At 66.6% G+C, this 40582-nt stretch carries 42 protein-coding genes (1 of these 42 cut by a window edge); 18 read left to right on the top strand and 24 right to left on the bottom strand.

Translation table 11 applies throughout. The annotated features are described in order from the left end of the window. Both DW2_RS07575 and DW2_RS07570 read left to right on the top strand, forming a co-directional pair. On the top strand, positions 1-971 hold a 971-nt coding region (locus DW2_RS07575; protein WP_038145064.1), incomplete at its 5' end, for an ABC transporter permease. After that, complete coding sequence (locus DW2_RS07570) at positions 968-1750, top strand: ATP-binding cassette domain-containing protein (RefSeq protein WP_038145062.1); 783 nt, start codon at positions 968-970, stop codon at positions 1748-1750. The genes DW2_RS07575 and DW2_RS07570, both read left to right, overlap by 4 nt. Before the next feature lie 271 nt (positions 1751-2021). Here the strand turns inward: DW2_RS07570 and ccrA are convergent, their stop codons facing one another. Beyond that, complete coding sequence (gene ccrA / locus DW2_RS07565) at positions 2022-3314, bottom strand: crotonyl-CoA carboxylase/reductase (RefSeq protein ID WP_038145061.1); 1293 nt, start codon at positions 3312-3314, stop codon at positions 2022-2024. Positions 3315-3610: 296 nt separating this feature from the next. Here ccrA and DW2_RS07560 point away from each other — a divergent pair, with 296 nt between their 5' ends. The 5 genes from DW2_RS07560 to DW2_RS07540 all read left to right on the top strand — a co-directional run bounded on the left by DW2_RS07560 (position 3611) and on the right by DW2_RS07540 (position 9927). Further along, positions 3611-5599, top strand: a complete 1989-nt coding sequence (locus tag DW2_RS07560) for a protein meaA (protein ID WP_238321283.1) — start codon at positions 3611-3613, stop codon at positions 5597-5599. Positions 5600-5947: 348 nt separating this feature from the next. Further along, entirely contained in the window at positions 5948-6649 is a 702-nt protein-coding gene (locus DW2_RS07555; protein ID WP_038145059.1) for a glycosyltransferase family protein, read from the top strand. Positions 6650-6689: 40 nt separating this feature from the next. After that, positions 6690-7481 carry a glycosyltransferase family 25 protein gene (locus DW2_RS07550; RefSeq protein WP_081874896.1) on the top strand — a complete coding sequence of 264 codons (792 nt, stop codon included), beginning with the start codon at positions 6690-6692 and terminating at the stop codon, positions 7479-7481. A gap of 133 nt (positions 7482-7614) precedes the next feature. Further along, a complete protein-coding gene (locus tag DW2_RS07545; RefSeq protein WP_038145057.1) occupies positions 7615-9159 on the top strand; it encodes an ATP-dependent DNA helicase in 1545 nt (514 codons plus the stop codon). Positions 9160-9210: 51 nt separating this feature from the next. Continuing rightward, complete coding sequence (locus DW2_RS07540; RefSeq protein ID WP_038145055.1) at positions 9211-9927, top strand: SDR family oxidoreductase; 717 nt, start codon at positions 9211-9213, stop codon at positions 9925-9927. Positions 9928-9937: 10 nt separating this feature from the next. Here the strand turns inward: DW2_RS07540 and DW2_RS07535 are convergent, their stop codons facing one another. The 14 genes from DW2_RS07535 to DW2_RS07470 form a co-directional block, all read right to left on the bottom strand. Next, complete coding sequence (locus DW2_RS07535) at positions 9938-10729, bottom strand: TIGR02186 family protein (protein WP_038145054.1); 792 nt, start codon at positions 10727-10729, stop codon at positions 9938-9940. Beyond that, a complete protein-coding gene (locus tag DW2_RS07530; RefSeq protein ID WP_038145053.1) occupies positions 10726-11646 on the bottom strand; it encodes a sulfite exporter TauE/SafE family protein in 921 nt (306 codons plus the stop codon). Before DW2_RS07530 ends, DW2_RS07535 begins: the two co-directional genes overlap by 4 nt. Positions 11647-11724: 78 nt before the next feature. Next, complete coding sequence (locus tag DW2_RS07525; protein WP_038145051.1) at positions 11725-12525, bottom strand: purine-nucleoside phosphorylase; 801 nt, start codon at positions 12523-12525, stop codon at positions 11725-11727. Then, entirely contained in the window at positions 12509-13474 is a 966-nt protein-coding gene (locus DW2_RS07520) for an ABC transporter permease (RefSeq protein ID WP_038145050.1), read from the bottom strand. Before DW2_RS07520 ends, DW2_RS07525 begins: the two co-directional genes overlap by 17 nt. A 1-nt stretch (position 13475) precedes the next feature. Beyond that, complete coding sequence (locus DW2_RS07515; RefSeq protein ID WP_038145049.1) at positions 13476-14573, bottom strand: ABC transporter permease; 1098 nt, start codon at positions 14571-14573, stop codon at positions 13476-13478. Continuing rightward, positions 14573-16219: an ABC transporter ATP-binding protein gene (locus tag DW2_RS07510; protein ID WP_051855612.1), complete on the bottom strand. Its 1647-nt coding sequence runs from the start codon at positions 16217-16219 to the stop codon at positions 14573-14575. The genes DW2_RS07515 and DW2_RS07510 overlap by 1 nt, the downstream gene beginning before the upstream one ends. Next, positions 16219-17208, bottom strand: coding sequence for a BMP family lipoprotein (locus tag DW2_RS07505; RefSeq protein WP_038145048.1), 990 nt, complete (start codon positions 17206-17208; stop codon positions 16219-16221). The genes DW2_RS07510 and DW2_RS07505 overlap by 1 nt, the downstream gene beginning before the upstream one ends. Before the next feature lie 150 nt (positions 17209-17358). Further along, positions 17359-17784: a ribosomal protein S18-alanine N-acetyltransferase gene (gene rimI / locus DW2_RS07500; protein ID WP_038145047.1), complete on the bottom strand. Its 426-nt coding sequence runs from the start codon at positions 17782-17784 to the stop codon at positions 17359-17361. Further along, a complete protein-coding gene (gene tsaB / locus DW2_RS07495) occupies positions 17784-18395 on the bottom strand; it encodes a tRNA (adenosine(37)-N6)-threonylcarbamoyltransferase complex dimerization subunit type 1 TsaB (RefSeq protein ID WP_038145046.1) in 612 nt (203 codons plus the stop codon). The genes rimI and tsaB overlap by 1 nt, the downstream gene beginning before the upstream one ends. After that, a complete protein-coding gene (locus DW2_RS07490) occupies positions 18388-18948 on the bottom strand; it encodes a NifU family protein (protein WP_038145045.1) in 561 nt (186 codons plus the stop codon). The genes tsaB and DW2_RS07490 overlap by 8 nt, the downstream gene beginning before the upstream one ends. A 73-nt stretch (positions 18949-19021) precedes the next feature. Then, positions 19022-19480 carry a DUF2267 domain-containing protein gene (locus DW2_RS07485; RefSeq protein WP_038145044.1) on the bottom strand — a complete coding sequence of 153 codons (459 nt, stop codon included), beginning with the start codon at positions 19478-19480 and terminating at the stop codon, positions 19022-19024. 1 nt (position 19481) lies between these two features. Beyond that, a complete protein-coding gene (locus DW2_RS07480; protein WP_038145041.1) occupies positions 19482-19937 on the bottom strand; it encodes a universal stress protein in 456 nt (151 codons plus the stop codon). Between the two features lie 62 nt (positions 19938-19999). Then, entirely contained in the window at positions 20000-20866 is an 867-nt protein-coding gene (locus DW2_RS07475; RefSeq protein ID WP_038145038.1) for a branched-chain amino acid aminotransferase, read from the bottom strand. A 74-nt stretch (positions 20867-20940) separates the two neighbouring features. Continuing rightward, a complete protein-coding gene (locus DW2_RS07470; protein ID WP_038145036.1) occupies positions 20941-21435 on the bottom strand; it encodes a VOC family protein in 495 nt (164 codons plus the stop codon). Positions 21436-21630: 195 nt separating this feature from the next. Here DW2_RS07470 and DW2_RS07465 point away from each other — a divergent pair, with 195 nt between their 5' ends. Next, positions 21631-22248 (top strand): sugar transferase, encoded by a 618-nt coding sequence (locus tag DW2_RS07465; RefSeq protein ID WP_038145035.1) that lies wholly within the window; start codon positions 21631-21633, stop codon positions 22246-22248. Beyond that, positions 22245-24182 (top strand): polysaccharide biosynthesis protein, encoded by a 1938-nt coding sequence (locus DW2_RS07460; protein WP_051855610.1) that lies wholly within the window; start codon positions 22245-22247, stop codon positions 24180-24182. Before DW2_RS07465 ends, DW2_RS07460 begins: the two co-directional genes overlap by 4 nt. Positions 24183-24250: 68 nt before the next feature. On the opposite strand, the gene truA is transcribed toward DW2_RS07460, so the two are convergent. The 5 genes from truA to fsa all read right to left on the bottom strand — a co-directional run bounded on the left by truA (position 24251) and on the right by fsa (position 28237). Then, positions 24251-25018 (bottom strand): tRNA pseudouridine(38-40) synthase TruA, encoded by a 768-nt coding sequence (gene truA / locus DW2_RS07455; protein ID WP_038145151.1) that lies wholly within the window; start codon positions 25016-25018, stop codon positions 24251-24253. A gap of 67 nt (positions 25019-25085) precedes the next feature. Continuing rightward, positions 25086-25778: a CDP-alcohol phosphatidyltransferase family protein gene (locus DW2_RS07450; RefSeq protein ID WP_038145033.1), complete on the bottom strand. Its 693-nt coding sequence runs from the start codon at positions 25776-25778 to the stop codon at positions 25086-25088. Positions 25779-25821: 43 nt separating this feature from the next. Continuing rightward, the gene (locus DW2_RS07445) at positions 25822-26742 is read right to left on the bottom strand and encodes a tyrosine recombinase XerC (RefSeq protein WP_038145031.1); all 921 of its coding nucleotides are present in this window, start codon (positions 26740-26742) and stop codon (positions 25822-25824) included. Continuing rightward, entirely contained in the window at positions 26742-27446 is a 705-nt protein-coding gene (locus DW2_RS07440; protein ID WP_038145029.1) for a DUF484 family protein, read from the bottom strand. The genes DW2_RS07445 and DW2_RS07440 overlap by 1 nt, the downstream gene beginning before the upstream one ends. A gap of 137 nt (positions 27447-27583) precedes the next feature. Further along, positions 27584-28237, bottom strand: coding sequence for a fructose-6-phosphate aldolase (fsa, locus tag DW2_RS07435; RefSeq protein WP_038145027.1), 654 nt, complete (start codon positions 28235-28237; stop codon positions 27584-27586). A gap of 144 nt (positions 28238-28381) precedes the next feature. On the opposite strand from fsa, the gene DW2_RS07430 reads away from it, so the two are divergent. Beyond that, positions 28382-30571 carry a primosomal protein N' gene (locus DW2_RS07430; RefSeq protein WP_038145026.1) on the top strand — a complete coding sequence of 730 codons (2190 nt, stop codon included), beginning with the start codon at positions 28382-28384 and terminating at the stop codon, positions 30569-30571. A 17-nt stretch (positions 30572-30588) separates the two neighbouring features. Here the strand turns inward: DW2_RS07430 and DW2_RS07425 are convergent, their stop codons facing one another. Next, entirely contained in the window at positions 30589-31656 is a 1068-nt protein-coding gene (locus DW2_RS07425; RefSeq protein ID WP_038145025.1) for a YeeE/YedE family protein, read from the bottom strand. Positions 31657-31766: 110 nt separating this feature from the next. Between DW2_RS07425 and DW2_RS07420 the strand changes: the two genes are divergently transcribed. The 4 genes from DW2_RS07420 to DW2_RS07405 all read left to right on the top strand — a co-directional run bounded on the left by DW2_RS07420 (position 31767) and on the right by DW2_RS07405 (position 35215). Continuing rightward, positions 31767-33011, top strand: coding sequence for an MFS transporter (locus DW2_RS07420; RefSeq protein ID WP_238321282.1), 1245 nt, complete (start codon positions 31767-31769; stop codon positions 33009-33011). Positions 33012-33076: 65 nt separating this feature from the next. Next, positions 33077-33721, top strand: coding sequence for a peptide-methionine (S)-S-oxide reductase MsrA (msrA, locus tag DW2_RS07415; RefSeq protein ID WP_038145022.1), 645 nt, complete (start codon positions 33077-33079; stop codon positions 33719-33721). Between the two features lie 179 nt (positions 33722-33900). Beyond that, a complete protein-coding gene (locus DW2_RS07410; protein ID WP_038145021.1) occupies positions 33901-34770 on the top strand; it encodes a 50S ribosomal protein L11 methyltransferase in 870 nt (289 codons plus the stop codon). Positions 34771-34867: 97 nt separating this feature from the next. Then, a complete protein-coding gene (locus DW2_RS07405; RefSeq protein WP_038145019.1) occupies positions 34868-35215 on the top strand; it encodes a hypothetical protein in 348 nt (115 codons plus the stop codon). A 72-nt stretch (positions 35216-35287) separates the two neighbouring features. Here the strand turns inward: DW2_RS07405 and DW2_RS07400 are convergent, their stop codons facing one another. Next, entirely contained in the window at positions 35288-35473 is a 186-nt protein-coding gene (locus tag DW2_RS07400; RefSeq protein ID WP_038145016.1) for a DUF1127 domain-containing protein, read from the bottom strand. Between the two features lie 215 nt (positions 35474-35688). Between DW2_RS07400 and ruvC the strand changes: the two genes are divergently transcribed. From ruvC to DW2_RS07380, 4 genes are all read left to right on the top strand, one after another. Continuing rightward, positions 35689-36222: a crossover junction endodeoxyribonuclease RuvC gene (gene ruvC / locus DW2_RS07395; RefSeq protein ID WP_038145014.1), complete on the top strand. Its 534-nt coding sequence runs from the start codon at positions 35689-35691 to the stop codon at positions 36220-36222. After that, positions 36219-36887, top strand: a complete 669-nt coding sequence (ruvA, locus tag DW2_RS07390) for a Holliday junction branch migration protein RuvA (RefSeq protein WP_038145012.1) — start codon at positions 36219-36221, stop codon at positions 36885-36887. The genes ruvC and ruvA overlap by 4 nt, the downstream gene beginning before the upstream one ends. A gap of 89 nt (positions 36888-36976) precedes the next feature. Continuing rightward, complete coding sequence (gene ruvB, locus DW2_RS07385) at positions 36977-38011, top strand: Holliday junction branch migration DNA helicase RuvB (RefSeq protein WP_038145147.1); 1035 nt, start codon at positions 36977-36979, stop codon at positions 38009-38011. Between the two features lie 36 nt (positions 38012-38047). Then, positions 38048-38455 (top strand): group III truncated hemoglobin, encoded by a 408-nt coding sequence (locus DW2_RS07380; RefSeq protein ID WP_038145009.1) that lies wholly within the window; start codon positions 38048-38050, stop codon positions 38453-38455. Positions 38456-38523: 68 nt separating this feature from the next. On the opposite strand, the gene DW2_RS07375 is transcribed toward DW2_RS07380, so the two are convergent. Both DW2_RS07375 and DW2_RS07370 read right to left on the bottom strand, forming a co-directional pair. Next, complete coding sequence (locus tag DW2_RS07375; protein WP_038145008.1) at positions 38524-39519, bottom strand: YcjF family protein; 996 nt, start codon at positions 39517-39519, stop codon at positions 38524-38526. Further along, positions 39516-40582: the 3' portion of a YcjX family GTP-binding protein gene (locus DW2_RS07370; protein WP_038145006.1), read on the bottom strand. Its footprint extends 337 nt past the window's final position; the window shows 1067 of its 1404 coding nt (coding positions 338-1404); its start codon lies beyond the right edge, outside the window; it ends in the stop codon at positions 39516-39518. Before DW2_RS07370 ends, DW2_RS07375 begins: the two co-directional genes overlap by 4 nt.

The following is a 40582-nucleotide window of genomic DNA, read 5'->3' as shown; positions in this document are numbered from 1 at the left end:
CGATCCAGCACGGGCTGCACGGCAACCCGACCCTCGTGCCGGTGATCGTGCTGGGGCTCTCGATCGCCGCCTTCGGCCTGATCGCGGGCGGCAAGTTCTTCTCGGCCTTCAACCTGACCCTGATCATGCAGCAGGTCTCGATCATCGGGATCCTCGCCGCGGCGCAGTCGCTGATCATCCTGACCGCGGGCATCGACCTGTCGGTCGCTGCGATCATGGTGCTGATGTCGGTGATCGCGGGCAACCTCGCCGTCTATATGGGCGTGCCCGCGCCGCTGGCGCTTTTGGTGGCCTTCGCGGGCGGCACCGGAGCGGGGCTGATGAACGGCTTTCTGGTGACCAAGGTGAAGCTTCCGCCCTTCATCACGACGCTGGGTACCTGGTCGATCTTCTACGCCCTGAACCTGTGGCTCTCGGGGGCGCAGTCGATCCGCTCGCAGGATATCGACAAGGCCGCGCCGCTGCTGAAATTCTTCGGCAATACGATCGCCATCGGCAATGCGCGGGTGACCTACGGCTCGATCCTGATGATCGTCGTCTTCCTTGCGCTCTGGTTTCTGCTGAACAAGACCGCCTGGGGTCGCCATGTCTATGCGGTGGGCGATGACAAGGAGGCGGCGGAGCTGGCGGGCATCCGCACAGACCGCACGCTGCTCTCGGTCTACGGTCTCGCCGGGCTGGTCTGCGCGATCGCCGCCTGGGCCTCGATCGGGCGCGTCGGCTCGATCAGCCCGCAGGCCTATTACGAGGCGAACCTGCATTCGATCACCGCGGTGGTGATCGGGGGGATCTCGCTCTTCGGCGGGCGCGGCTCGATCCTCGGGGCGCTGTTCGGCGCGCTGATCGTGGGGGTATTCCAGTCCGGGCTGCGGCTCGCGGATGTGGACGTGCTGTGGCAGGTCTTCGCGATCGGCTGGCTCATCATCATCGCGGTCGCGATCGACCAATGGATCAGAAAGGTGTCGGCATGAAACGGGATCCCATTCTCACCGCGCGCGGTCTGGTCAAGCGCTATGGCCGCGTCACCGCTCTCGATAACTGCGACTTCGACCTCTATCCGGGCGAGATCCTCGCCGTGATCGGCGATAACGGCGCGGGAAAATCCTCGCTCATCAAGGCGATCTCGGGGGCGGTCCAGGCCGACGAGGGCGAGATACGGCTCGAGGGCAGGCCTGTCAGTTTCCGCAGCCCGCTCGAGGCGCAGGATGCGGGCATCTCCACCGTCTACCAGACCCTCGCGCTCTCGCCGGCGCTGTCGATCGTGGACAACATGTTCGTCGGTCGCGAGCTGCGCAAACCGGGCCCCTTGGGCAAATGGTTGCGGATGCTCGACAAGCCCGCGATGCGCGCCTTCGCCCGCGAGAAGCTCAACGATCTGGGGCTGATGACCATTCAGGACATCGATCAGGCCGTCGAGACGCTTTCGGGCGGGCAGCGCCAAGGGGTCGCCGTCGCTCGCGCCGCCGCCTTCGGCTCGAAGGTGATCATCATGGACGAGCCCACCGCGGCGCTCGGGGTGAAGGAGAGCCGGCAGGTTCTCAACCTGATCCTCGATCTCAAGGCCAAGGGGCGGCCGATCATCCTGATCTCGCACAACATGCCCCATGTCTTCGAGGTCGCCGACCGCGTCCATGTCCACCGCCTCGGCAAGCGTCTGTGCACGATCGATCCGAAGAAGCACTCGATGTCGGATGCGGTGGCCTACATGACCGGCGCCAAGCAGCCCGACGATGTGAATGAAGCGGCCTGAGTCAGGCTGAGAGAGCAGGAAACGCCGGGTCGGATCGGCCGTGCGTTTTTTCGTTTGCCGGGTGGCCCGGGGCTGGTCGCCCCTCCCCCCGGGAGGGCGCCTTGGCGATGCCGGTGCGCGTTCGCACGACATGCGGGCTTTCGAGATAAAGTGCGGACCACAAGCGTAGCGGTGCGCCCACCCGAGGCTCGGGCGCGTCCCTCACCACTTGCAAAACAAAGAACCCGCGCCCTTTCGGACGCGGGTTTCACCCTGAAGGCCGGGCGCGGAATTACGCCCTGGGGCCAGCCTCCAGCGCGTCCTCGAAGGTGCGCAATCCGGTGCGCGGCGCCTGCACCAGCACGGCCATGTTGCCCGGCTTGTGTTCGTTGCGCAGCATCTTGGTATGGGCTTTCGGGATTTCGGCCCAGGGGAAGACCTCGGACATGCAGGGGTCGAGGCGGCGCTCGATCATCAACCGATTGGCCGAGGAGGCCTGCTTGAGGTTGGCGAAATGCGAACCCTGCAGGCGCTTCTGGTGCATCCACATGTAGCGCACGTCGAAGGTGCAGTTGAAGCCGCTCGTGCCCGCGCAGATCACCACGATCCCGCCCTTCTTCACCACGAGCGTCGAGACCGGGAAGGTCGCCTCGCCCGGGTGCTCGAAGACCATGTCCACGTTCACGCCCTTGCCGGTGATATCCCAGATCGCCTTGCCGAACTTGCGGGCCTCTTTCAGCCACTCGTTATATTCGGGCGTGTTGACGGTGGGCAGCTGACCCCAGCACTTGAAATCCTTGCGGTTGATCACGCCCTTGGCGCCCTGATCCATCACGAACTGCCGCTTGCTCTCGTCCGAGATCACGCCGATCGCATTGGCGCCCGCGGTATTGGCCAACTGGATCGCATAGGATCCCAACCCGCCCGAGGCGCCCCAGACCAGCACGTTCTGGCCGGGCTTGAGCTCATGCGGGTGATGGCCGAACAGCATCCGGTAGGCGGTGGCCAGCGTCAGCGTGTAGCAGGCGCTTTCCTCCCAGGTCAGATGCTTGGGCCGCGGCATCAGCTGCTGGGCCTGCACGCGGGTGAATTGCGAGAACGACCCGTCCGGCGTCTCGTATCCCCAGATCCGCTGGCTGGGCGAGAACATCGGATCGCCGCCGTTGCATTCCTCGTCGTCGCCATCGTCCTGATTGCAGTGGATCACCACCTCGTCGCCGACCTTCCAGCGGGTGACCTTGTCGCCGACCTTCCAGACGATCCCTGACGCGTCCGAACCGGCGATGTGATAGGACTGCTTGTGCCCGTCGAAGGGCGAGATCGGAACGCCCAGACCGGCCCAGACGCCGTTGTAGTTCACGCCCGCGGCCATCACGAGCACCAGCACCTCGTGGCTGTCGATTTCCCAGGTGTCGACCACTTCGACCTGGAAGCTCTGTTCGGGCTCGCCATGGCGTTCGCGGCGGATCGCCCAAGCATACATCTTCGGTGGGACATAGCCGAGGGGCGGCATCTCGCCGATCTCGTAGAGCTCCTTCTCCGGAGCGTCGTAAGGCGCGATCCCGGTATTCTGATCGAGGGCCATGGCTTTCTCCTGTCTGTCCTTGCCGCGCCGCAGAATCGCGCAGCGTTTGACCTGAGGGATACGCATCGATGCGCAACTTTGCAATAGTGGACGTTACGTTTTTGTAATTTTGTGTCGCGGTGAAATTTTTCAAGCGGCTGGAGGGCCTGATTTTGAAGGCATGTCGCCGCGTTGGTGGGAGGGGAAAGGCCTCCGCCGCAGCGCGGCGAATTGACAGGATCACAAAATACCCTTTAAGACGCTTTGTCACGCAATAATGTTGCGCAAACGAGATTCGCCATCCGATGGAGGCCGCCGTGACCCAAGATGCCAAGCCCGCCGAGGCTCCTGTCGCCAAGGACCGCCCCTGGCTGTTCCGGACCTATGCGGGTCATTCGACGGCCGAGAAATCCAACGCGCTTTACCGCGCGAACCTCGCCAAGGGGCAGACGGGACTTTCGGTGGCCTTCGACCTGCCGACCCAGACCGGCTATGACAGCGATCACGTCCTGGCGCGCGGCGAGGTGGGCAAGGTCGGCGTTCCGGTCTGCCATCTGGGCGATATGCGGATGTTGTTCGACCAGATCCCGCTCGAGCAGATGAACACCTCGATGACGATCAACGCGACCGCGCCCTGGCTGCTTGCGCTCTATATCGCGGTGGCCGAGGAGCAGGGCGCGGATATCGCGAAACTGCAGGGCACGGTGCAGAACGATCTGGTGAAGGAATACCTGAGCCGCGGCACCTATATCTGTCCGCCCAAGCCCAGCCTCGCGATGATCACCGATGTCGCGGCCTATACCCGCGAGCACCTGCCGAAATGGAACCCGATGAACGTGTGTTCCTATCACCTGCAAGAGGCGGGGGCGACGCCCGAGCAGGAACTGGCCTTTGCGCTCGCCACCGCCATCGCGGTGCTCGACGACCTCAAGACCAAGGTGCCGCAGGAGGCCTTCCCGGCGATGGTGGGCCGGATCTCGTTCTTCGTGAATGCCGGCATCCGCTTCGTGACCGAGATGTGCAAGATGCGCGCCTTCACCGAGTTGTGGGACGAGATCTGCCGCACCCGCTATGGCGTCGAGGAGGAGAAATTCCGTCGCTTCCGCTACGGCGTTCAGGTCAACAGCCTCGGCCTGACCGAGCAGCAGCCGGAAAACAACGTCTACCGGATCCTGATCGAGATGCTCGCGGTGACGCTCTCGAAGAACGCGCGCGCGCGTGCCGTGCAACTGCCTGCCTGGAACGAGGCCCTGGGCCTTCCGCGCCCCTGGGATCAGCAATGGTCGCTGCGGATGCAGCAGATCATGGCCTATGAGACGGACCTTCTTGAATATGGCGACCTGTTCGACGGCAACCCGGCAGTGAGCGCGAAGGTCGAGGCGCTGAAGGAAGGCGCGCGCGCGGAACTGCAAACGCTGGACGCGATGGGTGGGGCGATCGCCGCGATCGATTACATGAAATCGCGCCTCGTCGAATCGAACGCCGCCCGGATCAACCGGATCGAGGCCGAGGAAACCATCGTGGTCGGCGTGAACCGCTGGCAGCAGGGCGAACCCTCGCCGCTGACGGCCGGTGATGGCGGGATCATGGTCGTCGATCCGGCGGTCGAGGCGGACCAGATCGGGCGCCTGCAAGAATGGCGCGCGACGCGCGACGAGGGCGCGGTGAAAGCGGCGCTGGCACAATTGCGCGATGACACGGCGGCGGGGCGCAACGTGATGCCCGCCTCGATCGCGGCGGCGAAAGCGGGCGCGACCACGGGCGAATGGGCGGGCGTGATGCGCGCGGTCCACGGCGAATATCGCGGCCCGACGGGCGTGTCGCGCGCGCCCTCGAACCAGACCGAAGGGCTCGACGAGATCCGCGAGGCTGTCGATGCGGTCTCGGCCCGTCTTGGCCGGCGCCTGAAATTCCTCGTCGGAAAGCCGGGCCTCGATGGCCATTCCAACGGCGCCGAACAGATCGCCTTCCGCGCCCGCGATTGCGGCATGGATATCAGTTATGACGGCATCCGGCTGACACCCGAGCAGATCGTCGCGAAGGCGCTGGAAGAAGAGGCCCATGTGGTCGGGCTCTCGATCCTGTCGGGCTCGCACCTGCCGCTGATCGAGGAGCTGATGGAGCGGATGCAAATCGCGGGCCTCCGTGACGTGCCCGTCGTCGTGGGCGGCATCATCCCCGACGAGGATGCGGCGCGACTGACGGCTCTGGGCGTCGCACGCGTCTACACGCCCAAGGATTTCGAACTCAACCGGATCATGATGGACATCGTCGCCCTGGCCTCCCCGGCCGAAAAGGCGGCGTGAGGGACCGAGGGCTGCTTCGTTCCGCAGTGGTTGGGGGCGGTCGCGAGGACTTTCTTGCTTGCGCTTCGGAAAGAGGAGTGTGCGCATAGCGTCACGTGGACCTTTTACGCATTTCTTCTGTCCGAAACATGAGAACACCGGGTCGCTTGCGAGTGTTCTTCCCGGTCGCGAGCCGAAGCGATTGGTGATGCGCAAAAAACGCATCATCCCTGAAGCTGTGCGTTTCCAAATTGAAGTTAAGTGCCAGTCCTGTCTTGGTTGAGTTGAGATTTTCGCGGGCCGCGCGAGAACAAGACGGTATTCCTCGCTTTCAAGCCAGGATGGATTCGGAGCCATAGTGGAAGAAATATGTCATCAGAAGACGTGACGATCTGCATCACGATGGGGCTGCGGCCCGAACTGCTCCGCAAGACATTGCTGAGCCTCGGAACGCTGGTGTGCGAGTTCAGTGTCCTTGCTGTGAACGATTTCGGCGACGAAGAGACAAATCGGGAGTTTCGGAGCATCTGTCCGAACGGCCGGATTATAGACCTCGGTGGCCATGTCGGGCATCATGCCGCGGTTGATCGCATGTATCGGCAAGTCCGGACGCCCTATGTGATGCACCTTGAAGATGACTGGCACTTCGACAGGCTCGATTTCCTCCCCGCCAGCTTGAGCCTTCTGCAGCGAAACGAGGCCATATCGTCGGTATGCCTGCGCAGCGTGGACGATTTCGCGCTGAAGGAAGACGAGAGTAGCCGGATGGTGTTCTCCAGCATAGGCGAGACAAGATTTGCACGTCTTGATGGCCTTCACCCTCAGTGGCATGGCTTTACGTTCAATCCGCACCTCTCGCGGCGTGCGGACTGGGAAAACCTTCAAGGTTTTTCGCGCTTCAAGAAAGAGAGGCACGTTTCGAGGGCGATGCGTCGCCAAGGGCGATTTGTTGCATATCTGGACCCGGGCGCCTGCCGACATATTGGCTGGACGGAAAGCGTGGCGCAGCCACCCATGTCCAGCTTCAAGAAATTCAAGAAATGGGCTCGGGGGCGGGTGCTACAAAGGTGATCGTAGTGGCAGTCGTTGAAGATTCTGCGGGAGTGGGTGGTTGAGAGCATTGCCGAAGGCTGTCGTCATCAGCCTGAGAACGGCGCAGAAGCGGCGCCGTTTCGAGACTGAACAGCTTGAAAAAGCAGGCCTTCCCTTCGAGTTCTTCGACGCGCTCGAGCCGGGCGATATCGACGCGGAGGATCTCGCTCGGCGGTCCCGGCAATGGGCGCGCCCCCTTGGTGCGGGCGAAGTGGCCTGTCTTCTGAGCCATCGCTGCCTCTGGGAACGCGTGGCAGATAGTGGCGAGCCCGTTCTCATTCTTGAAGACGATGCGGTTCTGAGCCGCGATATCCTCGAACTTCTGCGAGATTTGACGCGCCTCGAGAATATCGACTACGCGACGCTGGAGACCTTCACGAAGGCGAAACTGCTGTCCCGCGACGCGATGCCTCTGAGTGATGGCCGATATGCCGTAAGCGAGCTCTATCGTGACCGCGGGGGCGCCGCGGCCTATCTTCTCTGGCCTTCCGGCGCCAAGAAACTGGTCGCTTTCACGGAAGGGCTCAGCCCGCTCGCCGACGCCGCTCTCAACCTCGCGCCGAATGTACGGCGGGTGCAGGTTGAGCCTGCGGCCGCGATCCAGGCGATGCATCTTTCCGATTTCAGCACCCGGGTCGAAGGGACAACGGTCTCCGGAGGCGTCAAAGCCCGGCCGAAATATTCCAGCCGCTATCTGTTCGTGAAGGGGAAACTGGTGAGGTTGAAATTCTCCCTCGTCCTCTTCGCTCGGACCCTGCTGAATTTTCCCCGGGCGCAAAACCGGGTCGTGACATTCGCCGGGAAAGAGTAGCCCGGGCGACTTGGAGCTGGGATCCGTCGTCACCGGGCTCCAATTCCCCTCGAGGGCATGCGACATCGCAACATGCCGGGCGCCGCGCCCTTTCGCCCTTCCGCCTGCCAGGGCGCGCGGGTAAAGTCGCGCCATGACCACCCCGACGATCCAGTTTTCCGATGACCAGGCCGAGGCTTGGGATGCCGTGGCCGAGGCTCTCGAGGAGGCCGGGGTCGATATTCTCGAGGGAAGCCTGAGCCCCGAAGGCGGCGGCAAACGCGTGCTCTCGGTGATCGGCAAGGCGGGGTCCGGCAAGACGCTTCTGCTCGCCGAGCTCTACAAGGCGCTGGAGGCGGCGGGCGTCGATCTGGTCTCGGGCGATTTCGAGGGCAAGCGGCGGAAAGAACGGCGCACGCTCGCGATCCTCGCGCCGACGAACAAGGCGGCCAGCGTGTTGCGGTCGCGCGGGGTTCCCGCGACCACGATCCACCGCATTCTCTACACGCCGGTCTATGACCCGGAATACGAACGCATCGCGGAGTGGCTCACGGGGCAGGGGGAGCGCCCCAAGCCCGATCTGCTGAGCGAGATGGGACTGACCGAGGAGGCGCTCGATCGGGCGAAGGCGTTCTATGACCTGCACAAGTCGATCCCGGCGGCGCTGGCCTCGGCAGGGCTGCGGGGCTCGGATTTCATCAATGGCTGGAAGCGGCGCGAAGACGCGCTCGATATCGGGTTCGTCGACGAGGCCTCGATGCTCGACGAGCGGCAATTCGACGATCTGCGCGAGATCTTCCCGACACTGATCCTGTTCGGCGATCCGGCGCAGCTGGCGCCCGTCAACCAGTCGGGCGAGATGGTGTTCGAACGTCTGCCCGATGAGCGCAAGCATATCCTGCACCGGATCCACCGACAGGCCGAGGACAACCCGATCCTGGATCTGGCGCATATGCTGGGCGACGAGAGCCTCACCTTCGAGCAGTTCGAGCGCGAGATCCAGAAGGCCGCCGCGAAGGACGAACGCGTGGTCTGGGCGGAGCGGGTGGAGAGCGACCTGATGGCGCGCTCGCCGGTTCTGGTCTGGCGCAACGCGACCCGGATCCGGCTGATCCATGCGTTTCGCGCGGCCCATTCGGCACCGGCCGACATGTTGCTGCCGGGCGAGCCGCTCGTTTGCGACGGGATCGAGCTGCCGGTGAAACATCGCAAGAAGCGGATCGACCTCGAGGCGCGGGGGCTGATCAAGGGCGCGCAGGTGATCTATCTCGGCCCCGGCAAGAAGCCCGGTTTCTCGCGCCTGCACGTGATCGGCGCCGAGGACCCGCGTCTGTCCGCGGCCTCGATCGTCAAGATCGAGATGCCGGAGGAGGAAGAGCCCTTCATCCCCTTCGCGGCGCGGATGGGGGCGGCTTTTCTGCATGGGGCCGCGGTGACGATCCACAAGGCGCAGGGCTCGCAATGGGAGGATGTGCAGGTCTTCGCGCCCGACATCTATGCCGCCTATCGCGCCGGGCGGGTCGAGGCCGGCATTCCGCTATGGAAGCGGCTCGCCTATGTCGCGATCACCCGGGCACAGCATCGTCTGCTCTGGTGCGTGCGGGCGCGGCTGGCCCGGCCTTCGGCGCCGCTGTCGATCGAGGATCTGCCGAAAGGCGGCGGACGGCTCGAATTGCAGGCCGAGACGCAGGACGGCTAGGTTGGATGCCTCCGGCGGGGGTATTTTCGTCTAGGTGAAGGGGAGGGCACGATGGGCGTTATGGTGGTGACGGGCGCGAGCGCGGGGATCGGGCGCGCGGTGGCCGAGATGGCGCTGGCGCAGGGCTGGCAGGTGGCCTGTCTTGCGCGCCGGGTCGAGGTGCTCGAGGAGGTGGCGGCGACGGGGGAGGGGTTTGCGGTCGCTTGCGACGTGGCAGATCCGGTCTCGATCGAGCGGGCCTTCGCGCAGGTCGTCGCGCGTTTCGGGCGGATCGATGTGCTCTTCAACAATGCGGGGATGTTTCCGCCCGCCGCCCTGCCCGACGAGATGGTGCTCGAGGATTGGGAGGCCTGTGTCGCGGTCAACCTCACCGGCATGGTGCTGTGCGCGCGCGCGGCTTTCGGGCAGATGCGCGCCCAGGCGCCGCGCGGGGGGCGGATCATCAATAACGGCTCGATCTCGGCGCAGGTGCCGCGGCCGAAATCGCTGCCCTATACGGTGACGAAACATGCGATCAACGGGCTCACGAAGCAGCTCGCGCTCGACGGGCGCGGGTTCGACATCGCCTGTGGTCAGATAGACGTGGGCAATGCCCGTACCGGGCTTCTGGCGGGGATCGACGCGGCGGCCGCGAAGGGCACCGAGCCGACGATGGATGTCGTGGACGTGGCGCGCTCGGTTCTGCACATGGCGTCGCTGCCGCTCGAGGCGAATGTGCTCAACATGACGGTGATGGCGAGCGGCATGGCCTTCGTCGGGCGCGGCTAGGTCGCCGGGCTCAGCGCACGAAGCGGAAGATCGCCGCCGCCGCCCAGCCCGCGAAGACCGCGAGGGCGAGAGAGAGCAACCCGTAAAGCGTGGCCTGTTGATGGGCGAGGGTGTAGAGCCAGCGTTCGAGCCCGACCTTCTGCACCTCGATCGAGGACTGGTACTGATCGACGAGCATGCCGCCGCGCAGCAGGAAGATGCGGGTCTTGTAGGAGCCCTCGGTCAGGTTGGCCGGCAGGTCGAAATCGGCGCGGAAGAGCGTGTCGTCGACGAGATGGACGCCGCCCGTCTCGAGCTTGTAGAGACCCTGCTGCTCGCGGATCCGCACCATCGCCTCGGTGAAGGGGCGGGTGTCCTGGACCTGGAGCGGGCCGGAAAAGGCGCGCATCGCGAGCGGGATCGAAATGCGTTGCTGGACGTCGACCTTGGGGTCGAGGATCTCCTTGAGCGGCCCGGTCGTGGCGACGGCGTAATAGCTCGGGGCGGCGGCGACGCCGACCGAGGAGGTGTTCACCCAGATCCCGAATTCGCGCGACTTGCGGCGGATCGTGATCGGGCCCAGCGGACCTTCGAGCGTCACGATCACCGAGAGCTGGTCGCCCTTGGGCTCGGGCGCCTCGCGCTTGACCGCACCGTAGATGAGGATCTGCGAACCGTCGAAGGAGGCGGTGATGCCGATATTGTCGCGGCTCAACCCGGCGACGATCTGTTCGCCCGGCGGCTCCGTGCGGCCGTTCTCCTGTGCCGAGGCGGGGAGGGCTGCGCTGAACAGGGCGAGGCTGAGGGCGAGGGCGCGGATCATTGGAGCGTCCCCGACTCGATCGAGAACAGGTTCTTCGGGTGGATCACCAGATCCGCCCCGAGCTGGCCGGCCACGAGGATGACGAGAAGTGCCAGCAGGATGCGGAGCTGCTCGGCCTTGAGGCGGGCGCCCAGCCGGGCCCCGATCTGCGCCCCGATCACGCCGCCCACGATGAGCAGCAGCGCAAGCATCACGTCCACCGTCTGGTTGGTGATCGCGTGCATCAGCGTCGTGAAGGCCGACACGAACAGGATCTGGAACAGCGAGGTGCCGATCACGACCTTGGTCGGCATGTTGAGCAGGTAGATCATCGCCGGCACCATGACGAAGCCGCCGCCCACGCCCATGATCGCGGCGAGAAGGCCGACCGCGACGCCGACCAGGAGCGGCGGGATCACCGAAATATAGAGCCCCGAGGCGCGGAACTTGAACTTGAAGGGGAGCTTGTGCACCCAGGTATGCTGGTTGCGCTTGGTCCGGCGCGCGGTGCCGCTCTTTTGGCGTTTGAGGGCGCGCAGGCCCTCCTGCAGCATCAGCAACCCGATCGAGCCGAGGAAGACGACGTAGCAGAGCTGGACGGCGAGGTCGATCTGGCCCAGCTCGGTGAGCAGGTTGAAGATCCAGATGCCGCCCGCCGAGCCCAGAAGGCCGCCGACCAGAACCACGAGCCCCATCGGGATGTCCACCGCCTTGCGCTTGAGCTGGGCGAGCACGCCCGAGACCGAGGAGGCGACCACCTGGTTCGCGCCGGTCGCGACTGCGACCGAGGGCGGGATGCCGATGAAGAACAGGAGCGGCGTGATCAGGAAGCCGCCGCCGACGCCGAACAGCCCCGAGATCAGCCCGACGATGCCGCCAAGCCCCAACAGGGTGAAGATGTTGACCGACACTTCGGCGATGGGCAGGTAGATCTGCATGGGCCGCACCGGGTGAGGAGGTTGAAACGTCTTTGCCCGCAAGGGCCCGCGGAGTCAAACCCCGCGCCTCGCCCGGGGTTACAACTGTTGCAGATATCGTCGCAGCACGCGTTCGAGCTTGGCCGCGCCCATCGGCGCGATCGCCTTGGTCTGCTCGTGGCTGATCTGTTCATCGGCCATGCCCGCGCCCATGTTGGTGATGACCGACACGGCCGCGACCCGCAGGCCGAGGAAGCGCGCGAGGATCACCTCCGGCACGGTCGACATGCCCACCGCATCGGCGCCGAGAACCTTCGCGGCGCGAATCTCTGCGGGGGTCTCGAAGGTCGGCCCCGAGAACCAGCAATAGACGCCTTCGGGCAGCTCGATCCCCTCGGCCTCGGCCGCGGCTTTCAGGCCCGCGCGGATCTGCGCGTCATGCGCCTCGGTCAAGGGCACGAAGCGGGCGTCCGAGGGCTCGCCGATCAGGGGATTGTTGCCCGAGAAATTGATGTGATCGTTCAGCATCATCAGCCCGCCGGGGCGGATATCCTCGCGCAGGGAGCCCGCGGCATTGGTCAGGAGCAGGCTCTCGCAGCCCAGTTCCTTGAGGATCTCGAGCGGCAGGCGCATCTCGGCGGGGTTGCCGTGTTCGTAGTAATGCACCCGGCCCCCGAACACCGCGACCCGCACCCCTTCGAGCGTGCCGATCACCAGTTTCGGATTGTGGCCCGATACGCCCGCATGGGGAAAGCCCGGCAGGTCCGAGTAGGGGATCGCGACGCCCTCGACCTCCTCGGCCAGATGGCCGAGGCCGGAGCCGAGGATCAGACCGAGGCGCGGAGCTTCGGCCCCCGCCCGCTCGCGGATCAGGGTGGCGAGCTCAGCGCTCTTTGACATAGGGCTGTCCTCCGGCACGGGGCGGGATCGCCTTGCCGATGAAGCCGGCGAGGATGATCACGGTGAGGATATAGGGCACCGCCTGCATGAACTGGATCGGCAGGGTGATGACGCCAAGGTCGATATTCGGGTAGCGGTTCGAGATCGCCTCGAGCAGGCCGAAGAGCATCGTCGCGCCGAGTGCGGGCACGGGGCGCCACTTCGCGAAGATCAGGGCAGCGAGCGCGATATAGCCGCGCCCCGCCGTCATTTCCTTGACGAAGCCCGCCGCAAGCCCGGTCGCGAGATAGACGCCGCCCAGACCTGCGAGCACACCGGTGATCGCCACCGCCGTATAGCGCAGGCGGATCACCGAGATCCCGGCGGTATCGACCGATTCCGGGTTCTCGCCGACCGCGCGCAGGCGCAGGCCGAAGCGGGTGCGGAACAGCACCCACCAGGTGATCGGCACCATCGCGAAGGCGACATAGACGAGGATCGAATGGCCCGAAAGCAGGTTGGCGTAGATCTGACCGATGACCGGCACGTCCTTCACCGCCTCGGCCCCGGGCAGGGTGATCGGCTCGAACCGTCCATTGCCCGAAAGCTGGGGCGTCCGCCCGCCCTGGTGGAACCAGCTCTGGGCGATCAACACGGTAAAGCCCGAGGCGAGGAAATTGACCGCCACCCCCGAGATCAACTGGTTGCCGCGGAAGGTGATCGAGGCGAGGCCGTGGACGAAGGCAAGGCTCATCGAGCCCCCGACCCCCGCGAGGAGGCCGAGCCACGCGTTGCCCGTCACCGCTGCAACCGCGCCCGAGAAGAAGGCGGCCATCAGCATCTTGCCCTCGAGCCCGATATCGAAGATGCCGGCGCGTTCGGAGAACAGCCCCGCAAGGCAGGCGAGCAGCAGCGGCGTGCCGAGGCGCACGGCGCTATCGAGAATTTCGACGATCGTTGCGAAATCCATCTCAGGCCTCCTTCCGGGCGTTGGCGCGGGCGACAAAGAAGCTCTCGATCGGTGCGCGCAGCATGTTGTCGAACGCACCCGTGAACAGGATCACCAGCGCCTGGATCACGGTGATGAGCTCGCGCGGGATGGTGGTTTCGAGCGCCAGCTCGCCCCCGCCCTGGTAGAGGAAGCCGAAGAGAAGCGCCGCGAGGAACACGCCGAATGGGTGGTTGCGGCCCATCAGGGCCACCGCGATGCCGATGAAGCCCGCGCCCTCGACCGAGTTCAGCACCAGCCGGTGGGCCTCGCCCATCACGTTGTTGATCGCCATCAGCCCCGCGAGGCCGCCCGAGATCAGCATCGCCGCCATCACGATCTTCACCGGCGAGATGCCGGCATAGCGCGCCGCCGGTTCCGAGCGTCCGAAGGCGCGGATCTCGAAACCGAGCTTGGTGCGCCAGATCAGGATCCAGACGAGCCAGCAAGCGAGGATCGCGATGAAGAAGGACACGTTCGCCGGAACGGATTTCGAGAAGAACTGCCCCACGAGCGGAATGTCATGGAAGGTCGGCAGATGCGTAGCGGCGGGGAAGCGGGCTGTCGCCGGGTCCATCGAGCGCGGCGGGCGCAGCACGTTGACCAGCATGTAGTTCAGCACCGACGCGCCGATGAAGTTGAACATGATCGTCGTGATCACGATATGGCTGCCGCGCTTGGCCTGAAGCCAGGCCGGGATCGCCGCCCAGGCCGCGCCGAAGAGCGCGCCGCCGAACATCGCCGCGACCAGCGCGATGGTCCAGTGCGGCCACGGCACGGCGAGGAGCACCAGCGCCACGCCGAGCCCGCCTAGCGTCGCCTGGCCCTCGCCGCCGATATTGAACTGGCTGGCATGGTAGGCAACCGCGACCGCAAGGCCGGTGAAGATGAAGTTGGTCGAATAGTAGAGCGTGTAGCCCCAGCCATAGGGCGAGCCGAGCGCGCCCGAGACCATGACCTTGATCGCCTTGACCGGGTCTTCCCCGATCAGCAGCACGACGATGCCGGAGATCACGAAGGCGATCAGCAGGTTCAGGACGGGGATCAGGGCCACATCGACCCATTTCGGTGTCTTTTCCATCAGTCGGTCTCCTCCGGTGCGGCTTCGTCGGAGATCGTCCAGCCGTCCATTCCACGCACATCGTCGCCGCCGAGGCCCGCCATCAGGCAGCCCATGCCGGTCTGGGTCGCGCTCTCGACGGGACCGTGACCCATGATCCGGCCGTCGAACATCACCGCGACCCGGTCCGAGAGCGAGCGGATCTCGTCGAGTTCGACCGAGACCAGAAGGATCGCCGCGCCCTGGTCGCGCAACTCCACGAGACGCTTGTGGATGAATTCGATCGCGCCGATATCGACCCCGCGCGTCGGCTGGCCGACGAGCAGGAGATCGGGATTGCGCTCGATCTCGCGGGCGAGAACGATCTTCTGCTGGTTGCCGCCCGAGAAGCTTTTCGCCGGCAGCGTCGGGATCGGCGGGCGCACGTCGAAGCGCTCCATCGCCTCCGCGGTGTGGGAGACGATCCCCGCATTGTCCATCACGAAGCTGTTCTTCTGATAGGCGGGATCGGCGTGATAGCCGAAGACCATGTTTTCCCAGGCCGTGAAGTCGAGGATCAGGCCGAGGCGGTGACGGTCCTCGGGCACATGGGCGATCCCGCGCCGCCGCCGCGACTGGCCATCCGAATGCTTGCCGGTGAGGTCGATCTCTTCGCCGTTGATCCGGATCGTGCCGGTTCCGGTCGCGAAGCCGCCGAGAACCTCGAGCAGTTCCGACTGGCCGTTGCCCGCCACCCCGGCGATGCCGAGGATCTCGCCCGCGCGGATCGTCAGGTCGATGCCCTTGAGGCGTTCGACCCCGTCCTCGTCCTTCACGCTGAGGTTCTCGACCTCGAGCACGGTGCGTCCGGGTTCGGCCTTGGTCTTGGTGACGTTCAGGAGCACCTTGCGGCCCACCATCAGCTCGGCGAGCTGCTCCGGGCTGGTCTCGGCGGTCTTGACCGTCGCGGTCATCTCGCCGCGGCGCATCACCGAGACGGTGTCGGTGATCTCCATGATCTCGCGCAGCTTGTGGGTGATCAGGATGATCGTCTTGCCCTCGCGGCGCAGGTTGTCGAGGATCCGGAACAGATGGTCGGCCTCGGCGGGGGTCAGCACGCCCGTGGGCTCGTCGAGGATCAGGATGTCGGCCTGCCGGTAGAGCGCCTTGAGGATCTCCACGCGCTGCTGGTGGCCGACCGAGAGCTCCTCGATCGTCTCGTCGGGATCGACGTTGAGTTCGTATTCCTCCGCGAGCCGCTTGAGCTCCTTGCGGGCCTTGGCGAGCGAGGGGCGCAGGAGCGCTCCGTCTTCGACGCCGAGGATGATGTTCTCGAGCACGGTGAAGTTCTGAACCAGCTTGAAGTGCTGGAACACCATGCCGATGCCGGCCTTGATCGCGGCCTCGCTGTCGGGGATCGGGGTGTGCCGGCCCTTGATCCAGATCTCGCCCGCATCGGCCTTGTAGAAGCCGTAGAGGATCGACATCAGCGTGGATTTGCCCGCGCCGTTCTCGCCGATGATGCCGTGGATCGTGCCGGGCATGACCCGGATCGAAATGTCTTTGTTGGCCTGCACCGTGCCGAAGGCTTTCGAGATGCCTTTCAGCTCGATCGCGGGCGCCCCTTCGGGAGTGGCAAGGGCGGCAGTTGCCTGCCGCCCCGCTTCAGTCGTTCCTGTCTCTACCATCACTGGACCGGGCAGCTGTCATCCGACATGTAATCGTGGACCTCGATCTTGCCGTCGATGATGTCGGCCTTGGCCTGATCCACGGCCTTGAGCATTTCCGGGGTCACGAGCGCCTTGTTGTCGTCGTCGAGCGCGAAGCCGACGCCGTCCTGGGCGAGGCCCATCACCTTGATGCCGGGCTTGAGGTCGGGACCCGCCTTGAAGGCGTCATAGACCGCGTTGTCGACGCGCTTGAGCATCGAGGTCAGGACCTGGCCCGGATGGAGGTAGTTCTGGTTGCTGTCGACGCCGATCGAGAGGACCTTCGCATCGGCCGCGGCCTGCAGAACGCCGATCCCGGTGCCGCCGGCGGCCGCGTAGATCACGTCCGCGCCCTGGCTGATCTGGGCCTTGGCGATCTCGCCGCCCTTCACCGGGTCGTTCCAGGCCGCCGGGGTGGTGCCGGTCATGTTCTGGATCACCTTCGCGTCCGGGTTGGCCGCTTTCACGCCCTGCACGTAGCCGCAAGCGAATTTGCGGATCAGCGGGATGTCCATGCCGCCGACGAAGCCCACGGTGCCGGTCTTCGAGGCCATGCCGGCCATCAGGCCGACGAGGTAGGAGCCCTGCTCCTCCTTGAAGACGATCGACTCGACGTTCGGCTGGTCGACGACCATGTCGACGATCGCGAATTTGGTGTCGGGATAGTCGGGCGCGACGTTGTTGAGCGTGTCGCCGAAAGCGAAGCCGGTCATCACGATCGGGTTGGCCCCGGACTCCGCGAGCTTGCGCAGCGCCTGTTCACGCTGGGCTTCCGACTGCATCTCCAGTTCCTTGTAGGAGCCGCCGGTCTCGTCGGCCCAGCGTTTCGCCCCGTTGAAGGCAGCTTCGTTGAAGCTCTTGTCGTACTTGCCGCCCAGATCATAAATGATCGCGGGCTCGGCCAGAGCGGCACCGGCACTCAGCGCGAGCGTCGCGGCAGCGCCGAGAAACTGTTTGAGGAAAGTCATGGATCACTCCCGGTCATTGGGGCTTTTTGCGTAAGCCTGTTGGCGGGCGTGCGACACCCGCAGACCTCGGGATTTGGTCAGAGCTTGCCCAAGGGGTCAAGCATCAAAGTAGGACTGACGCTGGGTCGCAAGACAAATTTGATTGAACGGTCAGTCTTTCGCCTGCGCGAGCGGCAGCGTCAGAACGATCGCGTCGATGCTGCTGCCGTCAGGTGCGCGGTAGTATCCCTTCCGAACCCCTGATTCTTGCCAGCCGGTCGCGCGGTAGAGCGCACGGGCCGCGACATTGTCCACCGCGACTTCGAGGAAGGCGCTTTCGGCGCCGCGCGCCCGGGACGCGTTTTCGAAAGCCTCGAGGAGGCGGCGCCCGATGCCCTGCCGGCGCGCCGAGGGATCGACGGCGAGGGTGAGCAGTTCGGCCTCGCCCGCGAGGGCGCGGCCGAGCAGGAAACCATGCGTTTCGTTGAGCAGGAAGGCGCCGGGGCTCTTGAGGAGCGAGCCGAATTCTTCCTCGGTCCAGGGGCGCGGGGTGGTGAAACAGGCCAGGTGCAGGCTGGCGAGGGCTTCGCGGCGCATCAGTCGAGGATCCTGGGTGGTGGGTCGGCGGGAGGGGCCGCATCGGCCGAACGCAGATAGAGCGGTGCCGGGCGCGGCTGTTGCGTGTCAGCACGGCGTGCCGCGATCCGGGCGATGGCGGTGGCGAGCGCCTCGGCGGACACTCCCTCGACGATGTCGAGCCCTTCCGCAGCCGCTTCCGCGATCGCCTCGTCCCGGGGGACGAGGTCGGGCGAGGGGCGTGGGCCGCCGCCGAAATCCTGCACATAGACATCGCCGCGGCGCGCATCGAGCAGCGCGCGCATCGGGCGGGGACCGTCCTCGGCCAGCGCATCGAGGCTTGAGACGCCGATCGCGGGGATCTTCAGGCTGAGCGCGAGGCCGCGCGCCGCGGCGACGGCGATCCGGACCCCGGTGAAATTGCCGGGCCCGATCCCGACGCCGATCACGGAGAGATCGCGCCACCCGATCCCCTGCTCGGCAAGCATCTCCTCGAGCAGCGGCATCAGGCGTTCGGCCTGCCCGCGCCCCATCTCTTCGGCACGCAGGGCCACGATCTCGTCGCCGCTCAGCAAAGCGGCCGCGCAATGCGCGGCCGATGTGTCGAAACCGAGGATCATCCGATCACGCATCGACTGGGCGGACCTCGGTCACTTCGGGGATGTAGTGGCGCAGCAGGTTCTCGATGCCCATCTTCAGCGTGAGCGTCGAGGAGGGGCAGCCCGCGCAGGCGCCCTGCATGTGCAGATAGACGATGCCGCGCTCGAAGCCGTGGAAGGTGATGTCGCCGCCATCCTGCGCCACGGCCGGGCGCACGCGGGTATCGAGGAGTTCCTTGATCTGGGCGACGATCGCCCCGTCCTCGCCATCATGCTCGGCATGGCCCGACGGAGCCGCCTCGCCCTCGATCACCGGGGCGCCGGACTGGAAATGCTCCATGATCGCACCGAGGATCGCGGGTTTCGCGTGATCCCAGCTCGTTTTCTCGTCCTTGGTCACGGTCACGAAATCCGATCCGAAGAACACGCCGGTCACTCCGGGCACCGCGAAAATGCGTGCCGCAAGCGGAGATTTCTGCGCGGCATCGGCGCTCGGGAAATCCGCGGTGCCGGCTTCCAGCACGGTCTGGCCGGGCAGGAATTTCAGCGTCGCGGGGTTCGGGGTGGTTTCGGTCTGAATGAACATCGGATGCCTCCTTGGCTTGGGCTCCATATGCGCCTTCCGAGCAAATGAATCAAGTATCGCAGGCCTGCCGGGATCAGATCACCCGCTGTTCGATTTCGCACGGATCGGAGATGTCGGGGCGCCAGAAATCCTCCGCCTCCGGGCCGATTTCGGTCAGCGCCGCGGCAAGGTCGCGATGGTTGGCATGCCGCCAGAGCGCGAAGGCGGTGGCTTCGATCGCATTCTCGGGCGTGAGATTGTGATGCGGGCGCCACGCCTGCACTTCGCGGGTCATTTCGGCGCGCCTGGCGAAGGGGCGGGGTGGTGCCGCGACATCCCAGCCGAAAACGAAGATCGCGCGCGCCACGCAGGGCAGGCAATCGGCGAAGGCGATGGCCTGCGCTGGCGCGAGCCGGGCGCGGAAGGTCCGGAATACGCCATCGACCGCGGTATAGGTCATGTTGTCGCTCCCGAGGCCCATCCGGTCGCGCGCCGTCGCGAGGAAGGAGGCGAATTCCTTCGACGCGTGCCGGTAGGTCCAGGGCATCGGCATGTCAGGTGATCTGCTCGAGCTTTTCCTTCGACATCTCGCCCGGCACGACGGTGAGCGGGCAGGGCAGGGTGCCCGCCTGCTTGACCATCTGCGTGACCAGAGGGCCCGGGCCGCCCTTGCCGGTGCCCGCGCCCAGAACCAGTACGCCGACGCCCGGATGTTCCTCGATCACGTTGAGGATCTCGGTGACCGGCTCGCCCTCGCGGATCACCAGTTCGGGATTGACGCTCTGGCGGTCGCGCATCCATTTCGCGAAGACCTCGAAATGGGCCTCGATCCGTTCACGCGCTTCCTCTCGCATGATCTCGGCCACGCCGATCCAGTGCTGGTATTCGTCGGGCGGGATCACCGAAAGAATGATCACTCCGCCGCCAGTGTGATTGGCGCGCATCGCCGCGTAACGCATCGCGTTGAGGCATTCGCGGGTATCGTCGAGCACGACCAGAAACTTGCGCATGCTTCCTCCGGATCGGGTCAGGCGCGGATCATCGCGCGCAATGACGGCTTTGGCAACAGCGCTCAGAGCGGCGCGCCGAGGGCCCAGTCCCAATAGGTTTCGCGCGCGGCGCGGACCACGGGACCGATCTCGTAACGGATGTCATCGAAGGCGGCGACCGGGGTGACCTTGGCGAAGTTGCCCGACAGGAAGACCTCGTCGGCGTTGCGGAAATCGTCGAGCGTGAGCACCGTTTCATGCACGGAGAAGCCCGCGGCGCGCAGGTTCTCGATGTGACGTGCCCGCGTGATCCCGGCAAGGAAGGTGCCGTTCGCGATCGGCGTGAAGATCTCGCCATCGCAGGCCATGAAGATGTTGGCGGTGGCGCTTTCGGCGACATTGCCCATCGCGTCCTGCACGAGGGCGTTGCCGAACCCTTTCGACTGCGCCTCGACCAGCATCCGCGCGTTGTTCGGATAGAGGCAGCCCGCCTTCGCGTTGCAGACATTGTCGGCAAGCACGGGACGGCGGAACTGGGTCGTGGTCAGCGTCGTCGCCTTGTCGGGCGCGGGCATCGGCACCTCTTCCAGGCAGAGCGCGAACCCCGTCGCCCCCTTGGCCGGAGCCACGCCCAGATCCGAGCCGTGGATCGCCCAGTACATCGGGCGGACATAGACCGCGGCGTCGCGGGAATATTTCCGCAGCCCCTCGCGGGCGATCTCGACCATCTCGGCAGGCTCGATCGTCGGCTCAATCATCAGCGCCTCGGCCGAGGCGTTCACCCGCGCGCAATGCCGGTCGAGATCCGGCACGAGCCCGTCGAACAGCCGCGCCCCGTCGAAGACCGAGCTGCCCTGCCAGAGCCCGTGATCGGCCGCGCGCATGACGGGAATATCGCCCTCGTGCCACGCGCCGTCGAACCAGGTGCGGATGTTCTTCCCGAATGCCATGCCAGTCTCCTTCGTATTCGCGCGGATCCAACCACCGCGCGCGGGGGAAGTCCAGAACCGCGATTGTATCGGTGTCAGGCGGCGGGCGCCGCTTCGGCCAGAAGCGCTTGCAGATCGAGCGGTCGATTGCCCATCATCAGATTGCCCTCGGCATCCCGGGGCCAGTCTTCGGGCGCGCGGTCGCGGTAGAGTTCGACCCCGTTGCCGTCCGGGTCGCGCAGATAGACCGCCTCCGAGACGCCGTGATCGGCCGCGCCCTCGAGCGCGATCCCCGCCTTGAGCACCCGGCGCAACGCATCCCCGAGGCTTGCGCGGTCGGGATAGAGAAACGCGGTGTGATAGAGCCCGGTCGTGCCGGGCGGCGGGGGATCGCCGCCGAGGCTCTCCCAGGTGTTCAGCCCGATATGATGGTGATAGCCGCCCGCCCCGAGAAAAGCCGCCTGGCTCCCGAAGCGCTGCTGCAGCTCGAAGCCGAGCACGCCTGAATAGAACCCGATAGCCCGCTCGAGATCGGCCACCTTGAGATGGACATGGCCGATGCGGGTGTCGGGATGGACCGGTCGAGACATGATGAAATCTCCGTTCATTCTAGGTCCAAGATAGCGCCGCCGGCCTTGCCCGGGCAGGCGAGCGCGCGCACAGCCCCTGCGCGGGGCCGCTCAGGCGAAGGACAGGCTTAACGCAATCGCAACCGGGCCGGGCCTAGGCTGAGCCCGAGCGCGGCCCCTGCGGGCGTCCGCGCGGGCATAGCGAGAGGATTGCGGATGACACGGGCGCAGCGTCTGAGAAAACGGCTCTTCGATCTTGCTCTTGCGGTCCTGCTGCTGCCGCTGATCGCCCCGGCTTTTCTGGTGACGCTTGCGGCGGTGATGCTGCTCGACGGGCGGCCGTGGTTCTACAGGGGGGAGCGGATGAAATCCCCCACCGAATCTTTCTGCATCTGGAAGTTTCGCACCATGCGCCCCGATCCCGCCGATCACGGTGTCTCGGGCGGGCACAAGGCGTGCCGGATCACGCCGCTCGGGCGCATCCTGCGACGCTGCCGGGCGGATGAACTGCCCCAGATCTGGAATATCCTGCGCGGCGACATGAGCTTCGTCGGCCCGCGTCCGCCGCTGCCCGAAGTCGTCGCCCGTTTCCCCGACCTCTATGCGCGGGTGCTGAGGGTGCCGCCGGGGCTCACGGGCCTCGCGACCGTGCATTTCCACGCCCGCGAAGCGCGCATCATGGCGCTGTGCCACGATCCTGCGCAGGCGCGGATGACCTATGACCGGCGCTGCGTGCCGATCAAGGCGCGGCTCGACCTGATCTATCAGCGCCATCTCTCGTTGCGCCTCGACCTCGTCTTGATCTGGCGCACGATGCGGGAGGTCTTCGGATGAACGGGCGCGGGTTCGGCTGGTCCGAAAGCGCCTTGGCGCGCTGGCTGATTGCCTTGCCGCGCTCGCGCAAGGCGGTGCTCATGCTCTGCCTCGATATCGCGCTGGTGCCTCTGGCGATGATGCTCGTCGCGCTGGTTTTCGGGCGCGGGACGGGCGTGATCGGGGGCTGGCCTTTGCTGCTCGGCATGATGGCGCTCGCCGGGGTGGGAAGCATCGCGACGGGCCTCTGGCGCCTGCGCCTGAAGGAATATCCACTGACCGGACCGCTCCGAAGTCTCGTGATCGCCGCGACGCTCGGGGCTGTTGCCGGAGCCTCGACCGGCAGCGCTCCGCTCTCCGAGCCGCTATTGCTCGCGCTGCTCTACAGCCTCCTGCAGGGCGGGGCGCGACAGGCCTTGGCCAGGGTAATGGCCGCGCTTTACCGCCGCTCGCGGATCGTCTCGCGGGTTGCGATCTACGGGGCGTCGCCATCCGGCATCGCCCTGTCGCGCGCCCTCATGGACCGGGCCGGGATCGTGACCTGCGCCTTTCTTGACGAAAACCCGGCGCTGAGAGGGGCGCAACTCAACGGACTGCCGGTCCTTCCCCCCGCCGCCGCGCACAAGCTGCCGCGCGATTTCAATATCGACCGGGTCATACTTGCCGATCCCGCGTTCGCGCCGGCCCGCCTTCACGCGCTGACGCGCCGGCTCGAAGGGCTTGGCCTGCGCGTCGAAAGCCTTCCGGCCTTCGCCGAGATCTGCGCGCAGGGCGATCTGGCGGCGCAGCTCGCGCCGGTCTCGGGGGCCAGCCTGTCGCGGCGCGAGGAACTCGACGACGCGCTCCTTCCGGTGCGCGCCTTCTATCACGGCAAGACCGTGCTGGTTTCGGGCGCCGGGGGCTCGATCGGCCTGCAGCTCTGCCGGGAGATTCTTCAGACTGCTCCGCGGCGTCTGATCCTGCTCGAATTTTCCGAGCCCGCGCTCTACCGGGCCGAGGCGGAGCTGCGGGCGCTGGCCGCCGGGTCGGGCGCGGACCACCTGGTGCCGGTGCTCGGCTCGGCCGCGGATGCACGCCTCTTGCGCGGACTGTTCCGGCGCGAGCAGGTCGAGGTGGTGGTCCATGCCGCGGCCTACAAACATGTCCCGATCGTGGAGGCCAATCCCCGCGCGGGCATTGCGAACAATGTGTTCGCCACGCTCCGTCTCGCCCGGGCGGCGCGCGAAGCCGGGGCGGAGCGGTTCGTCCTGGTTTCCTCGGACAAGGCGGTGGCGCCTTGCTCGGTGATGGGGGCTTCGAAACGGATTGCCGAGCTGATCGTTCAGGATCTCGCGAGCCGCCCGAGCGAGACGGTCTTCTCGATCGTGCGCTTCGGCAATGTGCTGGGCTCATCGGGCTCGGTCGTTCCTCTTTTCGAAGAACAGATCCGCAATGGCGGCCCGGTCACGGTGACGGATCGCCGCGCCACCCGCTATTTCATGAGCGTGACAGAGGCGGCGCGGCTCGTCCTTCTGGCCGGCGCATGGCGCGGATCCGGCGGCGTCTATGCGCTCGACATGGGGCACCCGGTCCGGATCGAGGATCTTGCGCGGCAAATGATCGAGGCGCGCGGCTACCGGCTGCGCGACGCAGCGACCCCGGAGGGAGATGTCGAGATAATCGAGATCGGGCTGCGTCCGGGGGAAAAGCTTCATGAGGCGCGGATGACCGGTGTCGGCGCGCGTCCGACCGCGCATCCCAAGATCGTGCAGGTCGACCCGCCTCATCCTTGCGAATTGGGGACCGCCGCGCTGCTGCGCGATCTGCGCGCCGCGCTCGAGGCCGAGGAGGACGCGGCGCTCCATTCGGTCCTGGCCCGGGTCATGGGCGCGGCCGAGGCGGCGCCGGGCTCGCAATCGCAGGCGGTGGTGGCCGGGGGCGTGGAGCCGGAAAAGATCACCCACCCTGCCTCCTGATCGGGAACGGGGCAAGGTGTCCGGCGGCGTGTCGATGAGGGGCCGACCGCGCGGGTCGCGGCGCGCGATCAGGCGAAGGGATCGGTCGGGTAGTCCACGCCGCACAGATAAAGCCCTTGCGGCGGGCTCACCGGGCCGCAGGCGGCGCGGTCGCGCGCAGCGAGCGCGCTTGCCACCCGATCCGGCGCCCATGACCCGGCGCCGACCCGTTCGAGCGTTCCGACGATCGAGCGCACCTGGTTGTGAAGGAAGCTGCGCGCGCGCAGGTGAAAGCGGAATTCGCGCCCATGCGGGATCTCGAGGCCTTCGATCCGGATCTCGTCGAGCGTCTTCACCGGCGAGTTCGACTGGCAGAGCGTCGAGCGGAAGGTGGTGAAATCGTGGTGCCCGACCAGGTGGGCCGCGCCGGCGCGCATCGCTTCGAGATCAAGCTCGTTGCGCACATGCCAGACCAGCCCGCGCTCATGCGTCATCGGCGCCCGGCGCTGCACGAGCCGGAACAGGTAGCGCCGTTCGCGCGCCGAGAACCGGGCATGAAACTCCTCCGGGACCTGCGCACAGGCGAGGATCGCGACCGGGGCGGGTCGGAGGTGATAGTTGAGCGCCTCGGCCAGACGGAACGGATCCCAGTCCTTCGCCAGATCCGCATGGGCGACCTGACCGGTCGCGTGCACGCCCGCATCTGTGCGCCCCGCGGCCGCGATCCGGTGCGGCCCGGGCTCGAGCCGCTCGAGCGCGGTCTCGATCGCCTCCTGCGCCGAAGGCTGGTCCGCCTGCCTCTGCCAGCCGGCAAAGGGGGCTCCGTCATATTCGATCTTGAGCGCGTATCTGGGCATGCTCGCGCCATAGCCCGAGCCCGGCCGATTGCGCAATCCCTTCCGCGCGGCCGGCGCGGGCGCGGCGTCAGCGCCGTTCCGGGATGAACTGCTGCGTGATCCCCACGAGGAGAAGGTAGACCGAGGTCACCACGAGGCCCCAATGCGCCCAGCTCGCCGGATCGAAATCGACCCAGGCCGCCCAGCCGGCGAAGAAGGTCCAGGCCAGCGCCATCGGCAGCGAAATGGCCCGCCAGCGCTGCGTGCGCACGGGATGGATGAACTTGAGCGGCAGGAACATCGCGATGGCGAGCGCGACCACGATCACGAGGATGGTGGTCGGATGGGGCTTGAGCGCGAAGAGCACCAGAACCAGCATGTTCCACGCGCCCGGAAACCCCTGGAAGGAATTGTCCGTCATCTTCATCCGGGTGTCGGAGAAATAGACGACGCTCGCATAGGTGATCGCGATGATCGCCAGCCATCCCGTCCAGCCGGGCAAGAGGCCGGATTTGAACAGCGCGAAGGCCGGGATGAAGACATAGGTGAGATAGTCCACGATCAGGTCCATCAGCACCCCGTCATAGACCGGGAAATTCTTCTTCACGTCGTAGCGGCGCGCGAGCGGGCCGTCGATTCCGTCGACGAAGAAGGCGACGACGAGCCACAGGAACATCATGCCCCATTTGCCCTCGGCCGCCGCGAGCAGGGCCAGCATCGAAAGCACCGCGCCGGTGGCGGTGAGAAGGTGGACGAAGAGGGCTTTGACGCGGATATCCATGCCTCCCTGATGCCGGATTTGCGACGTCGGGGCAAGCGCCGCTTCAGGCGCGGGGATGGGCCTTGTCGTAGATCTCCATCAGCCGCGCGGCGTCGACGGCGGTGTAGATCTGGGTCGTGGCGAGGCTCGCATGGCCGAGCAATTCCTGGATCGCGCGCAGGTCTCCGCCCGCGGCGAGCAGGTGGGTGGCGAAACTGTGCCGCATCGCGTGCGGCGTGGCGGTCGAGGGCAGGCCGAGCGCCATGCGGGCCCGTTCCATCGCCTTCGAGATCATGCGCGGATTGAGCGCCCCGCCGCGCGCCCCGCGAAAGAGCGCGCCGCCCGTTTCGACCGGGTAGGGGCAAAGCCGGACATAGTCCGAGACGGCCGCCCGCGCGGCGGGGATGACCGGTACGAGGCGTTCCTTGTCGCCCTTGCCCCGGATGCGCAGCACCTCGGGCAGGGGATGGGCGTCGCCGGTCAGGCCGAGCGCCTCGGAGATCCGCAGCCCGCAACCGTAGAGCAGCGTCAGCACGGCCGCGTCGCGCGCCGCGATCCAGGGCTCCATCGCCTGGGTGTCGACCTGCGAGATCATCTCGACCGCGGCCTCCTCGCTCAGCGGCCGGGGCAGCTTGCGCTGGTATTTGGGGCTGCGCGCCGAGAGGATGTGGCTCGCATCGAACCCATCGCGATCGGCGAGCCAGCGAATGAAGGACTTGACCGAGGAGAGCGCCCGGGCGAGCGAGCGCGCCGAGAGGCCCCGATTGCGTTCATGCGCCATCCAGGCGCGCATGTCCGAGGGGCCGAGCGTTGCGATCCGCGCGGTCCCGAGGCTCTCGCCGTGATGGCTCTGGAGAAAGCCCAGGAAACCCGCCACGTCCCGGCGATAGGCGGCCAGAGTGTGATCGGAGACGTCGCTCAGGCCGCGCAGGTGGCTGAGCCACTCGGCCAAGGCCGCATGCAGACCTTCGGACGGCTCGGCCATCAGTCGAGCCAGCGGCGCATCGTCCGTTCGAACACGCCCGCGAAGAAGGCCAGGAGGTCGGTGCCCTGCGAGGGTTTGAAATGATGCGGATCTTCCGCGCCCATCACCAGCATTCCCGGCATCCGGCCCTCGCCCAGATCGAGCCGCATCAGCGCCTCGGAGCGAATCCAGTCCGTCGCCTCGCCATAGATCGCCTCGGAGCCCGGCACGGTCTGGCGCAGCACCACGCCACGCGGCTGGCCGCCCCGGCCGCCGCGCATGTATTCGGTGACGAAGCCCGGCTCGCCCACGCAGAGCACTTCGCCCAGCGGCTGCAGCGTGGGGTCGTCCTCGCTGCTCTGGCTTTCGAGCACGAGGCGCATCGCATCGACACGCAGGATCTCGGCGACGTCTGTCGCGAGATTGTTCAGGAAGGAGGGGAAATCATGCGGGTCGAGCAGGCGCAGGATCGCGCGGTGGATCTGGTTCGTGCCCGCGAGGTTCTCGTAGGCGGCGGCGATCACCGAACGGTGGGTGTCCTCGAGGCGATCGAGACGGGCTTCGAGCCGCGCCATCGCGACCCCGCGCAGATCGACGATATTGCCGCCCATCGCGGCTTCGTTCGCGGCGATCAGCGTCCGCATCAGATCGTGGTCTTCGAGGATCACGTCGGGATCGGAAATGATCTTGTCGCGGAGCTGGTCCGCGAGGGCCGTCTCGGTCATGCCTGTCTCGTCGCTCGAACTCTGTTCCATTTTCGATCAGCATACACGATGGCCACGCCGATGCAGTCGTAAAATCACCCGCGGGCACGAAAAAGGCCCGCCGGTGGCGGGCCTGTGACGTTTCGGACGCAAGTGGTTCAGATGATCTTCTGGCCGGTCGCGTCCCAGTCCTTGAGGAACTGCGCGAGCCCCTTGTCGGTGAGCGGGTGGTTCGCCATCGCCTTGATGACCGCGGGCGGCGCGGTGATCACGTCGGCGCCGATGCGGGCCGCGTCGGTGATGTGGTTGACCGAACGGATCGAGGCGGCGAGGATCTGCGTCGAGAAATCGTAATTGTCGTAGATCGTGCGGATGTCCTCGATCAGCTGCATCCCGTCGAGGTTGATGTCGTCGAGGCGGCCGATGAAGGGCGAGATGAAGGTCGCGCCGGCTTTCGCCGCGAGGATCGCCTGCGCAGCGGAGAAGCACAGCGTGACATTGACCATGTGGCCTTCGGATGCGAAAGCCTTGCAGGCGGTCAGGCCATCCCAGGTCAGCGGAACCTTGATCGCGATATTGGGGGCGATCTTGGCGAGCTTGAGACCTTCTTCGATCATGTCCTTGGCCTCGGTGGCCACGACTTCGGCCGAGACCGGGCCCGAGACCATCTCGCAGATCTCCTTGGTCACTTCGAGGATGTCGCGGCCCGATTTGAGGATCAGCGACGGGTTGGTGGTCACGCCATCGACCATGCCCAGATCGTTGAGCTCGCGGATCGCGGCGGTGTCGGCGGTATCGACGAAGAATTTCATGGCAGCACTCCTTGGCAGCGGTCGCGAGCCTGTTAGCGCAAATGCTGCCCGCGCGAAAGGGTCGAAAGCGCGGTTCTCGGGGGCTCTGCGCTCCGGCTTCGCCACTCCGCGCCCCATTTGGACGAGCGCCGAAAGGAGCGGAGCGTGAGCGGGGCGGGCTGGTTCGAGGAAGGCGCGCGCGTGGCGGTGCTGACGGCCGAGCCGATCGGCAAGCCGCTCGATTACCGCGCGCCCGAGGGCGGGTGCTGGGCGGGCGCCTTCGTCGAGGTGCCGCTGGGACCGCGCAAGGTGATCGGCGTGGTCTGGGGGCCGGGCGAGGGCGGGTTCGACGCGGCGAAGCTGCGGCAGGTGAACCGGGTCTTCAATGTCGCCCCGATGCGTGACGAGCTGCGCGAGTTCCTGATGCGGATGGCGGAGTACACGATGACGCCGCTGCCGCAGGTATTGCGGCTCGCGACCCGCGCGCCGGGGCTCGGAGATCCGCCGGGGATGCGCAAGATCTACCGGTTGGGCGGAGACGAGCCCGAGCGGATGACCGATGCGCGGGCGCGCGTGCTCGAGGTGCTGCGCGATCATGGCGGGGCGGGGTTCTACCTCTCGGAACTTGCGCAACTGGCAGGCGTCACCACGCAGGTGGTGAAGGGGCTGGTGAAGACCGGCGCGCTGGTCGAGGCGGAGGTGCCGCGCGATCTGCCGTTTCCGCGGCTCGATCCGGCGCGCCCGGGCAAGCAGCTGTCCGAGGCGCAGGCGGGAGCGGCGGCGCAGTTGCGCGGAGGGAGCGGAGGCTATTCGACGACACTGCTGAAAGGTGTGACCGGGTCGGGCAAGACCGAGGTCTATCTCGAGGCGGTGGCGGAATGCCTGCGCGGGGGGCGGCAGGCGCTGGTGCTGCTTCCGGAGATCGCGCTGAGTTCGGAATTTCTCTCCCGGGTCGAGGCGCGGTTCGGCGCGCGGCCCGGCGAATGGCATTCGGGAGTGACGCAATCGGAGCGGCGCAGGCTCTGGAAGGCCTGTGGGTCGGGTGAGGTTCAGCTGGTCGTGGGCGCCCGCTCGGCGCTGTTCCTGCCGTTTCGCGATCTCGGGCTGATCGTGGTCGATGAGGAGCATGACAGTTCCTACAAGCAGGAAGAGGGCGTGCTCTACAATGCCCGCGACATGGCGGTGCTGCGCGCCTCTCTCGCCGGGGCGCAGGTGGTTCTGGCTTCGGCCACGCCCTCGCTGGAAAGCTGGGCCAATGCGGAGGCCGGGAAATACAAGCGGCTCGATCTGGGCGCGCGCTATGGGACGGCAGAGCTGCCGGAAATGGCGGCAATCGACATGCGCGACGAGGCGATCGAGAGCGCGCACTGGATCGGGCCGACCCTCGTCAAGGAGGTGCTGGGGCGGATCGCTGAAGGCCAGCAGGCGATGCTGTTTCTCAACCGGCGCGGCTATGCCCCGGTCACGATCTGTCGTGCCTGCGGGCACCAGATCGGCTGCGATCACTGCGATGCGCGGATGGTGGAGCACCGGTTTCTCAAGCGCCTCGTCTGCCATCAATGCGGCGAGACCAAGCCGATCCCGGTGAAATGCCCGAGCTGCGAGGTGGAGGGCAAGCTGGCGCCGGTCGGCCCGGGGGTGGAGCGGCTGGCCGAGGAGGTGACGGAACGGTTCCCGCAGGCGCGGGTGGCGGTGCTGTCCTCCGATCTCTTCGGCTCGGCGCGGGCGCTCAAGGAGAAGATCGCCGAGATCGCGCAAGGCGAGGCCGATATCATCATCGGCACCCAGATCGTGGCGAAGGGGCACAACTTTCCCCGGCTTACGCTGGTCGGCGTCATCGACGCGGATCTGGGGCTGCAGGGCTCGGATCTGCGCGCCGCGGAGAAGACCTTCCAGCTGATGCGGCAGGTGGCGGGCCGTGCGGGGCGGGCCGAGGAGAAGGGCGTGGCGCTGTTGCAGACCTACCAGCCCGAGCACCCGGTGATCCGCGCGATCCTCGGGGGCGACGAAGAGGCGTTCTGGGCGCAGGAAGCGGCGGCGCGGGCCGCACAGGGCGTCCCGCCTTACGGCCGGATGGCCGGGATCATCCTGTCGGGGCCGGATCTGCAGCCGCTCTTCGAGATCGGCAACGGTCTTGCCCGCAATGACGCGGCGCTGCGGCGGATCGGGGCGCAGGTCTTCGGCCCGGCGCCGGCGCCGATCGCGCGGGTGCGCGGGCGCCACCGGGTCCGCATGCTGGTCAAGGCCGAGAAGGGGGCGCCGTTGCAGGCAGCGTTGCAGGGTTGGCTCAAGGGGCTGAGACTGCCGGCCAACACGCGGCTCGCGGTCGATATCGACCCGCAGAGCTTCCTGTGAGGTTCAGCAGGTAAGGCTCAGCAGGCCTGGGCCGGGGTCAGGTGGCGCTGGTCGAGCAGGAAGTCGGTGACCATCGCTCCGATCCACATGCAGAAGAGCGCAAGCCATGCCGTCGCGGCGAAGATCGAGCCCCCCGTCACGCCGTTGCCGATCGCGCAGCCGCCTGCCAGCATCGCGCCGAACCCCATCAGCACAGCGCCGATCATCGAGCGCCGCATCACCGGCACCGAGTCGAAGGCCTGCCAGCGGAACTGACCCGAGAGGAGCGAGCTCAGGAACGCCCCCAGCACGACGCCCGGCACGAGGCCGACGTCGAATTCCAGCACCGCATGGCGGTCGAGGAAGAACATCAGCGTGTTCGCGGAGGGGCCCGAGAAGGTGACCGAGTTCACCGGCACCGGATCGAAGGCGACCTGCGCGAGGGTGAAGGTCAGAACCCAGCCCACCGCCACCGCGAAGCCCACGCCCGAGGCGAACAGCCAGACCCGTATGCCGATCTGGTTGCGCGCCGCGAGATAGAGCCCCGCGAGCGCGAAGACGATGCCGATCGCGAGGCCCGACCAGTCCGGCAGATGCAGCGCCATCAGCAGATTGACGTTTTCGCCGCCGGGCGTGATCCAGAGACTGGCCAGCCGGTCGCGATAGGGGGCGAGAATGCCTTTCAGGCTCATCTGCGCCGTAACCGCGAAGATCAGCCCCGAGACGACCGAGCGCAGATTGCCCGTCGAGGCGAGCACCAGCAGCCGCCCCGAACAGCCGCGCGACAGGACCATCCCGACCCCGAACATCAACCCGCCGATGATCGCCCCCGACCAACTGCCGGGGATCGACATCATCCGGCTGTCGGATTCGCGAAACAGCCCGAAAAGCTGTGCCGCCTGTACCCAGACCAGCGCGGTCGAGAAGGTGAGAAACCAGACGGCGACCTTGCCGCCGAACTTGCCGCGCGCCAGTTCCACGGCCGCGGCGCGCAGGCAGAAATTCGATTTCTGCGCGGCCACCCCGAAGACGGCGCCGGTGATCGCGCCGAAAAGCGCCGCGGTGGGGCCTTCGCCGATCTGGTCGATGATGGGAATGATGTCCATGTCGATGCTCCTGGTCGCGTCGACGTGATGCCAGAGGCCGCACCTATGCACATTGATCTGGATCAGGATGCACGCTTTGCCGTCTTGCCTACGCGCATGGCTTGGAGTCTATGGGCGGCATGATCAAGTTCCGCGACACCCACCTCGACGAGGTCCATCTCCTGCCGCGCTGGCGCAGACCGGATATGCTGCTCTACGTGATGGCCGCCGCCATGCCGATCTCCTTTGCGACCTGGTCGGCGCTGCTCAACAACTTCGTCATCGACGTCGTGCATTTCGACGGGGTGGATATCGGCTGGCTGCAATCCTTCCGCGAAGTCCCTGGATTCCTTGCCATCGGGGTCATCGTGGTGCTCTGGGTGATGCGCGAACAGGTGCTCGCGCTCCTGTCGCTGATGCTTCTGGGCGCGGCCACCGCGGTCACCGCCCTGTTCCCGAGCTTCGGCGGGCTGATCCTGGTGACGCTGCTCTCCTCGATCGGGTTTCACTACTTCCAGGCGGTCAACCAGTCGCTGCAGCTGCAATGGATCGACAAGGCGCAGGCGCCGCAGACATTGGGACGAATTGTCGCGATCGGGTCGGGCGCATCGCTCGGCGCCTATGCGCTCCTCGTGCTGACCTGGAAGAGCTTCGATCTGAGCTACGAATTCGTCTATGCCGCATCCGGGATCACCACGATGTTGATGGTGGCGGCCGCCGCGCTGATCTACCCGCAATTCCACACCCGCGAGCCGCAATCGAAGAAATTCGTGCTGCGCCGCCGCTACTGGCTCTATTACGCGATCACCTTCATGGCGGGCGCGCGACGGCAGATCTTCGTCGTCTTCGCCGCCTTCATGATGGTCGAGCGTTTCGGGCTGCGGGTCGACGAGATCTCCGCGCTCTTCCTGATCAACTACGCGGTCAACATGGCCGCCGCCCCCGCGATGGGCCGTTTCGTCGCGCGCTTCGGCGAGCGGCGCGCCCTGATCGCCGAATATGTCGGGCTGACGCTTCTGTTCCTGTCCTATGGCGGGATCTACTGGTTCGGCTGGGGGCTGTGGGTGGCCGCGGCGCTCTACGTGATCGACCACCTGCTCTTCGCGCTCGCCTTCGCCCAGAAGACCTATTTCCAGAAGATCTGCGATCCCGGAGATATCGCGCCCACCGCCGCGGTTTCCTTCACCATCAACCATATCGCCGCCGTGTTCCTGCCCGCGACGCTCGGCTATCTGTGGATGATCTCGCCCGGCGCGGTCTTCGGACTGGCGGCGGGAATGGCCGTGATCTCCCTCGGGCTCGCGCTTCTGGTGCCGCGCCACCCGTCGAAGGGCTACGAGACGGTGCTGCAGGGGCTCGGCCCGGTTCCCGCCTGATCGGGGTTTGATCTGGATTTCGGCCCCGTGGCGCCTATGTTGTGGGGCGACAAGGGAGACGCGTCATGCTGTTTGGAAGGCCCACCACGATTCCGTCGAAAACCGAGGCCCTGCCGGGTCGGTCCGAGGCGATGCCTCTGGCCGAGCCGCATTTCCTCTGGGCGCGCGACCTGCGCGCGCCCGTGCCCGAGGGCATGCAAGAGGCGATGTTCGGCATGGGCTGTTTCTGGGGCGTCGAGCGAATCTTCTGGAACACCGACGGTATCTGGCTGACGATGGCGGGCTATGTGGGCGGGCATACGGCCAACCCCACCTACAAGGAGGTCTGCACCGGCATGACCGGCCATAACGAGGTGGTCCGCGTGATCTTCGATCCGGCCAAGGTCAGCTACGAGGATCTGCTGCGCATCTTCTGGGAAAATCACGATCCGACGCAGGGCATGCGGCAGGGCAATGATCGCGGCACCCAGTACCGCTCGGGCATCTACACCTACACGCCGGACCAGAAAGACGCGGCCGAAGCCTCGCGTGCGGATTATGCGCAACGCCTCGCCGCGGCAGGCTATGGCGCGATCACCACCGAGATCCGCGAGGCCCCCGAATTCTACTATGCCGAGGATTATCACCAGCAATATCTGGCGAAGAATCCCGACGGGTATTGCGGGATCGGCGGCACCGGTGTGAGCTGTCCGATCGGTCTCAGGGCCTGAGCTCCCTCTTCCTCTTGACCCAAATATCCCGGGGGAGCCTGCCGCGAGGCAGGCGGGGGCAGAGCCCCCTGCTCGGCCAATGTCTGTCGTCCTCCGGTTCCGGGGCAGCGCCCCCCGCGTATGCTTGACGCCCCGCACGCCCCGCCCTAAGCCCGGCGCAAGCCTTCAAAGGAGCCGCCATGTCCACCTTCACCGCCTTCACCACGCTGGCCGATCGCGATGCGGCCGAGGCGCTCTCGGCGCGGCTCGAGGATCTCGAGCCCGCGCCCTACGGCACCGGCGTTTTCGAGATCGAGGACGGCTCGGGGCGCTATGAAGTGTCGGGCTATTTCCTCGAGGCGCCGGACGACGTGGCGCTCGATCTGCTCGCGATCAGCCACGGTGCGCAGCCCTTCGCGATCTCGGAGCTGCCCGAGACCGACTGGGTGGCCCATGTGCGCCGCGAACTCGCGCCCGTGCAGGCGGGGCGGTTCTTCCTCTACGGCAGCCATGACGCGGACAAGGTGCCCGAGGGTGCCGTCGCGCTGCGCATCGATGCGGCGATGGCTTTCGGCACCGGCCATCACGGCACCACGGCGGGGTGTCTCGCGGCGCTCGACGCGCTGGCCCATGAGGGCCACGGCTTCCACAACGTCGCCGATATCGGCTGCGGTACGGCCGTGCTCGCGATGGCGGCGGCGAAGCTCTGGCCCGAAACGGTACTGGCCTCCGATATCGACCCGGTCGCGGTGCAGACGGCGCAGGCCAATGTCGAACTCAACGATCTGGCGGGCCGCGTGATCTGTCTCGAGGCGGCGGGCTTCAATCACTCGCGCCTTCTCGACGCGGCGCCCTATGACCTGATCTTCGCCAATATCCTCAAGGGCCCGCTGGTCGCGCTGGCCCCCGACATGGCCCGCCACTGCGCCGAATCGGGCTTCGTCATCCTCAGCGGCATTCTCAACGAGCAGGCCGAGGAAGTGATCGCCGCCTACGAAGCGCAGGGCTTTGTCCTGCATTCGCGCAAGGAACTCGGCGAGTGGACCACATTGGTGATGCGGCGCGGATAATCCGCCATAATTTTCCTCCGGTCGCCCGCCGGTAAGGTTTATTTTGTGTTTACGGGCGTCTGTGTGTGGGCGCCCGGGCACATCCTTGGGCACCGCCATGCGCGATTCGCAGCTGAACGATTTCGAGAGACGCCTGCAGAGGATCGACCAGATCCACCAGGCCGGGGGCGCGTTCGAAGCGTCGGGGTCGCTCGGGCGGAGCTATTTCGATTCGATGCGCCCGAAGGCGCGGCGCGCGCTCTCGCTGCGCGGGCTGGCTCTGATCGCCGCCGCGGCTCTGCTCGTGAAAGGGGTGATGATCGTCCAGATCGGTGCGGAGCGTTACGGCGCAAAGGTCGAAAGGCTGGCACAGGGCTCGGAGGCCGAGCGGATCGGCGCCTGGGTGATGCGTCCGGGACCGCTGACGACCCTGATCGCAGACAATCTGCGGCCGATCCTGAAGTAAGACATCGCGAGCCACAAAAAAGGGCTGCGCCGTTTCCGGGGCAGCCCTTTGCTCATCGCCTGAGGCGGAGGATCAGCGCATATGCGCGATATCGAACCGGGTCAGGCCGATATCTTCGAGAGCGCGGTCCGACAGCTTCAGAAGCGCCTTGCGGGTCACGCGGTGATCATTCCAGGCTTGAAGCGCGGCGATCATCGAGGCCAGGAGGCCCGGACGCACATTGCGTGCGCTCATGCGATTGATGTCGATCGAGGACATGGGGGAGGTTCCTTGTTCACAAACTGCTCAACTTTCGGGCATCTCTGTCCGCAAGGCGCAGATAAGACCGGCGCTGTGCGAAAACAATCGCGCTTTTGACAGTCCCGCCATGCAGGAATCGCAACGACTTGTGACGGCCCGCGTGCTTCCGCTCTGGCCGATGTTCTCTTTTCGTGCTAACCCTGCGCCAAGCATAACGAAACGAGGCACGGGTGATGCGGGTGATCGGGATCGATCCGGGGTTGCGAAATCTCGGATGGGGGGTGATCGAGATGGAGGGCTCGCGCCTGCGCCATGTCGCGAACGGCATTCTGCATTCGGCCGGGCCCGATCTGTCCAAGCGCCTGCTTGCGCTGCATGAGGGCCTGAGCGCGGTGATCGCCACCCACGCCCCCGAGGCGGCGGCGGTGGAACAGACCTTCGTCAACAAGGATGCAGTGGCGACGCTGAAGCTCGGTCAGGCGCGCGGGATCGCGCTGCTCGCCCCGGCACAGGCGGGTCTCGAGGTCGGCGAATATGCCCCCAACGCGATCAAGAAGACCGTGGTGGGCGTGGGGCATGCCGACAAGGTTCAGGTGCAGCACATGGTGCGCCACCAGCTGCCCGGCGTTCAGTTCGAGGGGCCGGATGCGGCCGATGCGCTGGCGATCGCGATCTGTCATGCCTTCCATCTGCAATCGGCCGCCCGCATGGGGGCCGCGCAACTGTCGCGCGCGGCCCTCGGCGCCACGCAACGGAGGCGCGCATGATCGGCCGGATCGCAGGCACCATCATTCACCGCGCGCTCGACCATGTGATGATCGATGTGCGCGGGGTGGGCTATATCGTTCATGTCAGCCCGCGTACCGCGCAGTCGCTGCCCCCCGCGGGAGAGGCCTGCGCGCTCTATACCGATCTGCTCGTGCGCGAAGACCTGCTGCAACTTTTCGGCTTCCCGACCTTGCTGGAAAAGGAATGGCACCGGCTTCTGACCTCGGTTCAGGGGATCGGGGCGAAGGCTTCGCTCGCGATCCTCGGAACGCTCGGGGCGGAGGGCCTGGGCCGGGCGATCGCGCTGGGCGACTGGGCGGCGGTGAAATCCGCCCCCGGCGTCGGCCCGAAGCTGGCGCAGCGGGTCGTGATGGAACTCAAGGAAAAGGCCCCCAGCGTGATGGCGATGGGGGCGGAGCTGACCGTCGATGCCGCCCCCGAGGTGATCGAGGACATGCCCGCCGCGACGAGGAAACCCGCCAGGGCGCCCGCCGCCCCGCCAAAGGTGAATTTCACCGCCGAGGCGATCTCTGCGCTCACCAATCTCGGTTACGCGCCCGCCGATGCGGCCGGCGCGGTGGCGCAGGCCAGCGACGATCCCGAGGCCAGCGACACCGCGAAACTCATCCGCGCCGCGCTGCGGCTTCTCGCTCCGAAGGACTGACCCTCTTCCTCTTGATCCAAATATCCCGGGGGGGCGGGGGCAGAGCCCCCGCTTGCTCCGGCCCGCCAAAGGCGCGACAGTAGATGACGATGAGTGAACCCGACCCCACGCTCCGCCCCGACAGGCTCCCCGAGGATGCCGATCGCGCCCTGCGTCCGCAGGCGCTCGAGGACTTCGTGGGCCAGGCCGAGGCGCGCGCCAATCTGCGCGTCTTCATCGAGAGCGCGAAGATGCGCGTCCAGGCGATGGATCACACGCTGTTTCACGGCCCGCCCGGTCTGGGCAAGACCACGCTGGCGCAGATCATGGCGCGCGAGCTGGGCGTGAATTTCAAGATGACCTCGGGGCCGGTGCTCGCGAAGGCGGGCGATCTGGCCGCGATTCTCACCAATCTCGAGGCGCGCGACGTGCTCTTCATCGACGAGATCCACCGGCTCAACCCGGCGGTCGAGGAAGTGCTCTACCCCGCGATGGAGGATTTCGAGCTCGATCTGGTGATCGGCGAGGGGCCCGCCGCGCGCACCGTCCGGATCGAATTGCAGCCCTTCACGCTGGTCGGCGCGACGACCCGGCTCGGGCTGTTGACGACCCCGCTGCGCGACCGGTTCGGGATCCCGACGCGGCTGCAATTCTATACCGAGGACGAGCTCGATCTGATCGTGAGCCGCGGGGCGCGGCTCCTCGGTATCGCTTCCGAAGCCGCCGGCACCCGCGAGATCGCGAAACGCGCCCGCGGTACGCCGCGGATCGCCGGGCGGTTGCTGCGCCGGGTCGTCGATTTCGCGCTGGTCGAGGGTGACGGGCGGCTCACGCGCGAGATCGCGGACCGGGCGCTGACGCGGCTCGGCGTCGACACGCTCGGGCTCGACGGGGCGGACCGGCGCTACATGATGCTGATGGCCGAGCATTACGGCGGCGGCCCGGTCGGGGTCGAGACCCTCTCGGCCGCGCTCTCGGAAAGCCGCGATGCGATCGAGGAGGTGATCGAGCCCTACCTGCTGCAACAGGGGCTGATCTCGCGCACCCCGCGCGGCCGCATGCTGGGCGCGCGGGCGTGGCGGCATCTGGGGCTCGAGGCGCCCCGGCCCGCCGCGCCGCAGACCGATCTCTTCGGCGATGGCTAGCTTGATTGCACGCCCGCACCCCCCTATCTGCGCCCCATGAGTGATCCGCTGTCCCGTTTCGAGATCTCGGAAGAGGAGATCGACCGTGTCGTCGCCCGGTTCTACGACCGGGTGCGCGGCCATTCCATGCTCGGCCCGGTTTTCGCGGTGCATGTCCGCGACTGGCCCGCGCATGAGGCGAAGGTCGCGCAGTTCTGGAAGGGCGCGATCCTGCGCCGCCCCGGCTATGACGGATCGCCGATGCAGGTCCATCGCGCGGCGGGCAATGTCCGTCCGGGGATGTTCTCGACCTGGCTGGCGCTCTTCGACGAGGTGCTGCGCGCGGAGCTTGCGCCCGAGCAAGCCGCCGGCTGGTCGGCCCTTGCCCACAAGATCGGGGTGAGCCTGCGCCAGGGCGTGGTCGAGCGCGAAGTGCTGCCCGGCGGGATCCCGAAGCTGAAGTGAGAAGGGGCGCTGCCCCCTCTTCGCTTGCGCGAATTCACCCCCGGGATATTTGGGTCAAGAGGAAGAGCTCACGTCTCTTTCTTGCCGAAGACGCCCGTCAGCGAGCGGCTGATCAGATTGGTCACGCGCGGTTTTTTCAGTTTGCGGAAGGGCATCGGGCGGCAGACCTCCAGCGCGGCGATGCCGACCCGGGCGGTGAGCGCGCCGTTGATCACGCCTTCGCCGAAGCGGCGCGACAGTTTCGAGACCAGATGGCCACCGGTCACCGTCTCGATCAGGTCGTCGCCCGCGGCGACCGCGCCGGTCGCGACGAGATGGGTCATCACCGTGCGGGCGAGCCGGATCGAGCCGAGCGTGCCGGCCCGTCCGCCATAGATCTCGGCGATGCGGCGGATCATCCGCAGGTTGGCGGTCAGGGCGGTTGCGACATCGGCAAGCGCGAGCGGCACCACGGCGGTGACGGTCGCGACGGTGCGGGCGGCGGCCTCGATCTCGAGCCGGGCGGCGGCGTCGAGCGGGGCCATCAGCTCGGCCTCGGCGAGCCCCATCAGCGTCTCCGTATCGAGCACCTCGTCCACACGTTCGGCCAGACGGGCGCGGGCCCAATCCATTTCCGGCCGGGCGGCATAGAGCCCCGAGACATGGGTGACGACCTTGCGGGCGCGCGAGAGATCGTCATGGGTGAGCGAGTCCGCCACCTCGCGATGGACCTTGTCGAGCCGGGCAAGCCGGGCGAAGGCGGCGATTTCGCGCCCCGCGATCAGGAGCGCGCCGAGGGCGAAGGCCGCGATCAGCGCGGTGCCGATCCAGCCGAGGATCGGGTGGGTGGCGAAGAGCCCGTCGACGAAACGCCACAGCGCGACCGAGACGAGAAACCCCACCAGGGCCACCGCCGCGCGCCAGAAGAAGCGCGTGACCGGCGAGGCGCGGCGCGCCCCGAGCCGCGTCGCGATCTGCATCGCGCGGCCCTCGAGATGGGTCTCGTCGGTCGGGATATCCTCGATCGGGGCGGCCTCGGCGGGCGAGGGAGCCTCGTCGATCTCGATCATCACCGGTTTCTTCATAGCTTGTCCCCGATCAGGAAATCGGCCGCGCGGTCGAGCCGGATATGGGGCGGACCCTCGCCGGGTCTGAGGATCACCGGGGCGGGGACGAAATTCATGATCGAATAATCCTCGTCCAGCCAGCGATCGGCGCCGCGTGCGGCCGGTGCCAGAAGCTGCGCGGGATCCCCGGGCAAGTCGCCGGGATAGAGCGCGACCGATTTGCCGCTCTCGAGACGGCCGCGTATCGCGGGCAGGTCCGCGCCTTCATGGGCAAGCATTTCCTCGGTGGTGCAGCGCAGCGCGGCGATCGAGAGCGCGAGCGTTCTCGCGCCCGCGAAATCGGCGCGGTCCCTGGCCTCGCGCAGGAGCGCCCCGGTGATCGCGGTGAGCCGCGCGTGCTGGCTGTGATGCAGATGGTCGGCCTTGGTCGCGGCGAAAAGGATGCGCTCGACCCGCCTGGCCCCCAGAAGCGAGGTCAGCCAGCCCGCCCGGCCGGGGCGGAAGGCGGCAAGGATATCGGCCATCGACTGGCGCAGATCGTCCAGCGCGGCGGGGCCCGCATGGATCGCCCCGAGCACATCGACGAGCACGACCTGCCGGTCGATCTTGGCGAAATGGTCGCGGAAGAAGGGTTTGACGACCTCGCGCTTATAGGCGTCGTAGCGGCGCTCCATCTCGCGCCGGAGCGAGCCGCGCGGCGCCTCGCCTGCTGGCAGCGGCGCGAAGGTCAGAGCCGGGGAACCCGCCATTTCGCCGGGCAGCAGGAAGCGGCCCGGCGTGCAGTCGGAGAAGCCCGCAGCGCGCGCGGCCTCGAGATAACCGGTGAACCCGGCCGCCAGCGCCTTGGCGACGGGTTCCGAGAATTCCGCTGTTCCCTCGGCCGCCCGGGCCTGCGCGAGGTAATCCGCGCCTTGCGGGCGCCGGGGCAGGCGGGCGAGTGCCTCTTCGGACCATTCGGAATAGCTTTTCTCCATCAGGCCGAGGTCGAGTAACCATTCGCCCGGGTAATCGACGATGTCGAGATGGACCACGCGAGGCCCCCGCACTGCACCCAGTATTCCGCGCGGCTGGATCCGGAACG

This window comes from Thioclava atlantica, assembly GCF_000737065.1.
In the GTDB taxonomy this organism is placed as follows: domain Bacteria; phylum Pseudomonadota; class Alphaproteobacteria; order Rhodobacterales; family Rhodobacteraceae; genus Thioclava; species Thioclava atlantica.
This window is presented reverse-complemented; position numbering and strand designations above follow the sequence as displayed.

Coding starts and splice junctions, on each gene's coding strand:
- DW2_RS07405 (WP_038145019.1), top strand. CDS start 34,868: ATGCGCGATTCGCAGCTGAACGATTTCGAGAGACGCCTGCAGAGGATC.
- DW2_RS07530 (WP_038145053.1), bottom strand. CDS start 11,646: ATGCAGATCTACCTGCCCATCGCCGAAGTGTCGGTCAACATCTTCACC.
- DW2_RS07505 (WP_038145048.1), bottom strand. CDS start 17,208: ATGACTTTCCTCAAACAGTTTCTCGGCGCTGCCGCGACGCTCGCGCTG.
- DW2_RS07375 (WP_038145008.1), bottom strand. CDS start 39,519: ATGAAGAAACCGGTGATGATCGAGATCGACGAGGCTCCCTCGCCCGCC.
- ruvC (WP_038145014.1), top strand. CDS start 35,689: ATGCGGGTGATCGGGATCGATCCGGGGTTGCGAAATCTCGGATGGGGG.
- DW2_RS07380 (WP_038145009.1), top strand. CDS start 38,048: ATGAGTGATCCGCTGTCCCGTTTCGAGATCTCGGAAGAGGAGATCGAC.
- DW2_RS07490 (WP_038145045.1), bottom strand. CDS start 18,948: ATGTTCATTCAGACCGAAACCACCCCGAACCCCGCGACGCTGAAATTC.
- DW2_RS07515 (WP_038145049.1), bottom strand. CDS start 14,573: ATGGAAAAGACACCGAAATGGGTCGATGTGGCCCTGATCCCCGTCCTG.
- DW2_RS07475 (WP_038145038.1), bottom strand. CDS start 20,866: ATGGCATTCGGGAAGAACATCCGCACCTGGTTCGACGGCGCGTGGCAC.
- DW2_RS07480 (WP_038145041.1), bottom strand. CDS start 19,937: ATGCGCAAGTTTCTGGTCGTGCTCGACGATACCCGCGAATGCCTCAAC.
- DW2_RS07485 (WP_038145044.1), bottom strand. CDS start 19,480: ATGCCGATGCCCTGGACCTACCGGCACGCGTCGAAGGAATTCGCCTCC.
- DW2_RS07570 (WP_038145062.1), top strand. CDS start 968: ATGAAACGGGATCCCATTCTCACCGCGCGCGGTCTGGTCAAGCGCTAT.
- DW2_RS07445 (WP_038145031.1), bottom strand. CDS start 26,742: ATGGCCGAGCCGTCCGAAGGTCTGCATGCGGCCTTGGCCGAGTGGCTC.
- DW2_RS07520 (WP_038145050.1), bottom strand. CDS start 13,474: ATGGATTTCGCAACGATCGTCGAAATTCTCGATAGCGCCGTGCGCCTC.
- DW2_RS07400 (WP_038145016.1), bottom strand. CDS start 35,473: ATGTCCTCGATCGACATCAATCGCATGAGCGCACGCAATGTGCGTCCG.
- DW2_RS07450 (WP_038145033.1), bottom strand. CDS start 25,778: ATGGATATCCGCGTCAAAGCCCTCTTCGTCCACCTTCTCACCGCCACC.
- ruvA (WP_038145012.1), top strand. CDS start 36,219: ATGATCGGCCGGATCGCAGGCACCATCATTCACCGCGCGCTCGACCAT.
- truA (WP_038145151.1), bottom strand. CDS start 25,018: ATGCCCAGATACGCGCTCAAGATCGAATATGACGGAGCCCCCTTTGCC.
- DW2_RS07420 (WP_238321282.1), top strand. CDS start 31,767: ATGGGCGGCATGATCAAGTTCCGCGACACCCACCTCGACGAGGTCCAT.
- DW2_RS07410 (WP_038145021.1), top strand. CDS start 33,901: ATGTCCACCTTCACCGCCTTCACCACGCTGGCCGATCGCGATGCGGCC.
- DW2_RS07470 (WP_038145036.1), bottom strand. CDS start 21,435: ATGTCTCGACCGGTCCATCCCGACACCCGCATCGGCCATGTCCATCTC.
- fsa (WP_038145027.1), bottom strand. CDS start 28,237: ATGAAATTCTTCGTCGATACCGCCGACACCGCCGCGATCCGCGAGCTC.
- rimI (WP_038145047.1), bottom strand. CDS start 17,784: ATGCGCCGCGAAGCCCTCGCCAGCCTGCACCTGGCCTGTTTCACCACC.
- DW2_RS07555 (WP_038145059.1), top strand. CDS start 5,948: ATGTCATCAGAAGACGTGACGATCTGCATCACGATGGGGCTGCGGCCC.
- msrA (WP_038145022.1), top strand. CDS start 33,077: ATGCTGTTTGGAAGGCCCACCACGATTCCGTCGAAAACCGAGGCCCTG.
- DW2_RS07525 (WP_038145051.1), bottom strand. CDS start 12,525: ATGTCAAAGAGCGCTGAGCTCGCCACCCTGATCCGCGAGCGGGCGGGG.
- DW2_RS07425 (WP_038145025.1), bottom strand. CDS start 31,656: ATGGACATCATTCCCATCATCGACCAGATCGGCGAAGGCCCCACCGCG.
- DW2_RS07510 (WP_051855612.1), bottom strand. CDS start 16,219: ATGGTAGAGACAGGAACGACTGAAGCGGGGCGGCAGGCAACTGCCGCC.
- ccrA (WP_038145061.1), bottom strand. CDS start 3,314: ATGGCCCTCGATCAGAATACCGGGATCGCGCCTTACGACGCTCCGGAG.
- tsaB (WP_038145046.1), bottom strand. CDS start 18,395: ATGCGTGATCGGATGATCCTCGGTTTCGACACATCGGCCGCGCATTGC.
- DW2_RS07465 (WP_038145035.1), top strand. CDS start 21,631: ATGACACGGGCGCAGCGTCTGAGAAAACGGCTCTTCGATCTTGCTCTT.
- DW2_RS07545 (WP_038145057.1), top strand. CDS start 7,615: ATGACCACCCCGACGATCCAGTTTTCCGATGACCAGGCCGAGGCTTGG.
- DW2_RS07440 (WP_038145029.1), bottom strand. CDS start 27,446: ATGACCGAGACGGCCCTCGCGGACCAGCTCCGCGACAAGATCATTTCC.
- DW2_RS07460 (WP_051855610.1), top strand. CDS start 22,245: ATGAACGGGCGCGGGTTCGGCTGGTCCGAAAGCGCCTTGGCGCGCTGG.
- ruvB (WP_038145147.1), top strand. CDS start 36,977: ATGAGTGAACCCGACCCCACGCTCCGCCCCGACAGGCTCCCCGAGGAT.
- DW2_RS07540 (WP_038145055.1), top strand. CDS start 9,211: ATGGGCGTTATGGTGGTGACGGGCGCGAGCGCGGGGATCGGGCGCGCG.
- DW2_RS07535 (WP_038145054.1), bottom strand. CDS start 10,729: ATGATCCGCGCCCTCGCCCTCAGCCTCGCCCTGTTCAGCGCAGCCCTC.